Source organism: Aequorivita iocasae (assembly GCF_016757735.1).
GTDB classification, from domain to species: domain Bacteria; phylum Bacteroidota; class Bacteroidia; order Flavobacteriales; family Flavobacteriaceae; genus Aequorivita; species Aequorivita iocasae.
Map to the genome: position 1 here is coordinate 922,448 of NZ_CP068439.1, position 57,671 is coordinate 980,118.

At 38.4% G+C, this 57,671-nt stretch carries 53 protein-coding genes, 2 tRNA genes and 2 pseudogenes (2 of these 57 running past the window's edge); 32 read left to right on the plus strand and 25 right to left on the minus strand.

What is annotated here, in order from left to right; all coding sequences use genetic code 11:
- The 10 genes in view from hemF to hemA are tightly spaced (at most 31 nt apart) and all read right to left on the minus strand, a layout consistent with a single transcriptional unit that may run on beyond the window.
- Positions 1–887, minus strand: partial view of an oxygen-dependent coproporphyrinogen oxidase gene (gene hemF / locus JK629_RS04325; RefSeq protein WP_202337400.1) — the 5' portion only. 22 nt of this gene lie to the left of the window's left edge; only the first 887 of its 909 coding nucleotides appear in the window; the start codon lies at positions 885–887; its stop codon lies off the left edge, out of view.
- Positions 884–1,642, minus strand: a complete 759-nt coding sequence (locus JK629_RS04330) for an EI24 domain-containing protein (protein ID WP_202337401.1) — start codon at positions 1,640–1,642, stop codon at positions 884–886. The genes hemF and JK629_RS04330 overlap by 4 nt, the downstream gene beginning before the upstream one ends.
- Before the next feature lie 20 nt (positions 1,643–1,662).
- Positions 1,663–2,115, minus strand: a complete 453-nt coding sequence (locus tag JK629_RS04335) for a hypothetical protein (protein WP_202337402.1) — start codon at positions 2,113–2,115, stop codon at positions 1,663–1,665.
- Between the two features lie 31 nt (positions 2,116–2,146).
- On the minus strand, positions 2,147–2,641 hold the full coding sequence (locus JK629_RS04340; RefSeq protein ID WP_202337403.1) for a DUF6973 domain-containing protein: 495 nt from the start codon (positions 2,639–2,641) through the stop codon (positions 2,147–2,149).
- Complete coding sequence (hemE, locus tag JK629_RS04345) at positions 2,642–3,670, minus strand: uroporphyrinogen decarboxylase (protein ID WP_202337404.1); 1,029 nt, start codon at positions 3,668–3,670, stop codon at positions 2,642–2,644.
- On the minus strand, positions 3,663–4,316 hold the full coding sequence (locus tag JK629_RS04350; RefSeq protein ID WP_202337405.1) for a uroporphyrinogen-III synthase: 654 nt from the start codon (positions 4,314–4,316) through the stop codon (positions 3,663–3,665). Before JK629_RS04350 ends, hemE begins: the two co-directional genes overlap by 8 nt.
- Complete coding sequence (locus JK629_RS04355) at positions 4,294–4,998, minus strand: potassium channel family protein (protein ID WP_202337406.1); 705 nt, start codon at positions 4,996–4,998, stop codon at positions 4,294–4,296. Before JK629_RS04355 ends, JK629_RS04350 begins: the two co-directional genes overlap by 23 nt.
- A gap of 25 nt (positions 4,999–5,023) precedes the next feature.
- Positions 5,024–6,775, minus strand: a complete 1,752-nt coding sequence (locus JK629_RS04360; RefSeq protein ID WP_202337407.1) for a TrkH family potassium uptake protein — start codon at positions 6,773–6,775, stop codon at positions 5,024–5,026.
- Positions 6,772–7,683: a hydroxymethylbilane synthase gene (gene hemC, locus JK629_RS04365; protein ID WP_202337408.1), complete on the minus strand. Its 912-nt coding sequence runs from the start codon at positions 7,681–7,683 to the stop codon at positions 6,772–6,774. The genes JK629_RS04360 and hemC overlap by 4 nt, the downstream gene beginning before the upstream one ends.
- 2 nt (positions 7,684–7,685) lie before the next feature.
- Positions 7,686–8,945, minus strand: a complete 1,260-nt coding sequence (gene hemA / locus JK629_RS04370) for a glutamyl-tRNA reductase (protein ID WP_202337988.1) — start codon at positions 8,943–8,945, stop codon at positions 7,686–7,688.
- Between the two features lie 191 nt (positions 8,946–9,136).
- Between hemA and JK629_RS04375 the strand changes: the two genes are divergently transcribed.
- The 11 genes and pseudogenes from JK629_RS04375 (at position 9,137) to JK629_RS04425 (ending at position 20,463) form a co-directional block, all read left to right on the plus strand.
- Positions 9,137–10,027 carry a helix-turn-helix transcriptional regulator gene (locus tag JK629_RS04375; protein ID WP_202337409.1) on the plus strand — a complete coding sequence of 297 codons (891 nt, stop codon included), beginning with the start codon at positions 9,137–9,139 and terminating at the stop codon, positions 10,025–10,027.
- 167 nt (positions 10,028–10,194) lie between these two features.
- Positions 10,195–11,358, plus strand: a pseudogene (locus tag JK629_RS04380) (DmpA family aminopeptidase).
- Positions 11,359–11,729: 371 nt separating this feature from the next.
- Complete coding sequence (gene hemH / locus JK629_RS04385) at positions 11,730–12,770, plus strand: ferrochelatase (RefSeq protein ID WP_202337989.1); 1,041 nt, start codon at positions 11,730–11,732, stop codon at positions 12,768–12,770.
- Entirely contained in the window at positions 12,770–14,113 is a 1,344-nt protein-coding gene (locus tag JK629_RS04390) for an MATE family efflux transporter (protein ID WP_202337410.1), read from the plus strand. The genes hemH and JK629_RS04390 overlap by 1 nt, the downstream gene beginning before the upstream one ends.
- 41 nt (positions 14,114–14,154) lie before the next feature.
- Entirely contained in the window at positions 14,155–15,255 is a 1,101-nt protein-coding gene (locus JK629_RS04395; protein WP_202337411.1) for a T9SS type A sorting domain-containing protein, read from the plus strand.
- An 81-nt stretch (positions 15,256–15,336) separates the two neighbouring features.
- Positions 15,337–15,891, plus strand: coding sequence for a CopD family protein (locus tag JK629_RS04400; RefSeq protein ID WP_202337412.1), 555 nt, complete (start codon positions 15,337–15,339; stop codon positions 15,889–15,891).
- Between the two features lie 56 nt (positions 15,892–15,947).
- Positions 15,948–17,405: a sensor histidine kinase gene (locus tag JK629_RS04405; protein WP_202337413.1), complete on the plus strand. Its 1,458-nt coding sequence runs from the start codon at positions 15,948–15,950 to the stop codon at positions 17,403–17,405.
- Positions 17,406–17,509: 104 nt separating this feature from the next.
- The gene (locus JK629_RS04410; protein ID WP_202337414.1) at positions 17,510–18,292 is read left to right on the plus strand and encodes an enoyl-CoA hydratase/isomerase family protein; all 783 of its coding nucleotides are present in this window, start codon (positions 17,510–17,512) and stop codon (positions 18,290–18,292) included.
- A 193-nt stretch (positions 18,293–18,485) separates the two neighbouring features.
- Positions 18,486–18,968, plus strand: coding sequence for an Hsp20/alpha crystallin family protein (locus JK629_RS04415; RefSeq protein WP_202337415.1), 483 nt, complete (start codon positions 18,486–18,488; stop codon positions 18,966–18,968).
- 101 nt (positions 18,969–19,069) lie between these two features.
- Complete coding sequence (locus JK629_RS04420) at positions 19,070–19,303, plus strand: hypothetical protein (protein ID WP_202337416.1); 234 nt, start codon at positions 19,070–19,072, stop codon at positions 19,301–19,303.
- An 89-nt stretch (positions 19,304–19,392) separates the two neighbouring features.
- Complete coding sequence (locus JK629_RS04425) at positions 19,393–20,463, plus strand: PA0069 family radical SAM protein (RefSeq protein ID WP_202337417.1); 1,071 nt, start codon at positions 19,393–19,395, stop codon at positions 20,461–20,463.
- Positions 20,464–20,467: 4 nt separating this feature from the next.
- Here JK629_RS04425 and JK629_RS04430 read toward each other — a convergent pair whose 3' ends face one another.
- From JK629_RS04430 to JK629_RS04445, 4 genes are all read right to left on the minus strand, one after another.
- On the minus strand, positions 20,468–21,130 hold the full coding sequence (locus JK629_RS04430) for an HD domain-containing protein (RefSeq protein WP_202337418.1): 663 nt from the start codon (positions 21,128–21,130) through the stop codon (positions 20,468–20,470).
- On the minus strand, positions 21,130–21,870 hold the full coding sequence (locus tag JK629_RS04435; protein ID WP_202337990.1) for a lysophospholipid acyltransferase family protein: 741 nt from the start codon (positions 21,868–21,870) through the stop codon (positions 21,130–21,132). The genes JK629_RS04430 and JK629_RS04435 overlap by 1 nt, the downstream gene beginning before the upstream one ends.
- Before the next feature lie 82 nt (positions 21,871–21,952).
- Entirely contained in the window at positions 21,953–22,189 is a 237-nt protein-coding gene (locus JK629_RS04440; protein WP_062620159.1) for a hypothetical protein, read from the minus strand.
- 15 nt (positions 22,190–22,204) lie between these two features.
- Positions 22,205–22,615 carry a BrxA/BrxB family bacilliredoxin gene (locus tag JK629_RS04445; RefSeq protein WP_062620161.1) on the minus strand — a complete coding sequence of 137 codons (411 nt, stop codon included), beginning with the start codon at positions 22,613–22,615 and terminating at the stop codon, positions 22,205–22,207.
- Between the two features lie 258 nt (positions 22,616–22,873).
- Between JK629_RS04445 and JK629_RS04450 the strand changes: the two genes are divergently transcribed.
- The 7 genes from JK629_RS04450 to JK629_RS04480 all read left to right on the plus strand — a co-directional run bounded on the left by JK629_RS04450 (position 22,874) and on the right by JK629_RS04480 (position 28,980).
- A complete protein-coding gene (locus tag JK629_RS04450) occupies positions 22,874–23,605 on the plus strand; it encodes a TerB family tellurite resistance protein (protein ID WP_202337419.1) in 732 nt (243 codons plus the stop codon).
- A 131-nt stretch (positions 23,606–23,736) separates the two neighbouring features.
- Entirely contained in the window at positions 23,737–24,393 is a 657-nt protein-coding gene (locus JK629_RS04455; protein ID WP_062620164.1) for a metal-dependent transcriptional regulator, read from the plus strand.
- A gap of 64 nt (positions 24,394–24,457) precedes the next feature.
- Entirely contained in the window at positions 24,458–25,369 is a 912-nt protein-coding gene (locus tag JK629_RS04460) for a metal ABC transporter solute-binding protein, Zn/Mn family (RefSeq protein WP_202337420.1), read from the plus strand.
- A gap of 19 nt (positions 25,370–25,388) precedes the next feature.
- Positions 25,389–26,129 carry a metal ABC transporter ATP-binding protein gene (locus JK629_RS04465; RefSeq protein ID WP_202337421.1) on the plus strand — a complete coding sequence of 247 codons (741 nt, stop codon included), beginning with the start codon at positions 25,389–25,391 and terminating at the stop codon, positions 26,127–26,129.
- Positions 26,130–26,175: 46 nt separating this feature from the next.
- Positions 26,176–27,294 (plus strand): metal ABC transporter permease, encoded by a 1,119-nt coding sequence (locus tag JK629_RS04470; protein WP_202337422.1) that lies wholly within the window; start codon positions 26,176–26,178, stop codon positions 27,292–27,294.
- Positions 27,291–28,451, plus strand: coding sequence for a metal ABC transporter permease (locus tag JK629_RS04475; protein WP_202337423.1), 1,161 nt, complete (start codon positions 27,291–27,293; stop codon positions 28,449–28,451). The genes JK629_RS04470 and JK629_RS04475 overlap by 4 nt, the downstream gene beginning before the upstream one ends.
- Before the next feature lie 112 nt (positions 28,452–28,563).
- Entirely contained in the window at positions 28,564–28,980 is a 417-nt protein-coding gene (locus JK629_RS04480; RefSeq protein WP_202337424.1) for a hypothetical protein, read from the plus strand.
- Positions 28,981–29,157: 177 nt separating this feature from the next.
- On the opposite strand, the gene feoB is transcribed toward JK629_RS04480, so the two are convergent.
- The 3 genes from feoB to JK629_RS04495 all read right to left on the minus strand — a co-directional run bounded on the left by feoB (position 29,158) and on the right by JK629_RS04495 (position 32,266).
- Entirely contained in the window at positions 29,158–31,257 is a 2,100-nt protein-coding gene (feoB, locus tag JK629_RS04485) for a ferrous iron transport protein B (RefSeq protein ID WP_202337425.1), read from the minus strand.
- Between the two features lie 6 nt (positions 31,258–31,263).
- Complete coding sequence (locus tag JK629_RS04490) at positions 31,264–31,491, minus strand: FeoA family protein (RefSeq protein WP_202337426.1); 228 nt, start codon at positions 31,489–31,491, stop codon at positions 31,264–31,266.
- A 109-nt stretch (positions 31,492–31,600) separates the two neighbouring features.
- Positions 31,601–32,266 carry an SCO family protein gene (locus JK629_RS04495; protein WP_202337427.1) on the minus strand — a complete coding sequence of 222 codons (666 nt, stop codon included), beginning with the start codon at positions 32,264–32,266 and terminating at the stop codon, positions 31,601–31,603.
- Between the two features lie 133 nt (positions 32,267–32,399).
- Here JK629_RS04495 and JK629_RS04500 point away from each other — a divergent pair, with 133 nt between their 5' ends.
- From JK629_RS04500 to JK629_RS04535, 8 genes are all read left to right on the plus strand, one after another.
- Positions 32,400–34,334, plus strand: coding sequence for a M1 family aminopeptidase (locus JK629_RS04500; RefSeq protein ID WP_202337428.1), 1,935 nt, complete (start codon positions 32,400–32,402; stop codon positions 34,332–34,334).
- A 200-nt stretch (positions 34,335–34,534) separates the two neighbouring features.
- The gene (gene rseP / locus JK629_RS04505) at positions 34,535–35,860 is read left to right on the plus strand and encodes an RIP metalloprotease RseP (RefSeq protein WP_202337429.1); all 1,326 of its coding nucleotides are present in this window, start codon (positions 34,535–34,537) and stop codon (positions 35,858–35,860) included.
- Between the two features lie 252 nt (positions 35,861–36,112).
- Positions 36,113–36,700, plus strand: coding sequence for an RNA polymerase sigma factor (locus JK629_RS04510; protein ID WP_202337430.1), 588 nt, complete (start codon positions 36,113–36,115; stop codon positions 36,698–36,700).
- On the plus strand, positions 36,687–37,421 hold the full coding sequence (locus JK629_RS04515; RefSeq protein ID WP_202337431.1) for a tetratricopeptide repeat protein: 735 nt from the start codon (positions 36,687–36,689) through the stop codon (positions 37,419–37,421). Before JK629_RS04510 ends, JK629_RS04515 begins: the two co-directional genes overlap by 14 nt.
- A 114-nt stretch (positions 37,422–37,535) precedes the next feature.
- Positions 37,536–37,609 (plus strand) — tRNA-Asn (locus JK629_RS04520).
- A 160-nt stretch (positions 37,610–37,769) separates the two neighbouring features.
- Entirely contained in the window at positions 37,770–38,759 is a 990-nt protein-coding gene (locus JK629_RS04525; RefSeq protein ID WP_202337432.1) for a DNA topoisomerase IB, read from the plus strand.
- Between the two features lie 71 nt (positions 38,760–38,830).
- A tRNA-Arg gene (locus JK629_RS04530) sits at positions 38,831–38,902 on the plus strand.
- 133 nt (positions 38,903–39,035) lie between these two features.
- Positions 39,036–39,911 carry an SdiA-regulated domain-containing protein gene (locus JK629_RS04535; protein WP_202337433.1) on the plus strand — a complete coding sequence of 292 codons (876 nt, stop codon included), beginning with the start codon at positions 39,036–39,038 and terminating at the stop codon, positions 39,909–39,911.
- Positions 39,912–39,913: 2 nt separating this feature from the next.
- Here JK629_RS04535 and JK629_RS04540 read toward each other — a convergent pair whose 3' ends face one another.
- A complete protein-coding gene (locus JK629_RS04540) occupies positions 39,914–40,861 on the minus strand; it encodes an NAD-dependent epimerase/dehydratase family protein (RefSeq protein ID WP_202337434.1) in 948 nt (315 codons plus the stop codon).
- A 17-nt stretch (positions 40,862–40,878) separates the two neighbouring features.
- Between JK629_RS04540 and JK629_RS04545 the strand changes: the two genes are divergently transcribed.
- Complete coding sequence (locus JK629_RS04545) at positions 40,879–41,559, plus strand: hypothetical protein (protein WP_202337435.1); 681 nt, start codon at positions 40,879–40,881, stop codon at positions 41,557–41,559.
- 85 nt (positions 41,560–41,644) lie between these two features.
- Positions 41,645–43,711: a M13 family metallopeptidase gene (locus JK629_RS04550; RefSeq protein WP_202337436.1), complete on the plus strand. Its 2,067-nt coding sequence runs from the start codon at positions 41,645–41,647 to the stop codon at positions 43,709–43,711.
- A 50-nt stretch (positions 43,712–43,761) separates the two neighbouring features.
- Here JK629_RS04550 and JK629_RS04555 read toward each other — a convergent pair whose 3' ends face one another.
- On the minus strand, positions 43,762–44,568 hold the full coding sequence (locus JK629_RS04555; RefSeq protein ID WP_202337437.1) for an NAD(P)H-binding protein: 807 nt from the start codon (positions 44,566–44,568) through the stop codon (positions 43,762–43,764).
- On the minus strand, positions 44,561–46,927 hold the full coding sequence (locus tag JK629_RS04560; protein WP_202337438.1) for a M28 family peptidase: 2,367 nt from the start codon (positions 46,925–46,927) through the stop codon (positions 44,561–44,563). The genes JK629_RS04555 and JK629_RS04560 overlap by 8 nt, the downstream gene beginning before the upstream one ends.
- Before the next feature lie 122 nt (positions 46,928–47,049).
- Between JK629_RS04560 and JK629_RS04565 the strand changes: the two genes are divergently transcribed.
- Positions 47,050–47,511 carry a CBS domain-containing protein gene (locus JK629_RS04565; protein ID WP_202337439.1) on the plus strand — a complete coding sequence of 154 codons (462 nt, stop codon included), beginning with the start codon at positions 47,050–47,052 and terminating at the stop codon, positions 47,509–47,511.
- On the opposite strand, the gene JK629_RS04570 is transcribed toward JK629_RS04565, so the two are convergent.
- Positions 47,512–48,093 (minus strand): TMEM175 family protein, encoded by a 582-nt coding sequence (locus tag JK629_RS04570; RefSeq protein WP_202337440.1) that lies wholly within the window; start codon positions 48,091–48,093, stop codon positions 47,512–47,514.
- Positions 48,094–48,333: 240 nt separating this feature from the next.
- Here JK629_RS04570 and JK629_RS04575 point away from each other — a divergent pair, with 240 nt between their 5' ends.
- From JK629_RS04575 to JK629_RS15680, 3 genes and pseudogenes are all read left to right on the plus strand, one after another.
- A complete protein-coding gene (locus JK629_RS04575; protein WP_202337441.1) occupies positions 48,334–48,669 on the plus strand; it encodes a single-stranded DNA-binding protein in 336 nt (111 codons plus the stop codon).
- Positions 48,670–48,742: 73 nt separating this feature from the next.
- On the plus strand, positions 48,743–50,821 hold the full coding sequence (gene recQ, locus JK629_RS04580) for a DNA helicase RecQ (protein WP_202337442.1): 2,079 nt from the start codon (positions 48,743–48,745) through the stop codon (positions 50,819–50,821).
- A gap of 143 nt (positions 50,822–50,964) precedes the next feature.
- A pseudogene (locus JK629_RS15680) lies at positions 50,965–51,147 on the plus strand (slipin family protein); the annotation flags it as partial.
- A 38-nt stretch (positions 51,148–51,185) separates the two neighbouring features.
- Here JK629_RS15680 and JK629_RS04585 read toward each other — a convergent pair.
- The 4 genes from JK629_RS04585 to metG all read right to left on the minus strand — a co-directional run.
- Entirely contained in the window at positions 51,186–52,082 is an 897-nt protein-coding gene (locus JK629_RS04585; RefSeq protein WP_202337443.1) for a DMT family transporter, read from the minus strand.
- Between the two features lie 90 nt (positions 52,083–52,172).
- Positions 52,173–54,311 (minus strand): Tex family protein, encoded by a 2,139-nt coding sequence (locus tag JK629_RS04590; RefSeq protein ID WP_202337444.1) that lies wholly within the window; start codon positions 54,309–54,311, stop codon positions 52,173–52,175.
- An 8-nt stretch (positions 54,312–54,319) separates the two neighbouring features.
- Complete coding sequence (locus tag JK629_RS04595; RefSeq protein WP_202337445.1) at positions 54,320–55,777, minus strand: hypothetical protein; 1,458 nt, start codon at positions 55,775–55,777, stop codon at positions 54,320–54,322.
- A gap of 17 nt (positions 55,778–55,794) precedes the next feature.
- Positions 55,795–57,671, minus strand: partial view of a methionine--tRNA ligase gene (gene metG / locus JK629_RS04600; RefSeq protein ID WP_202337446.1) — the 3' portion only. 199 nt of this gene lie beyond the right edge of the window; 1,877 of the gene's 2,076 nt are visible here — the last part of the coding sequence; its start codon lies off the right edge, out of view; it ends in the stop codon at positions 55,795–55,797.

Here is a 57,671-nt window from a genome sequence, read left to right on the forward strand (position 1 = left end):
GGATGTTTCAATACTTCTATTAATTTTTCTTCTTCACTTCCAACCTCAGGATGATGATCATATTTCCATTGCACAACCGGAGGCAAGCTCATCAAAATACTTTCAATACGGCCGTTGGTTTTCAAGCCGAAAAGCGTGCCTTTATCGTGCACCAAATTGAATTCAACATAACGCCCACGGCGTATTTCCTGCCAATTTCTGTTTTCTTCGGAATAGGGAATATTATTTCTTTTTTGAACAATAGATAGGTAACTTTCCAAAAAACTATCGCCCACTTCGGTTACAAAGTCATACCAATCCTGCATCGACATTTCGTCGGTTTGTTTCAAATAATCGAAAAATAGGCCACCGATTCCCCTTGCTTCCTCGCGATGGGCGTTCCAAAAATATTCATCGCAACGTTTTTTATATGTTTCATAAAATGAAGAATTGTGCTTGTCGCATGCATTTTTACATATTTGGTGAAAATGTTTGGCATCTTCCTCAAACAAATAATATGGCGTTAAATCCTGCCCGCCGCCAAACCAACTGTCCACAATATTTCCTTCTGCATCATACATTTCAAAGTAGCGCCAATTTGCATGCACCGTAGGCACAAACGGATTTTTAGGGTGAAGGACCAAACTGAGTCCGCAGGCGAAAAAATCGGCATCCCTTACCCCAAAATACTGCTGCATGCTTTCCGGTAATTTTCCGAAAACCTCGCTGATGTTTACGCCGCCTTTTTCGAAAACCGCACCGTTTTCAATCACACGGGTTTGCCCGCCACCACCTTCTTTACGAATCCATTTGTCTTCTTTGAATTTTGCTTTTCCGTCGATGGATTCCAGAGCAGAAGTAATCTCGTTCTGTAAGTTTTTGATATATGCTACAAACTTTTCTTTCATGATATCTTTTTCTGAAGCGATTTTGTACTTTCCAAAACCTTTAAAGTTTCCGTACTTGCTGCGGTGACTGAAAGCGGTAAAACTAAAATAATTCCAACTACCGGAATCAACAGCATCAGCATAAAAACCATGCCGTTGCCGATTGCCAAACCGCGGTTTCTTTTAACAAATTGAATACTTTCCGAATATTTAAAATGCCTTTCCAACGTGTAATCCATATTTCCGAAACCTGCATAATAGCTTTGTACCAAAAATAAAAGTACCGAAGAAATTATTCCTACAACAGGAATAAAACCTATTAAAATTATGGGGATTGTCAGTAATAGTTCCATCACTAAATTCCGAACATTTATTCGTATTCCCCGCCAAAGCTGTTCCGCGTTTGAAGTATTTCTGTGGGAATGATCTGCTCCAAAGAGATGCTTTTCTATTTTTTCTGAAACTGGACTCATAAATGGCGCACTAAGAGCCATCACGATATGCCGATATAGTATTATGCCCAAGGCAATGATTATCAATGCTCCGATGAAATCACTGATAGTTCTGAAAGTTACAGCGCCCCATTCCCAAAACCAGATTTTTGAAATAAAAGCGCCCAGATTATCGCTTAAACCCCAAGCGGAAAAACCAATTAGCGCAGCAGTTAAAAAACTAATGGCCATAGGTATGCCGAAGTACTTCCAAAGCCTGAGTTTACTGATAAGCTTGAAAGTTCCCGCGTATGCTTTTATGCCTTTGAAAATGTGTGCGAGCATTTAAATTGGTTTTTAAAATTTCAATCAGATATGGGATCCGCCCAAATTGCTTTATTCTCAGAGCCCAAAATATAATTTTCCATTTTTCCGTCAATCATAGAATCTTTTGAATAATATATAAGCGGATAGCCAGAAATTTCATTATGCTGTTTTTTATTAGGTATAAACCTTATAGTATCTCCAAGACTTAATTTTATATTTTCTTCAGAAAAAGATAATACAGATAAATTTTCTGGAAGTAATGGGTTACTTGTTTTACCAATAAATAAATTATATCCTACAGCGTTTCCCACCGCTTGATGGTTTAGATAAAATTCACTTATTACTAATTCAAATTCTGATTTATAATCAAACAAATTATATTCAAACTTTTTAGTTTTATTTAATAAAATAGTTTCTTTTTGATTTTTCGTATTCTCATTTGAATTACAAGAAATCATAAAAATTAAAAGCAAAAACAAAATTCTTCTCATATGATTTAAACCTAAAAAATTTTACTAAAGTTTAAGTAACTTCTTCGCTTATATAAACTAATTTATCTTCAAAATTTTCAACTTCATCAGTGGTTAAAATCTTTACCGCTTCGGAAGCTTTTTGTTTTAAGGATGAAACGATTTCAACTTCATTTTTATCTTTTAATTCATCAAAATAAAGAATTCCCATTGCATTATTGTGCAAATCCATTGCGCGTTCCAAAGCTTGGTTGGGCGAAAAATCTTCATGCCAATCTGTAAATTTTTTTGCCCAAGTTTTCGCTTTTTGCTCATTGCTTTGCCACTTTAAAAAGTTTTTTATAATTAAAATAACCCAAAGCGCATGCCGAAATGCATTTGCTGGATTTCCTAAATGATGCTTACTGCCGTACTCCTTATACGCAATGTTCATACAGCGTTTTGTGGCAAAAATAGTGGGAAAGGCATATTTTGGATTTTTAAGAAATAACCACGACAAAGCAAAAAGTTGCTTGAAATCCAGTTTCTTAAAAATCCGCCACAGCATCTATTCCTGTTTGTATTCTTTTACCGCTTCAATAAAAGCAGCTGCGTTCTCCAAAGGAATATTTGGCAGAATTCCGTGACCTAAGTTTACGATATAACGATCTTTTCCAAATTCATCAATCATTTGTTTTACCATCTTTTTTATTTCGGAAGGAGGGCTGAAAAGGCGCGTTGGATCAAAATTTCCTTGCAATGTTATGTTTCCGCCAGTTAAATAACGTGCGTTTTTAGGCGAACAAGTCCAGTCTACACCCAAAGCAGAAGCGCCACTTTTGGCCATAGTATCCAAAGCAAACCAACAACCTTTTCCGAAAGCAATTACGGGTGTTTCGTCTTTAAGTGCATCAATAATCTGCTGCATATATTGCCAGCTAAATTCCTGATAATCGGTTGGCGAAAGCATGCCTCCCCAACTGTCAAAAACCTGAACCGCATTTACGCCAGCCTTTACTTTTTCTTTTAAATATAAAATGGTGGTATCGGTTATTTTTTGAAGAAGTTGGTGAGCCACAACAGGTTGCGTAAAGCAGAATTCCTTTGCTTTATCAAAATTTTTGGAGCCCTGCCCCTGCACGCAATAACAAAGAATGGTCCAGGGGCTTCCGGCAAAGCCAATCAACGGAATTTCATCGTTCAGCTTTTCTTTCGTCATTTTTATGGCTTCCATTACGTAACCGAGTGTTTCATTTATATCTGGCACAATCACACGTTCCAAATCTTTCGCAGAACGGATGGGATCTGGCAGCCATGGTCCCACGCCGGGTTTCATCTCTACGTGAATGTTCATTGCCTGCGGAATTACCAAAATATCGCTGAATAAAATGGCGGCGTCCATTCCGTATCTTCGGATGGGCTGTACGGTAATTTCACTGGCCAGTTCGGGAGTTTGGCAACGCGTGAAAAAATCGTATTTGGCTTTTATTTCCTGAAATTCCGGCAAATATCTTCCGGCTTGACGCATCATCCAAACGGGCGGGCGTTCAACGGTTTCGCCGCGCAGGGCTTTTAAGAATAGGTCGTTTTTAATCATAATTTTTTAAGGTATTAACCGCTTTCGCAATTACGCTTTCAACGGTTGTGGCGTTAGCGATTACCACATTTTTTGTATATATTTTTGCTTCGGAAGCGGTTGTATTTCCGATGCAAATTGCTTTCGAATTATTTATTTTATTTTCTGAAACAAAGCTTCTCACCCCGCTTGGGCTAAAAAAAAGAACCGCATCAAACTGTCGTTCAAATTTCTTTGGGTTTAGCGTTGTTTTATAGACTTCAATTTCTTTAAAATCAATATTGTTTTCTTTCAATTTTGAGGGAATTTCATCGCTTCGGATGTTTCCGCAGAAAAAGTGAAAAGAATCTTTTTTGTAATTTTTTACTAAATAATCCGCCAATTCTGAAGCATATTCGGTCATTTTTACCACATTTTGACCATTTTCTTCCAACATTGATTTTGTTTTTTTGCCTACGCAATAACAATTCTGAATTCTGAATTCTGAATTCTGAATTGCCAAAATCGCATTCTGGCTCGTAAAAATTGCGTTTTCTACAATTTCTGGAATTTCAAAAGGAATCAGTTCAATTTTTATCGCATCATATTCTACTAAAGAAACGCCTGCCTGCAACAATAATGAACGTTGATTCTCCTTAAATTTTTTAGTTGATAAAACCGTGGGCATGGTTCTTTAAATATTTTTTAATGTCAGCATCTTTTCCGAAAACGGCTAAAATATCTCCGCTTTGAAAAACCATATCCGGTTTTGGCAACCCAACAACTTCACGTTTTTCAATAGCTCTTCCCAGTAAATTGGTGTGTTGTTTTTTTCGAATTATGGTAATAATATTCAAATTAAAATTTTTACGAAAGTCTGATTGCTGAAGGGTTTGGCCAACTAAAGATTGGCTTACTTCAACTTCTGAAACCAAATATTCATCATCAATTTCAAAGTTGTCTATGCTTCCTTTTAGATTGATTTTTTTGGTAAAACGCTCTGCATATTCCTGTTCGGGGTGGATAATTTGGTCCACGCCCATGGCTTCCAAAATTGTATCTTCCAAAGCGGAAGAAGAGCGTGAGATGATTTTTGCCTTAGTCAACTTTTTTACGATTGCTGTACTCATTATTGCGGCGCCATTGCGTTCGCCAATAGCTATTATGGCTAGATCGGCGTTATTTAATGGCAGGGAATGGTATGCGTTTTCATTAGTGGCATCTATGGCAACGGCGTGGGCAACCTTGTTTTTTATAAGTTCGATTTTTTCGAGGTCGTGATCGGCAACAATTACCTCATTTCCTGTATTTGAAAGATGAATGGCCAGCGACATTCCAAAATTTCCAAGGCCTATAACTACAATCTTCATACGCTTCTGTTTTAAGTTCCGCTTTTTAGTTAATCAAAATATTTTCTTCAGGATAGGTGTATTCTGTTTTCCCAACGCTTTTCAAAAGACCAATCATTAAGTTCAGCAATCCAATTCTTCCGAAAAACATCAAAAATATGATTACATATTTACTGTATTCAGAGAGTTGTGAAGTAATTCCCAACGAAAGTCCCACGGTGGAAAATGCCGAAAATACTTCGAAAGCAATCTGTATCAACGAAAATTCAGGGTCAAAAATAAGCACTAACAAAATTCCCGTCCCAATACTAGCCAATGAAATTGATATAATTGCGAACGCACGGTGCACAGCCTCTGTTGCTATTCTTCGGGTGCCTATTTCAATATATTTTTTATCCCGTGCAATGGCAAAAATATTAAGCGTTGCGAGGGCAAAAGTAGTAGTTTTTATTCCGCCTCCGGTGGATGCGGGCGAGGCCCCGACCCACATTAAAAAAATCATAAACAAGATGCCGGGAATGGTAAAATTGGACATATCAACGGTGTTAAAACCAGCCGTTCGCGAGGTAACGGAGGAAAACATCGCAGTTGTGAATTTTCCAAAGATAGTTTTGTGGGATAAAAGATTGGTCTGCTGTTCCGAAAAAAGGAAAAAAGCCGCCCCCCCAACTATTAAAATAATGGTAGTGTAAAGTACAATTTTGGTATTCAGATTAATGACCCGCGAAATAAAAACCTGATCATTTTTACTGAACAAATTTGAAATGAATTTTCTGAAATATTGAATGATGTTATATGCAATATGGTACCCCAAACCACCAAAAACAATAAGCGCCATAACAACCCACTGCATATAATAATTGAAGCGCAAACCTGTGTCATAAAGGCCATCTGAAGCTAAAGAAAAACCTGCATTGCAATAAGCCGAAATGGCATGAAAGACCGCAAAAAACCCTCTGCTTTTAAAAGAGTCTATATGTGCTAGCGAATGATAGATGAAAAAGGCACCAATTGCTTCCAAAATTAGTGAGAAAGCGACAATCTGCATTACCGTTCGCATAACGCTGTTCAGCTTTTCGTGGCCCAAAATATCTTTCATATAAAGGCTTTCTTTGAAAGAAGCGCCACTTTTAAAGAAATAGGCGAAGAAAGAAGTAAAAGTGAGCATCCCCAAACCGCCAATTTGGAACAAAATCATAATAATTGTTTGTCCAAAAGGAGTGAAATCTTTTGCGGTGTCAACCACAATCAAGCCTGTAACGGCTGTGGCACTTGTTGCTGTAAATAGCGCATCGGTAAAAGTGATTCCGTGTGTGGTCGCACTTGGGAGCAACAATAAAAATGTTCCCGCAAGGGCAATTATTGCGAAACTGCCCACAAAGAGAATTGCCGGATTAAAATAGAGGCTGTAGATTATTCTGAGTAAAAAAGTAAGACGAATAAAAAAATAGAAGAGGAGGCCGTATTCAATAACATAGCGCGCGTTGAAGAATGTTTCAACCAGCGATGTCTCATAGTTGGCGAGGATCATTATCACTTCCAGCACAATCAACAAAAGCAAAATCAACAGACTTATCCTGCTGCTTCGCGAAACCTCTTTGTCTCTTTTATATGTATGATATTTATAAAAATTAAAGGCTATTAAAGCCAGCAATAATGATGGAAGAACGATGAGTTTATATTGCCGAAAATCTCTGAAATTTTCAAACCCGAAGTCAAAAATTAAAAATGCCAACAAACCAAGGTCTAAAAACCAAACGACGATATTCGTCAGGCTCGTTTTCTTCCAAAGGCTCATTTCATTTCATTTTTTATGGAAATCATCAGCTCAGATCCGCCATTTTGAAGAATAAATTTAGCACATTCTTTTCCAAAGCCTTTGTATTGTGACGTTAAAACTTTCTTTTCAATGTCGATTTTGGTTTTGCCATCAATTGAAAAAAGACATCCCTTAAAATAAATCTCATCGTCAATTATTTCTGCAAAAGCACCAATTGGCGCGGTACAGCCACCTTCCAGAGTGCGTAAAAATTCACGTTCCATATAAGTGCAAATTTCGGAATTGTAATCATTTAACTTTGAAGTGGCTTCTTTACAAAATTCATCTTCTTCCAAGGCCACAACAACCATAGCGCCTTGGGCGGGAGCGGGAAGCATCCAGTTTAAATCTATAAAATCTGCTGGCAAAAGGTTAATTCTCTGCAAACCGGCTTTTGCGAAAATTGCGCCTTGCCAGTCATTATCTTTCAGTTTTTGAAGACGTGTGTTTACGTTTCCGCGTAAATCAACAACCTTATGATTTGGATATCTATGGAGCCATTGTGCTTGCCTACGGAGGCTTCCAGTAGCAATGGTGCACGGGCTTTCAAAATATACTTTGCTTTTTGTCACCAAAATATCTTCGGAAGAAGCGCGTTCCAAAACCGCGGTCTGCACAATGCCATTAGGTAACTGCGTGGGCACGTCTTTCATACTGTGCACAGCAATATCCACGGTTCCGGTTATCATTGCAACATCCAACGTTTTTGTGAAAATTCCGGTAATGCCCATTTCGTAAAGCGGTTTGTCCAAAACCAAATCGCCTTCAGATTTAACGGGGACCAATTGAGTGGTATATCCTAAATTTTCAAGTTTGGATTTTACAGTGTTGGCTTGCCAAAGTGCAAGTTCACTGTCGCGGGTGCCAATTCGGATTGTTTTTTTCAAGATTAGGCAGTTTCAAGTTGAAAAACTCTTCTTATGAGTTCTATACTTTCGGCAGAGCCTTCTTCGCCTTTAAGGTGGTTGGCGAAATGTGTAGTTATTTTTTGAATGAGTCGGTCGCTAATTATTTCAGCTTGCTCTTCATTGAAACCTGCAATTTTTTTGCGTTGATAATCTATTTCGCCGGCTTTAATTTCGGCAAGTTTATTTTTGAGAGCTTTTATGGTTGGCGCAAATTTGCGATTATCTGCCCATTTATTGAATTCTTTTTCTATTTCAGTAATAATCTTTTTAGCAAGAGGAAGTTGTGCCGCACGTTGTTCCAAGGTTTGGTCAGTTACAGCAGACAGATGATCCATATGTACCAAAGTTACCATTTCATTTTTCAAAACATCATCTGAAACATTTTTCGGAATGGAAAGATCTAAAATTAATAAAGGTCTCTTAAGGTACAGCAACTCTTTTGAAATGGTCGGTTGCTGCGCGCCTGTTGCCACGATTAGCACATCGGTCTGGGCTATTTCACTTTGAATATCGGCATAATCCTTAACGATCAAATTGAATTTACCCGCAACTTTTTCAGCTTTTTCCTTGGTACGGTTTATAAGGGTGATATGTTCGTTCTTGGTATGCTTTATAAGGTTTTCGCAGGTGTTTCTACCTATTTTTCCAGTTCCAAAAAGAAGAATGTTCTTTTCGGAAATATAGGGCACGCGCGCCATAATGTATTGTACTGCTGCAAAACTTACTGATGTAGCTCCGGAAGAAATTCCGGTTTCATTCTTGATGCGCTTACTGGCCTGAATAACCGCATTTACAAGCCGCTCCATAAAGGGGTTGATAATGTCGTGCTTTTTAGATTCCCGGAAAGCGTTTCGCAACTGGCTAATAATTTCAAAATCACCTAAAATCTGGCTATCTAACCCCGTTCCCACGTTAAAAAGATGAGAAACTGCATCGTGGTTTTTATAGATATAGGCAACCTTTTCAAATTCCTCCACAGTACCGTTGGTATGCTCGCACAACAATTTTATAAGTTGGTACGGATGCTGTGCAAAACCATAAAGTTCAGTGCGGTTGCAAGTAGAGATGACTGCTAGGGAAGGAATACGCTCGGCTTTGGCTTGAAGCAATATATTTTCTTTTGCGGTATCGCTGATGCTGAAGTGGCCGCGAATTTCTGCATCTGCCTTTTTGTAGTTGAGGCCGATAGCGTAAAAATTGCCTTCGAGCGACTCGCCGGAATATGTCTTTAAGTTTTCCATATAAAACAGGAGCAAATGTAAACGCATTGTTTTTAAAAAAATAACGCAAGCGGTATCTTTTATGTCGGTGGCTGTTAAAAATGGCCAAAATATGACATTTGTCATATTTTTACCCCTAAATTAGCGGTGTCCCATCAAATTTAATAATTTTAATTTAGAACTATTCTAAATAGAAAACATTTCGAAACGCTATGGAACTCCAAAAAAATGTCGCTCAAAGTTTTTACGAAGAAACAACCATTTCCCCAGGTTTTTTTATATTGAAATTCAATAACGAAACCGATGAAAACCAAACCTTTAAACGTGAGGTAAGCTCAACATTCATACAGTTTCATTTTTGTATAAAAGGAGCTGCCGCATTTCTTTTTAATGAGGGCAACTACATCCTTACCATAAAGGAGGAAAATTCTTTGCTCCTTTATAATCCACAGCGTGATTTGCCTATAACGCTTATTCTGGAAAAGCATTCCTGGGTGCTCTCGGTATTGCTTCCTATCCATAAATTTCACAGTCTTTTTTCTACGGAAGCGAATTACATTACCTTTTTGAGCGAAGAAAACAAAGACCGGAAATATTATAAAGAGGGGCATATTTCACCATCCATGGCGGTAGTGCTGAACCAATTGATGAACTACAACCTCCACCCTACCATAAAACCGCTGTATTTTAAGGCGAAAGCCTATGAGTTACTTAGTCTGTACTTCAACCGTCCCGCCGATGCCGATGTGGAACAATGTCCTTTTTTGGCTGATGAAGACAACGTTTCAAAAATAAAAAAAGCAAAACAGATTATGATTGCAAGAATGGCTGAACCACCTACTTTGCAAGAGCTCGCCGACGAAATAAACCTCCCTATAAATCGCTTAAAAGAAGGTTTCAAGCAAGTTTATGGCGACTCTGTGTTCAGTTTTTTGTTTGAGTATAAAATGGAAGTCGCACGGCAACTACTGGCTACGGGCTCCCACAATGTTAATGAGGTAGGTTTAAAAGTGGGCTACAGCACTTCGAGCCACTTTATCGCGGCTTTTAAGAAAAGATTTGGCACTACCCCCAAAAAGTTTTTGATGGGGCTGAACGCATAACTTGAACATACAATCCTGACAACCCTCTAGAAACATCATAAACATAAAGAAAAAATAAAAAAAATTTCCCTTAGTCTGCCTTATTTTTGGATGGTAAAAAAGATTAAATTTAGTCCGTTTTAATCAGCATTATTTACTTTATTATGAAGTGTGCCCTTTTAAGACCTATGGTCATCCTGTTTTTTATAAGTGTATTGTGTACTACAGTTTCTGCCCAAGACGCCAAAAAACCTAGAGCCCGTGATTTGGGAATTCCCTTTTCCGGCACACCGGGAGCCTATAACTCAATTACTGATGTGCCCGGCCTCTTGGTGGGCTATAAAACCTTGATTGCGGGAGAAGGCGCACTCGAGCCCGGCAAAGGCCCAGTACGTACTGGAGTTACGGTTATTTTACCGAAAGGAAAGAGTGAAAAAAGTTATGCTGCGGCCTGGTTTAACCTAAATGGTGATGGAGAAATGACGGGCTTACCCTATGTAGAAGATTACGGCACCAATTCGGGCGCAATAGGAATAACCAACACCAATAGTGTGGGCGTAGTACGCGATGCCATTGGTGAGTGGAATTATAAAAACTTTACGAATAAGGAATTGATTGATTTCTCTTTTGGGCTGCCCGTAGTGGCGGAAACCTGGGATGGTCTTTTAAACGATATTAACGGGTTTCATGTTAAAAAGGAAGACGTATTTAAGGCTCTTGATAGCGCTTCTTCAGGCAGTATAGCCGAAGGTAATGTTGGAGGTGGTACCGGTATGGCACTTTACGGGTTTAAAGGCGGTAGTGGGACAGCCTCACGGATGGTAACCATAAATAACAAAGTCTACACGGTAGGCGTATTTATACAAGCCAATTTTGGGGGCATGAATGAATTGACAATTGCGGGAGTGCCCGTTGGCAAAGAACTCGGAGGGCCTCGACCCATTATCCAAAACCCCAAACGAAAGGACGGTTCTGCCATAGTAATAGTAGCTACCGATGCCCCGCTTTCTCCAAACCAACTAAAGCATTTGGCAAAACGAGTGACGCACGGCATTGCACGTACTGGAACAATATCGCACGACAGTTCTGGAGAAACCTTTATGGCCGTAAGCACCACTACGCCTGAGTACAATGAAGATTATACCGTTGAAAAATGGGAAGTTATACCTAAATAGCTCCTTAACCCTTTATATCAAGCGACCGTTGAGGCCACGGAAGAAGCCATCATTAACACATTGGTTGCCGCAGAAGAAATGAAGGGAATAAACGATAATACCTTTTACCCAATACCACACGACAAACTGCAGGAAGTATTGAGAAAGTATAACCGTTTGGTGGAATTGGATAAATAATAATTTAGATAATTGAATGGGTTCTGAAAGTTAACAATAAAAAGTCGCCCATAAAAATTCACCGGGAGACTTTCATTTAAACTAATTAATACATATAAAAAATATTCCTTCAAAAGACGCTTAGTAATATTATCATTTTTGCCTGACACTCCCTTTTAGGCGGCGGCCCCAATCTGGAATATGCTAGCTTTTGTACTTTAAGCGTAACAGGAATTGGTGCTTGTATCTCGCCCTCCAAACAAAGTGTTTACTACTATAGGGTCAATAAATTTTTACTATAAAAAATCAAAATACCGTTATAACCTTAAATAAGCTTACTTCTTGAAGGTTCAATTATAAAAGCCTAATTTTGCTTTTCTAAAAAATTGCCAATCATGAAGGGAGTTCTCCTCGTAAATCTCGGTTCGCCAGACAGTACCAATCCAAAAGACGTAAAAAAATACCTCGATGAGTTTTTGATGGACCCACGTGTTATTGATGTTCCATTTTGGCTACGTTCATTTATAGTAAGAGGAATTATTTTGAATACCCGACCAAAAAAATCTGCTGAGGCTTACCAAAAAATCTGGTGGGACGAAGGTTCTCCCCTTATTGTAATCTCAGAAAGACTTCAAAAAAAAATTCAGGAAAAAACCACCGCGCCCGTTGCCCTAGCTATGCGCTACGGTAGTATGACATTAAAAAAAGGCCTGCAGGAATTAGTGGATCAAGGGGTTGATGAAATTTTGACCATTCCTCTTTATCCACAATTTGCAATGGCAACTACTGAAACCATAGATGTAAAGGTAGAAGAACTTAAAAATAAGTTCTTTCCGCAACTTCAAATTACTTCGCTTCCTGCCTTTTACAACAAGCCGCAATATATTGAAGTGCTTTCTAAAAGTATTTCCGAAAAATTGGGAGGGTTGGATTATGAGCATCTATTATTCAGTTATCACGGCGTTCCTGAAAGGCATATTTACAAGCGCGACATCACAAAAAGCCATTGCAAAATAGATGGCAGCTGCTGTATAACGCCCTCCCCGGCTCATGAGTTCTGTTACCGCCACCAATGTTTAAAGACCACAGCTTTAGTTGCAGAAAAACTGAATTTAAAACCCGGTACTTACTCCAATGCCTTTCAATCACGATTAGGCTTTGACCCTTGGTTAAAACCGCCAACTGATAGAACCATTGAGCGATTAGCCCTTGAGGGCACAAAGAAAATGGCGATTGTTACTCCCGCATTTGTAAGTGATTGTCTTGAAACTTTAGAAGAAATAGCTATGGAAGGTGAAGAAATTTTCCACGAAGCAGGCGGAAAGGAATTTACGGTAGTGCCCTGCCTTAACGACCGCGATGATTGGGCCAAAGTATTGACGGGCTGGATTGATACTTGGCGCATTGTAGATGTAAAAACTGCAATAGCCTAATGAAACCCAACCAAAGTGCCGCCCTGGGCACCGAGTCCATAGGAAGCCTGTTAATAAAACAGGCTGTTCCCGCATCTATTGGTATCTTGGTGATGTCGCTGAACATTCTGGTTGATACCATTTTTGTGGGCAATTGGATTGGTTCCATTGCCATTGCGGCTATTAACGTAGTACTCCCTGTTTCTTTTTTTATCGCTGCTTTAGGGATGGCTATTGGAATTGGCGGTTCTTCCATTATTTCGCGCGCTTTAGGAGCAGATAATAAGGAGCGTGCACTAAAAACTTTTGGCAATCAAATTACCTTAACATTATTGCTTACCACAGCAATGGTTGTCTTTGGATTGATATTCATTAATGAACTTATACCCGCTTTCGGAGGCAAGGGCGACATCTTTGAGCCTGCAAAAATCTATTACCGTATCGTGCTTTACGGCGTGCCACTTTTGGCGCTATGTATGATGGGGAATAACGTTATACGCGCCGAGGGCAAGCCTAAGTTCGCAATGATTGCAATGATTATTCCTTCCGTTGGAAATCTGGTTTTAGACTATATTCTCATAAATCTTTTGGATATGGGCATGGAAGGGGCGGCATGGGCTACTACGGTTTCCTATGGCCTGTGTTTTCTTTATGTGCTGTGGTTTTTTCTAAGCGACAAATCGGAACTTAAAATAAATTGGACACACTTTGGACTTAATACTTCCATTATTAAAGAAATGTCGGCACTTGGTTTTGTTACCTTGGCACGACAGGCCGTGGTGAGCGTTACCTACCTTTTAATGAACAATATTCTTTTCAATTTGGGAGGCGAAGCTTCTGTTGCTGCGTATGGAATTATTGGTAGAATGTTGATGTTTGCACTCTTCCCAGTTTTGGGGGTAACGCAAGGTTTTTTACCGATTGCAGGCTATAATTATGGTGCCCATAAATTTTCCCGCGTTCGCGAAAGCATCAACAAAGCCATTTTATATGCTGGCGGTTTGGGCCTACTTATTTTTGCACTGATCATGATTTTCCCGGAGAGCATTGTTTCAGTATTTACAAAAGATGCCGATATTCTTTCTGAAACGCCGCACTATATGCGCTGGGTGTTTGCCGCAACGCCAATTATAGCAATCCAGTTGATTGGCTCCGCCTATTTTCAGGCCATCGGTAAAGCAGTTCCTGCCTTATTACTAACGTTAACCCGACAAGGATTCTTTTTTATTCCGCTTATTTTTATCCTGCCGCTTTTTTTTGGCGAACTTGGCGTATGGATTTCCTTTCCGGCGGCAGATGTACTTTCAACTATAGTGACGGGGTATTTTTTGAATCGGGAAATTCGGAAGACACTTCGCGCTTGATTTTTTTTTTGGTATCTTTCAAATACCAAATATTTTGAATTATGAAAAAAATAGTTCTTTCTTTCGCCCTATTTTTTATAGGAAATTTTGTTATTGCCCAAGTTTCGGAAATTGTACAGCAAACGTGGTATTTAAGAAGTTTAGAAATCAACAACAATTGGCATTATGTTCCCTATGGAGAAATGATGGAGCTTAATTTTGGCGGAAGCAATCCAAATTATACCGCAAACACCAATGGCATAGAGAATACATTTACAGCCAATGTTACTTTTGAAAATGATGAAATTTCTTTTAGTTCAATAGAGGTTTCATCAGCAACATGCACTTCTTCCAATTGCGATTTTGAAGATTTATATTTTTATGAAATTTTGAGCAATCAAAATTTGGATGACAAAACTTTTACCTATTTCTATCAGGTTATAACTAGTGGCAGAAAGACATTTCGCATAACAGATTCAAACGGAAATCGTGCTACTTTCACAGACCAACCTTTGGAAGAAATTGACGAGGTATTGTTTCAAACTTGGTACTTGCATTATATGGAATTCGATTTTGGAGACACAGTTTTTATATCTGAATATAACCCATCAATTTCACCCTCAATTACCATTAACCCGGATTTATCATATACAGGCTTTGGATCTTGTAACGATTTTATGGGAACATTTAATTATAGTGAGATTCCCTCGAGTGGCGCTATTCTTATTCCAAATGATTTTGATGCAACTTTAAGGATTTGTGATTTTCATAGGGATTTTGAGGTCTATTATTTTTCCCAATTTGAAAATAATGGAATATTGTATTTTATCTTTGGTGAAGACCCGACAACAGGAGAAGGATTCTTTTCTTTTGAGAAAGCTCCAGGATTTTTTTTTCATTTTTATAACTATCCATTATCGGTTAAGGATTCCCAGAAAAATTCCTTTTCCGTTTCTCCAAATCCCGCACAGGATATGTTATTTATAAAATCATCTTTAAACAACTTGCAGTCTGCTACTATTACGGATATTAACGGAAGAATCGTAGCGAAGAAAATTTCAGTTTCAAATGAAATTGATGTCTCAAATTTAAAATCGGGCATGTATTTTATAACCATCACTTCTTCCGAAGGAAACATTACGAAGAAATTTATAAAAAATTGAGTTTCAAAAACAATTGCCAACAACCATTATTTTATTTATTAGGTATCTTTACGCCCAAGTTTTAAAAAAACTGAGCTGGTAATGGAACAATACTATCCGTACATAAAATCCCTTCACCTAATATTTATAATCACTTGGTTTGCAGGACTTTTTTATATTGTTCGCCTATTTGTTTACCAAATTGAGGCTTCCGAAAAACCTTCCCCTGAAAGGGAAATTCTGGGAAAGCAACTGAAAATAATGGCTTCGCGCCTTTGGACCATTATTACCTGGCCCAGTATGATATTGGCTGTTTTTTTTGGCATCTGGTTGCTTTTAATGCGCACCTTTTTCTTGGCAGACGCCTGGATGCAAGTGAAATTAGCATTTGTAATCCTCTTGATTATTTACCACCTTAAATGTCACAAAATTTATAAACAGTTGCAAAACGGAGTGGTAAAGCATTCCTCAAACTATATGCGCCTTTTTAATGAAGTGCCCACAATAATATTGTTTGCCGTAGTTTTTTTGGTTATTTTGAAAAGTGCCGTCAACTGGATTTATGGAACCGTTGGCATTATAATCTTTGCTATTTTATTGATGATGGGCTATAAAATTTACAAACGCATTCGGGAGAAAAAAAATTCTGAATTCTGAATTCTGAATTAATACGGTTTAATTATTGCTATCTTTCTTTCTTCAAAACAATGTAAATGTATTTTTACAAAAAATCGCTTCGTACCCGTATCTTTCTTTCTATGTTCCTTTTAGTTTTGGGAGCTTCTGTACTCATCGCTATTGTTACGGTTTTTCAGTACAAAGAAGAGGCGCAGGATTACCACCGCGATCGCCTATTGCGAAAGGAAGCTGCCATTCGGGAAAACATCAACTACATATTAAAAACTACAACCTACCCGGTTGAAACCGCTCAAATTCCACTGATATTTAAGGATAAAATTTATGAAATTAAAGACATCCACAGCCTTGAGATTTTTCTGTATGATTTGGACGGTAATCTTTTAAAATCTTCAAAACCTTCTTTTTTTAAGGATACGGTTTCCCCAAAAATGCCTGAATATGCGCTGGAAATGCTTCAAAATTCGCCCACAAAAAGCTACATAAAGGAGTTCGAGGAAGGCGGGCAAAAGTATCAATCATCTTATACCTACATTACTGATAGTTATTTTAAACCCTTAGCAATTCTAAATTTACCCTATATTGAAGATGATGGTTTCATCACCAAAGAGCTCACCGAATACCTCTACCGGTTGGGAATTGCCTACTTTTTTATGCTAGGAGCGGCTATTGCCATTTCTTATTTTCTTTCAAAATACATCACCCGTTCCTTAAAGGAAATAAGTGAAAAGCTTTCCGAAACGCGATTTGATACCCGAAACAAAAAAATTCACATTAGCGATACGCCCCAAGAGATTTCATTACTCATAAACTCCTACAACGGAATGATCGACGAACTTGAGAACAGTGCCGCACAATTGGCCGCCAGTGAACGGGAAACAGCTTGGCGTGAAATGGCAAAACAAGTAGCTCACGAGATTAAAAATCCGCTTACGCCCATGAGGCTCACCGTACAAAGCTTTCAAAGAAAATTTGATTGCAACGATCCCGATATCGACAAGAAAATGGCAGAATATACGAATACTTTGCTGCAGCAGATTGATACTTTGAGTTCCATTTCATCGGCATTTTCTACTTACGCAAAAATGCCCGCACAGCAAGATGAAACGCTAAATGTGGTAAAAATAAGCAAATTGGCGTTGGATATTTTTAATGAGGACTACATCTATTTCTTTTCGGAAGAAAAGGAAGTACGGGCACGTTTTGACAGAACTCAACTTATACGCGTTGTTACCAATTTGGTGAAAAATAGTATTCAGTCCATAGCACAAAAAAACCCTGAAGAACCCAGGATTAATGTGGTGGTACAGCTTGAAAATACTTTCGTGAATATACTGGTTTCCGATAATGGAATAGGCGTGCCAGACGAAAATAAAAACATAATTTTTGAACCTCAGTTTACTACTAAAACCAGCGGCATGGGCCTTGGGCTGGGAATGGTTAAAAATATTGTAGAAACTTACGGCGGGACAATAACTTTGCATTCTTCAGAAGAAAAAACCACTTTTAAAGTTTCATTTCCGGCCATGCTTTAAGGTTTTTAGTAGCTTTGTGAATGTAGTCACGAATACAACAATATTTTATAGAAGTGTTTGTGTATATGTGGCAAAAAATCCAATAAACCAATAATCACTCAACGATGAAATTTCAAAATATACTTTCCGAAACCGAAAACAGCATCACGACCATTACCATCAATCGTCCTTCAAAACTGAACGCGTTGAATCGTGAGACAATCCAAGAGCTGCACGATGCTTTTGAAGAAGCAGAAAATTCATCAGACACAAAAGTGGTAATTATAACTGGAAGTGGCGAAAAAGCTTTTGTAGCTGGCGCCGATATTAGCGAGTTCGCAGATTTTTCGGTGGAAGAAGGAGGGAATTTAGCTGCAAAAGGACAGGAATTATTGTTCGATTTTGTGGCAAATTTTTCCAAACCTATAATTGCCGCAGTAAACGGTTTTGCACTTGGCGGCGGCTTGGAACTGGCTATGGCGGCACATTTCCGCATTGCTTCCGACAACGCAAAAATGGGGCTTCCCGAAGTATCACTGGGTGTAATACCCGGTTATGGCGGCACGCAACGTTTACCGCAGCTTGTAGGTAAAGGTCGCGCCATGGAAATGATTATGACCGCCGGAATGATTGATGCCAACCAAGCGCTTCAATACGGCCTTGTAAACCACGTAACCACTCCGGATGAGCTAATTGAATTTGCTGAAAAAATAGCTGGAAAGATTATGAAAAATTCTTCGGTTGCTATCGCTTCCGCGATTCGGGCTATTAATGCAAATTATGAGGATGGCGAAAACGGTTTTGAAGTGGAAATTGAGGAATTCGGAAATTGTTTTGGCACTGATGATTTTAAGGAAGGCACCCAAGCCTTTTTACAAAAACGCAAAGCAAATTTTCCGGGAAGATAGCGGTAGCCTTCGTTGAAAAATTGTCATTTTGAAAATGTCAATTTGACATTTTCGATTGTGTAAACTCCTACTGTAAAATTTCCACTTTCTTAAAAAAAATTTAAAAGCGTTCCATAATATTACATTTTTTGGTTTGGCATTTCATTTGCTTAGTAACAACTAAATTAATTGTTTAACTTAAATCTTAATTATTATGAGCACTTTAATAAATGTTCCTAAAAATGGAGGTTTGACACGAACAAATACTGACCGTTCTTCAACCCTCCCCACTTTGTCCTCTTGGATTGAAGACATTTTTAACAGGGATTTACCTTCCGTATTTTCTCAGAACTTCAATACCGGAATGAGCCTTCCAAAAGTAAACATTAAGGAAACCGCAGATGCTTATTTTGTGGAAATGGCTGTCCCTGGGCTTAAAAAATCAGATTTCCAGATAGATTTGGACAATCAGATACTTTCCATCGCTACCGAAGTGGAAGAAGAAAATGAAACAAAAGAGCAAAACTACACCCGTAGGGAATTTGGCTATTCTTCCTTCAAACGAAGTTTCACGCTTCCCGAAACGGTTGATGACGGAAAAATTAAAGCAAACTACAACGAGGGTATTTTAAGTATCCATCTTCCAAAGAAAGAAGAGGCAAAACAAAAACCCCCAAGAAATATCAAAATTTCCTAAGCATTATTTCTTGGCTAAACATTTTAGGGCTCAAATGGGCCCTTTTTTTGGCTTAGCCTATAAAAATTATTTTTGACTTGTACCCTTTAAATCCAATGAATATGATAGGCAGAAAATTTAAACCAGGAGATTGGGTAAAAATTAAAGGCAAAAACGATTCGCCTAAAATGGAAATACTGAAATATATTTCAAAAGAAGACCCCATTACCGGAATAACTAATAATGACAGTGTTGTGGAATGTGTCTATTATAAAAGTGGCGAACGCTTTACACGTTCCATCCACCAAAACCGACTTTTAAAACTGCGCGAAACAGGAGGAATTTATAAAGCATAAATTAAATTTTATGGATTTATTCCAATGAAAAAAGGATTTATTCCAAATAATAATTAACTTTGAAGAAGTCCAATCTTCAAAGTTTTTTTATGTCCACTGATTTTTTAAAAGGCCGTGGCGCCCAGAAAAATATACATAACCGCTTCTTCGAAAACAGCCACGAAGTATTGGATGAATATCTTAATTACTGTGAAGCGGAAGGCGAAGAGGCAGATAAAAACAAAACAAATTATATTGAAGTTTTTCCGAAAACATTTGTAAATAAAGTGGATAGTCCTGACGTTGGAATGGGTTTTTCGGCAAATCCGTACCAAGGTTGCGAGCACGGTTGCGTATATTGTTATGCACGGAACAGCCACGAATATTGGGGTTATGGAGCAGGATTGGATTTTGAGAGAAATATTCTCTTTAAAAGAAATGCACCACAACTTTTGGAAGAAAAAATAACTTCGAAGAATTGGCAGGGAAATACCATCGTTTTTTCGGGAAATACGGATTGTTATCAACCGCTGGAACGGAAACTTGAAATCACCCGAAAATGTCTTGAAGTAATGCTGAAATGGAAACACCCAACAGGAATAATCACCAAAAACTCACTGATACTTCGCGATCTTGATATTTTAAAGGAAATGGCAAAACTGAATATAATTTCAACAAATATTTCAATTACTTCCCTTTCTGAAGATACGCGCCGATTGCTGGAACCTCGAACTGCGAGTATCAAACAACGGCTAAAAACCGTGGAAACACTTTCAGAAAATGGAATTCCCGTTCGCGTGATGATGGCGCCGATTATTCCTTCTTTAAACAGCCATGAAATACTTCCTTTGGTAAAAAAAGTGGCAGAACTCGGCGCAGTTGATGTTGGTTACACAATCGTACGGTTAAACGGTCAAATTGCTGAAATTTTTAAAGATTGGGCACACAAAACCATTCCAGACAAAGCAGATCGTATTTTAAACCAAATTGCGGAATGTCACGGTGGAAAGCTCAACGATAGTAATTGGGGACGACGAATGAAAGGCGAAGGGACAATAAGCGAGCAAGTTAAGAACACGATGACAATAGCCAAAAAAAGGTATTTAAAAGACCGAAAAATTGAGGCTTTGGATGCTTCGCCTTTTCTCCAACTTAAAAACCCGCAGATGAAATTGTTTTAGAATTTTACTTTTCGCCGTTCCACTCTGCATAAAACTGTTTGAGAAAAGTTTCCATAAAAACGTGCCTTTCTGCAGCAATTTTTCTCCCAGTTTCGGTATTCATTCTATCTTTTAAAAGAAGTAATTTTTCGTAAAAATGATTGATTGTTGGTGCATCCGAAACTTTGTATTCCGAAGGCGTCATATTCAAATTCGGTTTAATTTCCGGATCGTAAAGTTTTCGGTTTTTAAAACCTCCGTAGTTGAAAGTGCGCGCAATTCCTATAGCTCCCAGCGCGTCCAGCCTATCGGCATCTTGCACAACTTCCAATTCTTTTGAATGAAATTCCTGGTTTTTATTTCCGCCTTTAAAGGAAACATTTTCAATAATTTTTACAACATGGTCGATTGTTTCTTCGGAAATATTTTGTGATTTTAGAAACTTTCGCGCTTTTTTTGGGCCAACGGTTTCATCGCCATTGTGAAATTTGGAATCGGCTATATCGTGGAGCAATGCGCTGAGCGAAACGATGGTTCTGTCAACTTTTTCACTTTCGGAAATGAGCAAAGCGTTTTTATAAACCCGTTCAATATGGAACCAATCGTGGCCACCTTCGGCGTTTTGCAATTCGTTTTTAACAAAGTTGATAGTTTTCTGAATAATTTCTTCCGAAGAAAATGAAGCCATTATTTATGGATTTTTGAAGTGATGATTTCTTCCACTTTGTCAATTAGCGTTTCCACTTCATAATCTGCAATTTTTATTGCGGGATGCGCGGTCATTTCCAAACGGACGCCCATTTGCATCGGGAACATTCCCCAACGTTGTAGCTTCCAGGAATTATTGAAGGTAACGGGAATAACATAACCATCGGGCACTTTTTTAAAGAGCGTTTGCAATCCGGTTCTTCGAAAAGGCTTGGGCACACCTGTTTTGCTGCGCGTTCCCTCGGGGAAAATAACGCCGCTTCGCTTAAATTTCTGAAGGTATTTTGAAAACTTCACCATTTCAACAATAGCTTGCCTCGGGTTTTTTCTGTCGATCAAAATAGAGCCGCCGTGCCTCAAATTATAGGAAACGGAAGGAATTCCTTTCCCTAATTCCACTTTAGAAATAAACTTGGGATGGTATTTCCGCAAATACCAAGTAATAGGGGAAATATCCCACATACTTTGGTGATTTGAGACAATGATTATGGGAACATTATTCGGGATGCTGGTATTGATATCGATATGGAATGTGGTCCCCAGCACATTTAAACAGCGAAGCAGTGTCCAGTTTAAATAGTCAACACTTTTTTTATGTGCTGTGTACCCAAACCAGTTAAAGCAAATCCATTGTATGGGATGGAAAATAACGATTGTAATACCAAAAAGCAGGTAAAACAATACCGTAAAGGGATAACTTATTATTTTAGAGAATGCCATCATTTCCATTCAAAAGTAAGAAAACCGCCCTTAAAAAGACGGTTTTTCGTGTTCGACTATTTCTGTTTTCAAAATCGAAAAATTAATTTTTCGATTTCAACTTAGATTTCGATTTGTTCTTCAACGTATTTCGGTCTATGTAAATATAATTGTAAACACACAATCCGACAATTAAGAGCCAAAATGCCCTATAAAGCCAATCGTTTATTTCCTTTCCAAATAAATGGGAAACCTTGGGGTCTTCGTAAATATTAAAGGCAAGTGCGCCAAAAGCGAGGATGCCAATAACAACGGTCAAGGGTTTGTTGAGTTGTATCATAACCTGTTTGGTTACTTAACAATATTCGTTATACGCGCCTTTTAGGTTTTCGGCAATCATTTGTGCAGGGCGGCCTTCAATGTGGTGACGCTCGAGCATATGCACCAATTCACCATTTTTGAATAATGCCATAGAAGGTGAGCTTGGTGGAAACGGAACCATGTTGGCTCTTGCCGCATCTACCGCTTCGCGATCAACGCCCGCAAAAACGGTTACCAGATTATCGGGCTTTTTTGAATTGTCTAAAGACATTGCAGCACCGGGACGCGCATTTGCAGCCGCACAACCACAAACGGAGTTTACTACTACCAGGGTGGTTCCTTCTTTCTTCAATGCCTCTTCCACTTCATTTGCTGTATGTAGTTCAGAGAAACCTACTCTTGTTAGGTCTTCGCGCATTGGTTTTACTAGTTCGGGTGGGTACATAATATTTGTATTTTAAAGTGTATCAAATTGTGAATGCAAAGATACTAATTTTGAAAGGGAAAAATTCCAAATAACTAGATAGGAAATTCCAAATTACAAGCTCCAAACTCCAAATAAGTGTTTAACCTCAAATTTCAAAAAATCTTAAACTAATTAAACAGCCCTCTTTTGGTTCCGAAAGCTATCGGGATGGAATTTGAGATTTGGAATTTTAAATAGTTACCTTTGTCGGCTTATAAAAAGAAAAATTACAATTTCATGCTTCGTTGGTTATTGGCCGTTCTAGGTTATTTTGTGTATCGATTTCCGGGTGCTATTGTTGGGTTTATTTTGGGAAGCTTATTGGATAACCTGAGCGTTAAGGGTAGAAGGTTTCAAACTTCCTTTGGCACATCACAACAACAAGTTACTCCAGCAGATTTTGAGTTAAACCTACTTTCCTTAGCTTCCTTGGTTATAAGAGCCGATGGAAATGTAAGCCAGACCGAACTGGATTACGTTCGCCAATATTTTGTGCAGGCCTATGGGCGCGATCGCGCTAATGCTACCTTTCGAATTTTTAATGAGGTAATAAAAAAACGCGAAATATCTGCCCAAAACATTTGTGCACTATTACAACAACGAACCCGTTATGAAAGCCGATTGCAGATTCTTCATTTCCTCTTCAGCATTGCGAATGCGGACGGAAGTGTTTCAACGGCCGAGGTAAACGAGATAAACCGAATTGCAGGCTTTTTGGGAGTTTACGGACGGGATTTTGAAAGTATTAAGGCGATGTTTTTCAAAAATCCCGACAGTGCTTACAAAATCTTGGAAATTGACAGAACAGCAACCGTAGCTGAAATTAAGACCGCGTACAGAACAATGGTAAAAAAATACCATCCCGATAAACTGCAGCATATGGACGAAGCACACCAAAAAGGAGGTGAGGAAAAGTTTAAAAAAGTGCAGGAAGCCTACGAACAACTTCAGAAAGAGCGCGGATTTTAGGCGTTTTCACAAATTAGACTATTCCTTTTTAAAAAATATCACTTAAATAAAAAGCTATTTGTTTCCTTATTTTTAGGCTTAACTAAAAATAAAACATAGCTTAATGTAAAAATATTTTTACCTTTGTGCCTATGTTTACATTAGCCGAAGAAAACTATTTAAAGGCAATATTTCATTTAGAGCATGAAAGTTCAGGTGAAGTAAGTACCAACGCGATTGCGGAAAGTATGGAGACCAAACCCTCTTCCGTGACCGATATGATTCAAAAACTGGCAGAGAAAAAACTGGTAGTTTACAAACGCTACAAAGGTGCCCAATTAACCGAAAAAGGCAAAAAAATTGCGGCAAATGTTATTAGAAAACACCGTTTATGGGAAGTTTTTTTAGTGGAAAAATTAAACTTCCACTGGGATGAAGTCCACGAAATAGCGGAACAGTTGGAGCACATTCAATCGGAAGAATTAATCACCCGCCTCGATAAATTTTTGGGCAGCCCCGATTTTGACCCTCACGGCGACCCTATTCCCGATAAGCACGGAGTTTTAAAACGCACGGAGAAAAAATTACTTTCAGAAATAGAAAAAACCCAAAAGGGCGTTTGTGTAGGTGTAAAGGAAAGCAGCGCTGACTTTCTTCAGTATTTAGATAAGAAAAAAATCAGCATTGGTACAAAAATTACTGTGCTGGGCAAGGAATTTTTTGACGGCTCCATGATAATCCAAGTAGGCAACGAACAGTTTTTTATTTCAAAAACAGTAGCCGAAAATCTCTTTGTGCAAACACTTTAACGCTTTGTGCAATTGTACAGCCCTTACTTTAAAGGGTCTTGATTTAATCCTTATTCAACTAAAAATGAAAGTAAATAAATTTATAATTCTAAGCATACTGGGTCTCTTTTTCAGTTGTAAAAATGCGTCTGAGGACAATGGTAAACTAAAAATTGTTACAACCACAACTATGCTGACAGACTTGGTTTCTGAAATTGGCGGCGAAAACATTTCACTGCAAGGTTTGATGGGTGCAGGCGTAGATCCGCATCTTTATAAAGCTAGTGAGGGTGATGTTACAAAACTTTATGAGGCCGATATTATTTTTTACAGCGGTTTACATTTGGAAGGAAAACTTGTGGATATTTTTGAAAAGATGGAACGCAAAAAAAACACTGTCTCGTTGGGAGATAAATTGCCAAAGAATGAATTGATCCCTTCGGAATATTTCGCTTCAAATTATGATCCACACGTTTGGTTTAATATTCAATTCTTCAAACAGTTTGCACAGCTGGTTACTGACGAATTTTCCAAAGCAGATCCCGCAAATGCAGAAAGTTATTCTGAAAACAACAAAAAATACCAACAAAAACTAGATGCCCTAGAAGCTGAAATCAAATCCACTATAGCAACATTGCCTGAAGAAAAGCGCATTTTGGTGACCGCGCACGATGCATTCAATTATTTCGGAAAAGCGTATGGTTTTCAAGTAGTGGGATTGCAGGGAATTTCCACGGCAACCGAGGCAGGCGTAAAAGACGTGCAAAATCTTTCAGAATTTATAATTAAAAATAACATAAAAGCCATTTTCGTAGAAAGTTCGGTCCCCAGACGTACCATTGAGGCGCTTCAGCAAGCGGTTCTCTCAAAAAACCATAATGTTGAAATCGGCGGTTCACTTTACAGTGATGCACTGGGCGATTCCGGAACCGAGGAAGGCACCTATATTGGGATGTTCAAATACAATGTAAATACAATTGTGAACGCTCTAAAATAAGGAAACAAACAGTATAAAAATGGATAATCAAAAACTTGCCGTACAGATAGACGATCTTACCGTGGCATACAATTATAAGCCTGTATTATGGGACATTGACCTATCTGTGCCAGAAGGGGTTTTAATGGCAATCGTAGGTCCAAATGGTGCGGGAAAATCTACACTCATCAAAACCATTCTGGGTATAATAAAACCCATTGCCGGAACTGTTTCCATATATGGAAAACCCTATTCAAAACAACGAAAATTGGTAGCTTATGTGCCACAAAAAGGAAGTGTAGATTGGGATTTCCCCACCACCGCACTCGATGTGGTTATGATGGGAACTTATGGAAATTTAGGTTGGATAAAACGACCTGGACAGAAAGAGAAAAAAATTGCCTTGGAATCCATGGAAAAAGTGGATATGCTTGCTTATAAAAACAGACAAATAAGCCAATTGAGCGGCGGGCAACAACAACGAGTATTTTTAGCCCGAGCATTAGCACAGGACGCGTCTATCTATTTTATGGACGAACCTTTTCAGGGGGTTGATGCTACTACCGAAATTGCCATCATCAATATTTTAAAGGAATTGCGAAAAGCTGGTAAAACGGTAATTGTGGTTCATCATGACTTACAAACCGTACCAGAATATTTTGATTGGGTAACTTTTTTAAATGTGAAGAAAATAGCAACAGGACCAGTGAAGGATATATTTAATGATGATAATTTAACCAAGACCTATGGAATTAATTACAAAGTTGCTGTAAATAAATAATCAGTAAATAATTTAAAAGTTATAGAAGATTTTTTCAAAATAAAAGATGAATATCCAAGAATACTTTGAACTGGTTTGGACCGATTACACCCTACGCACCATCACGCTGGGAACGGCGGTATTGGGCGCCATTTGTGGTATGTTGGGTAGTTTTGCTGTACTTCGGAAACAAAGCTTGCTGGGTGATGCCATCTCGCACGCGGCCCTTCCCGGCATTGCATTGGCATTTTTGATTACAGGCGCTAAAGATTCCGGAACATTATTATTGGGTGCATTGGTTAGTGGTGTAATAGGAACATTTTGGATTCGGGGAATTACTTCAAACACACATTTAAAAAGTGATACTGCCCTCGGATTAATTCTTTCAATATTTTTCGGTTTTGGAATGCTGCTGCTTACTTTTATTCAAAAGCAGCCCAATGCCAACCAGGCTGGGCTGGATAAATACCTCTTTGGCCAAGCTGCAACACTTATGGAAAGTGATGTACGGTTAATGATTATTGTTACAGGAATTTCACTTTTTGTAATGCTACTTTTTTGGAAGGAATTCAAAATATTGCTTTTTGATGCAGATTACACAAAAACACTTGGCTTCAACACCAAATTTATAGATGTTTTAATAACCTTTTTAATTGTCTTGGCCATTGTTTTAGGCCTTCAAACTGTGGGAGTGGTCTTGATGAGTGCTATCCTTCTTGCTCCTGCAGCCGCAGCCCGTCAATGGACAAACAATCTGGGCACTATGGTGTTATTGGCAGCTGTATTTGGGGCCCTTTCAGGCGTCTTCGGAACAGCCATAAGCGCCAGTCAGAATAACCTTTCTACCGGCCCCGTAATTGTACTTGTTGCTGGAGTATTTGTGCTACTTTCCTTTATATTTTCGCACAAACGGGGACTATTATTTCGCGAAATCCGTTTTCGGAAAAATCGCACCGATTTAAAACTGATGAAAACCCTTCAGTTTATGTACGGCATTGCGCAAGAGCATCAAAATATTTCGCATCCGCACGCTATTCGTATTCTTAATAATTTCCAAGGTTTTACAAAAGGTTCACTTAAAAAATTAGAAAACGAAGGATGGATAGCCATTGAGGGGCAACAATGGGCAATGACCCCAAAAGGTTATAAACAAGCTGAGGAAATGTATAATCAAAAAACCACATGAGTAGTCCGCAGATAGAAATACAGCTTATTGCAGCCATTGTCGCTATGGCTTGCGCCATTCCGGGTGTGTTTTTAGTACTTCGGAAAATGGCTTTGATAAGTGATGCCATAAGCCACTCTATACTTCCGGGTATTGTTATTGGGTTTTTTGTGACGCAAGATTTGAATTCCCCATTACTTATTCTTTTGGCAGCCTTAACGGGTGTTATTACAGTTGTCATGGTAGAATTTATCCAAAAAACCGGCTTGGTTAAGGAAGATACGGCTATCGGCCTTGTTTTTCCGGTTTTATTTAGCATAGGTGTTATACTTATTGCAAAGAATGCAAACGATGTACATCTGGACGTTGACGCCGTTTTATTGGGTGAACTCGCTTTCGCCCCTTTTGACAGATTATTGGTTGGAGGCGCAGATTGGGGTCCAAAATCTCTCTGGGTAATGGGAAGCATTTTATTCATTACAATAAGCTTACTAATATTGTTTTACAAAGAATTAAAAGTTACCACTTTTGATGCCGGACTTTCTTCAGTATTGGGAATATCACCTTTGGTGATGCATTATGGTTTGATGTCAGTTTCTTCAGTTACCGTTGTGGGTGCCTTTGATGCCGTTGGAGCAATTTTGGTCGTGGCTTTAATGATAGCACCGGCAGCCACGGCGTATTTACTTACTGAAGATTTGAAAAAAATGATTTGGCTTTCAGTATCTTTCGGAGTGTTTTCGGCAATTTCAGGGTATTGGGTTGCAAATTTGCTCGATGCGTCCATTTCCGGGTCAATCGCTACTACCCTGGGTGTTATCTTTTTAGCAACATACCTATTTGCACCAAAAAAAGGGCTCATTTCGGTTCTTTATCGCCAAAAGCAGCAACGCATTGAAGTATCGCTCATTACTTTCCTATTACATTTAAACCGCCACGAAGAAAAAAGCGAGAGACATATCAATCATTTGCAAGAACATATTAATTGGCAGGCTATTCGTGCTAGGACTGTGTTGGATTTGGCCGTAAAAAATAATCTTGTTGAAATAGAAGACGATATAGTTTATCTTACTGAAAAAGGATTGGCTTTTACCGAAAAATCCCTTGAATACATCATCAGCAATAAAGATGAAAAGATAGAGCCAATGAAAGAAGATTTCTTTCTTTTCCGGGGATAAAGTATTGCAGGCAAAATTAATTTAGATACTAGATTTTCATAAGTGATTTATAACGCCTGTTTTTTGGCAGTAATTTTTAATGTATCTTTAAATTTGATAAATCATATAAATAATGAAAAACTCACTTTTAGCAATCATAATTCTTTTTTCAACTTTTGGTTTCAGCCAAGAAAATTCTGCGGAAACACCAAAAATAGCTGTAAAAGTTCCCCAAGGGGAAACCATAATTTTAAAAGGCGTTTCCATAAAATTTATGGAAGTTCTGGAGGACTCCCGATGTCCTGAAGGTGTGGATTGCATCTGGGCCGGACGCGCAATTGTTAAGGTAAAAGTGACGGCAAATGGAAAATCTGAGGAAAAACTGTTGATTTTTGGTGAAATAAGACCTGGGGAGGAAAAAAATACAAACCTCTATAGTTCCGCTAATTTTGCCATCAACGGATTGTCCTTAACGCCTTATCCAACTGCTGAGAGTGCAGGTAATATTAATAATTATACTTTATTGGTTTGCGAAGAGAAGAATAACTGATTAATGGCAGCCACAATCTTTTTTTCCGCATTTGGTTTTTCCACCATCAAGCGTGCCACTTGAATTTTGGCGTGATTCAAAAATTGGATTCCACACAAATTTCTTCAGCAAAAAGCCTGAGGCCAACAAAAATGTTATTAAAACTAAAATGGTCTGCATAGTGCAAAGATACTTATTTTACTTCAAAAATTGATATGCCGCCAAAGCCACAATATAAGCGATGGCGCTCATTACGAACAGCTGCCACATAGGCCATTTCCAACTGTTGGTTTCTTTTTTAACAATTGCCAAGGTGCTCATACATTGCATTGCAAAAGCATAAAACAGCAATAATGAAACCCCACTGGCAAAATTGAAGAGCGGACCACCCAAAACTGGGTTTATTTCAGCAGCCATTCTATTTTTAATTGTCTCTTCCTCCTCGCTTCCTACACTGTAAATAGTTGCAAGAGTACCTACAAAAACTTCCCGCGCGGCAAAAGAACTTACAATGGCAATTCCTATTTTCCAATCGTACCCTAATGGTCTAACGGCAGGTTCAATAGCGTGACCTATTCTTCCTATATAGGAATGTTCCAATTTATAGGAATCTATATGCATATCAATTTCATCCTGTGAAAGATTTTGCAAAGCATATTCATTTGTGATAATTTCTTCCGCATTGTTAAAATTTCCCGGGCCATAAGACGCCATTACCCAAAGAATTATCGAAATAGCAAGAATTATTTTTCCTGCTCCAAAAACAAAGGCTTTGGTTTTTTCAACTACGGTAATAATTACGTTTTTAGGCAAGGGAAGTTTATAATTGGGCATTTCGACTACAAAAAAACTTTTGCTCCGTATTTTCAAAATTTTGTCGAGTAAATAGGCTGAAAATATAGCGGCGCCAAACCCTAAAATGTACATAAACATAAGGGTAAGCCCTTGCAGGCTGAAAATACCCAACACACGTGTATCTGGAATTACCAAAGCAATTATTATCAAATAAACAGGCAACCGGGCCGAACAGGTTGTGAAAGGCGTAACCAAAATGGTTATTAAACGTTCTTTCCAGTTTTCAATGTTACGGGTAGCCATAATGGCTGGAATAGCGCAGGCAGTTCCTGCAACAAGCGGCACCACACTTTTTCCGCTGAGCCCAAAGCGCCGCATAATTCGATCCATCAAAAAGACCACACGGCTCATATAACCGGTTTCTTCCAAAATTGAAATAAAAAGAAAAAGAAACGCGATCTGTGGGATAAAAATAACGATTCCGCCAAGGCCGGGAATAATACCTTCAGCTATCAAGTTTGTGAAATCCCCCGGTGGCAGTGTGTTTTTAGTCCATTCGCTTAGAGATGCAAAGGTACTGTCAATAAAATCCATCGGGTAAGCACTCCAATCAAAAATAGCTTGGAAAATAAGTAGTAGAATTCCGAAGAAAATTACATATCCCCAAACTTTGTGTGTCAAAATTCTATCCAAACGGCTTCTTAAGTCTTTAGCATTTGCCGTATCTATGTGAAGTGTACGCTTTAAGGTTTCATTTATAAAATGATAACGCGCAATGGTTTCTTTTTGTTGAAGCCTTTTAAGATTACTAACTGACTCGGTTTGAAAGGAGGCTACCCCCTTCAATTCATTTCGATCCAATTTTCCGAAATTTACATCCTGTGTAATAACTAGCCACAATTTGTAAAGATCTTGGTTTGGAAATGCTTTTCGCAAACGGTCAAAATATTCCGGAGAGATGCTGGAAGCATTCAAGCACGGTTTTGTGGAAAGCTGATTGTAGTTTTCAATCAATTCCTTTAAATAATCAAAACCAAGGTTTTTCCGCGAGCTGATAAGGGCAATCTTGGTTTTTAACTTTTCTTCTAATAATGGTATGTCTAAAGAAATGGCCTTGCGTTTCATTCTGTCAGACATGTTTATTGCAAGAATCGTGGGTATTCCCAAATCCTTTATTTGCGTGAAAAGCAACAGATTCCTTTTAAGGTTTTCAACATCTGCAACCACAATTGCGACATCTGGAAAATCTTTGTCATTTTTATTGAGAAGCAGTTCAATAACCACATTTTCATCAACCGACGAAGCATTTAAACTATAGGTACCCGGTAAATCAAGTATGTGGACTTTACAGGCCCGGCCAAGTTTGCAGGTGCCCTGTTTTTTTTCAACAGTAATTCCGGGGTAGTTCCCCACTTTTTGGTTCAGCCCAGTGAGCCGGTTAAACACAGAGGTTTTTCCAGTGTTTGGATTTCCAATAAGTGCAACATTTATATGCTTCGCCATTATTGATTATATCAATTCAATTTCAATCCTACTAGCTGTTTCTCTCCGAATGGCGAGATGGCTTCCGTTAATATTCAGATACAGTGGGTCGTTGAAGGGAGCCATTTGAACCAGTGCAACCTCATTGCCGGGAAGACAGCCCATCTCCAGAAGCTTCAGGGGAACAACATCTACGGAAAATTCCTTGATGATGCCGCGTTGGCCTTTTTTTAGGGAAGCGATAGTAATAACCATCTATTTATTTAGATTGATTTTAAACAAGGCAAAAGTAAAGGAAAAAAAGGACGTGGGAAAAGACCTTTTGAGATTTTTTAGCCGCGGTTAATTTTTAAGGTGCCAGGAATTAATTTTCCTGTTTTAAGATTGGAATATCTGCCAATAATTTTTCAATGGCCTCGGGATCTGTACCGTCGTAAAAACCGCGAATTCGCTTCTTTTTATCCACAAGCACAAAGTTTTCAGTATGCACCAAGTCGTTATCGGAATAGGGTACATCCTTTGCCGCGAGATACGATTTTCGGGCTAGGTCGTATATCTCCTTTTTATCGCCGGTCACTAAGTTCCATTTGGCATCATCCACACCTTTTTCCATTGCATATTTTTTAAGTTGTGCAACACTATCTATCTCTGGGGTTACGGTATGTGAAAGAAGCAAGACCTCATCATCGTTTTTCAATTCTTCTTGAATTTTCACCATATGGCCTGTCATCATAGGGCAAATGGTCTGGCAGGTAGTGAAGAAAAAATCGGCCACGTAAATTTTATTTTTGTAATCCTCTTGTGTAATTGTATCTCCATTTTGATTGATGAGGCTGAAATCTGCAATGGTATGGTATTTTTTTACATATTGAAGCGTGCTGTCCACCAGCTCGGTTGAAACATCTGCTGGTTGATAAATTTTCAGCATCTCCTTTGGCTTCATTATTTGATAGATTACAGTGATAATTATGACTGATAAAACCAATAAAACCACTGCGAAAAATTTATATTTTTTGAAAAAAGTAAGCATTGCGTTAAATTTTAGACTTAAGGCACATAATTGGCTGCAAAAATAAGTTCTAAAACTATCAAAATGAATACATTTAACATCCTTAATTCCTAATTGAATTTAGGATTTAGATTAACTTCAACTTCGCTTTCTTATGAAACCATTACTACTCCCCTTTTTAATTTCAATTTCTTTTTTATCTTTTTCACAGAATTCTCAAGAAGATATAAGCGAAGCGGAAGCCAAGGCCGCAACAGGCTGGTTTGGCAAACCCGTAAACCTCAACACCGGAAATTACGACCTAAAATACCACCGGTTGGAATTTACCGTGAATCCTGCCCAGGCATTTATTACCGGAACCGTCACTTCGCATTTTGTGGCAAAGGAAAATTTAAATACCGTGACTTTCGAACTTGTGGACAATATGACTGTCTCACAAGTTATGCAACGCGGTACGCCACTTAGTTTTACCCAAAACAACGATGATGAGGTTGTAATTACCCTCCCACAAATGCAGGCGCAGGGCGTTCTGGATTCGCTGTCGGTAAGTTATTCCGGCAACCCCGTAAGTTCAGGTTTTGGTTCCTTTGAAACAGACACCCACAATGGCGATCCCGTTATGTGGACACTTTCAGAACCTTTTGGTGCTAAGGCATGGTGGCCCTGTAAGCAAGATTTGAATGATAAGATTGATATGATTGATATATATATTACCACGCCACGCTTCAATCCTTCTAATGAGGAATACATAGCCGTAGCAAATGGGCTGGAAATAAGCCAAACCATAAACGGAAGCAATAAAACCACGCATTATAGGCACCAATATCCTATTCCCGCTTATTTGATTGCCATTGCTGTAACCAATTACACCGTATATTCACATACGGTAGCAAACAATGGAAATCCCTTTGAAATTGTAAATTATATTTATCCCGAAGATCTTTCATACGCACAATCGCGCACGCCTGTAACCGTGGACATAATGAATTTATATGCAGATCTTTTTGAACCCTATCCCTACGCAAACGAAAAGTACGGACATGCACAGTTTGGCTGGGGTGGGGGCATGGAGCACACAACGGTTTCATTTATGGGCAGCCTAAGCCGTGGGTTGATTGCACACGAACTTGGTCATCAATGGTTCGGCGATAAAGTTACTTGCGGCAGTTGGCAAGATATTTGGCTGAATGAAGGTTTTGCCACATATCTTTCAGGACTCGTTATTGAAGATTTTGATGGTCCATCAGATTTTAGATCATGGAGGCAAGATAAGATAAATTCCATCACAGATTCGCCCGATGGGTCTGTTTATGTTCCAGCGCAGGACACAACTTCGGTCAATCGAATTTTCTGCAGCAGGCTGAGCTATAACAAAGGTTCTATGGTGCTGCATATGCTTCGAAAAAAACTGGGTGATGCAGTTTTCTTTCAAGGGTTAAAAGATTATTTGGCAGACCCTGCTTTATCTTACGGCTATGCTAAAACCCCAGACCTCATCAGAAATATGGAGGCCGCCTCAGGGGGTGAAGATTTGTCAGAGTTTTTTGATGATTGGGTTTATGGCGAAGGTTATCCACGGTACACCGTACAATGGAACCAAGGCAGTGGTCCCGCAACTATCAATCTTAAAATTTCCCAGACCCAAAGCCACCCATCGGTTTCCTTTTTTGAAGCTTCCGTTCCATTACGCATTAACGGCACGCAAGGAGAAACCTTGGATATTGTGTTGGAGAACACTACAAACAACCAGGCATTTCAGTCTGCCGTGGGGTTCACGGTTCAAAGTGTCCAGTTTGATCCCGACTACCATTTAATTTCCCGCAACAATAATGTGGTTTTGGGAACCGAAGATTTTACGTTTGGCCAGCAACTTGTACTTTATCCAAATCCAACTTCGGGATTTATCAATCTTGAAAAGCCAGCTTCTATAAATGTTCAAAACATCAATATTTACAATACTTTAGGACAAATGTTATATTCTGAAAAATATTCGGAATCCATTGATGTTTCAAAATTTTCAAAAGGAGTATTATTTTTCAAAATAGAAACTTCAGAAGGCATTATCAATAAAAGAATAGTAAAAGATTAAAACGTATTACCAAGCAAACGTTCTTCCACAAATTAATAAATAAGCGGGAACATACTCGCTTATTTTTTTTGCACGTTCTAAAAGGTTACTTTTGTGCGATTTTTTGCTGAACCTGATACCGAAAAGCAAAAAAAATTAGGCTCGAGTTTGGCAACGAATGATTAAAAATTGAGTCTTTTAAAAATATATATTTAAAAACTATGAGTCCATTTGCTGTTAAAGCCATACAACTTATTTTAAGTCTGTCGTTATTGATCGTGCTGCACGAGCTGGGGCACTTTATTCCCGCAAAACTTTTTAAAACACGCGTAGAAAAATTCTATCTCTTTTTTGATGTGAAATTTTCACTCTTCAAAAAGAAAATTGGTGAAACCGTTTACGGAATCGGCTGGTTGCCGTTGGGCGGTTACGTGAAAATTTCAGGAATGATAGATGAGAGCATGGATAAGGAGCAGATGGCGCAGCCGCCACAACCGTGGGAATTTAGAAGCAAACCCGCCTGGCAACGATTAATCATTATGCTTGGTGGCGTTACGGTAAATATTATCGTGGGCTTTGTAATTTATATGGGCATCCTGTATTTCTACGGGAGGAATATTACCACCAATGAAGATATTCCACAGGGTTTTGCAGTTACCGAGCAATTTAAGGAATATGGTTTTCGAGACGGCGACCATGTGCTAAGTGTTAATGGTGAACCGCTAGAAGATGTAATGGACATTAACAGATATATATTTCTGCGCGATGTTTCAAAAGTGGAAGTGAAACACAGCGATGGCAATGTTGAAACCATTTCGGTTCCCGAGGATGCTGGCACAAAAATGTTTCAGAATGACACACATTTTCCATTTACACCGCGTCGTTTGGCAATTATAGATACCGTGCTTGCAGATCATCCCGCTGGCAAGGCCGGTTTGCAAAAGAATGATAAAATTATTGCTGTAAATGGAACATCCGTTCAGTATTATGATGAATTTCAAAATCTTACTTTAAAAGATAAAGAAAACACCATCGTTGTCTCCCGGGAAAACCAAATAGACACCTTGCGTGTAACCCCCAACGAAAAAGGGATTATTGGGGTTAATTCATTTGGCAGGGATATTGTTTCCCAAGTAGGGAAGACCGAAATCAAATATTCATTGGGTGAAAGCGTTGTGGGCGGAATCAGTTTCGGCTACAATACCTTAAAAGATTACGTAAAACAATTTAAGTACGTATTTACAGCCAAGGGCGCTACCCAGGTGGGTGGCTTTGGCGCCATTGGCAACCTCTTCCCCGATGCTTGGGACTGGCAAAGCTTTTGGGCAACCACGGCTTTAATATCCATAATTCTTGCGTTTATGAACATTCTGCCCATTCCAGCTTTGGATGGTGGCCACGTAATGTTTTTACTTTATGAAATGGTAACGGGACGCAAGCCTAATGACAAATTTATGGAATATGCCCAAATGGTAGGCTTCTTCATTTTGATAGCCTTGGTACTTTTCGCCAACGGAAACGATATCTATCGTTGGTTGTTTGAATAGAATTGCAGACTATCTCATCTTGTAAATACTTCGGATAATAATCCGAAGTATTTTTTTTATAAATGTGATGACGTTTCGGTTTCTCTTTCGATGTATTTAAAACGGCAAAATTGTTTTTTTGGTTTTTTGTGCAATAATAGGATAAAAGAGTAGTTCATTTCAACGAAAAAAAACAGCTATTTACCTTAAGTTGTTCAAAAATGATATAACGATTACAGATAAATTGTATCTTTCTGTATTGTTTTATAACCAATGCATAAGCATAGCATCCAAAAATTAATTGATTTGCCATTTAATAGCACGGTAGTACTCATCAAAAAAAATGACACTACCACTCTAAAAAAATTATATAAAACCAACTTTGCGAAAGTGAAGCGTTACGTATTAAAAAATAGCGGCGACGAGCACCAGGCAAAAGATGTTTACCAAGAAGCTTTTGTGGCAATGTGGCGAAACATTAAAAACGACAGGTTCTCCGCAGAAAGCGAAACGGCTATTAATGGTTATCTCTTTCAGATTGCGAAGTATAAATGGTTAGACCACGTACGCTCTGCAAAATATAAGAATACCACCTTTATAAATCGAGATATAGAATATGACGAGCCCGAGATTGAGATGGATGATTTAAAAAATAAAAAAATTAAAATACTAATGGAGTGTATTGGCAATCTGGGTGAACGCTGTCAGACGCTACTGAAACTGTTTTATTTTGAAAGAAAACCCTATAAGGAAATCGCGCAAATACTGTCAATGGATGAAGCTTCTGCACGCAACGCAAAATACCGGTGCCAAGAACAATTAAAAAAAATGACCCAAACAATCCCCAATGAACCCAAATAATCAAATAGAAAACAACCAAGAAAATGCAGAACTTATTGATGCATATTTATTGGGTAGCTTAGATTCAGACGAGCTTGCCGAGTTTGAAGAGCGTATGAATCTATTTCCAGATCTTCGCCAATTGGTAAAAGAACAAAAGACACTCATGCAAAGTGTAGAAGAAACTAATTTAAAAGATTCACTTAACGATTTTCATTCAGAAATAAAGCAAGGCCCTGAAAAAAAAGGGATGTCGCGCGGCTGGCTGGCATTAGCAGCTTCTTTTTTGGTTTTAATAAGCGTTAGTATATGGGCTGTTTTAAATAGCGGGAATTCTCCCGAAAAAGTCTTTTCGGCAAATTTTAAACCAGATCCAGGCCTTCCCACAACTATGGGAACTGCTTCGGATTATGAATTTTATTACGGGATGGTAAACTACAAGCGCAAGGAATATGCAGAAGCCATAAATCGGTGGGAATCGTTATATGCTGCCAATCCTGAAAACGATACCGTTGTATATTTTCTGGGAGTTGCAAATTTAGCCAACGGCAATCCACGACAAGCCGAAAAATATTTGAAATTGGCAAAAAAGAAAACCAATAGCGTATTTTACGAAGAAGTAAACTATTATCTGGCCCTTTCCCTTTTAAAAGAAAACAAAATTGAAGAAGCCAAAACAGTTCTGGAAAAAAGCGAATCGTCTGCAAGTAAGGTATTGCTTAAAGAAATAAATGATCTTTAAATTTGTTAATTTCCCAATTCCATTTTAAACATAAAAAAACAAAATTGATAAAGTTTCATTTTTTATTTTGATGGAATTAAAAAATGGGTATATTTGCAACCGCTAACGCAAAATTCCTCCTTAGCTCAGTTGGTTAGAGCATCTGACTGTTAATCAGAGGGTCCTTGGTTCGAGCCCAAGAGGAGGAGCTTAGTTAGAGAAAGCCTTCACAGAAATGTGGAGGCTTTTGTGTTTTTGGCGGGTAAAACATAGGTCAAAAATAAATTTAGACTTCAACCTAAAATTTTACCACCAAGTATAGCTTGACCTATAAATGTAAATTTTGTTTTATTTTTATTTCAAAAAGCTATGTACAAAAGAAAAAGACATGGTAAGGGTTTTACATACAAGTATAAAAATGGCAAAACCATCACTGATCCAGACACACGTAAGTGGATAAAATCGCTTGTAATTCCTCCAGCCTGGACCGAAGTTGAAATAAATGAAGACCCCAATGCAGATCTATTAGTAACGGGGAGAGACGATAAAAATCGTAAACAGTATTTATACCATCCCAAATATACCGAACGCCAAAATGCTAAAAAATTTGACCGTATTGTCGATTTTGCCGACCAATTGGAACATATGAGGCGTGTGACCGGTCAGCATCTTCGCAAAAAAAAATTAACACGGGAAAAAGTACTTGCTACCATGCTTCGGCTATTGGAAGTTGCTTTTTTTAGACCCGGTAGCGAAGCATATGCCAAAGAAAATGATACGTACGGACTTACAACCATGCGAAGCAAACATCTTACCATTAAAGGGGATGAACTTATCTTTTCCTATAACGGAAAATCTGGGCAGGATCAGGAAAAACATATTGTCGACAAAAAGTTAGCAAAAATTGTTCAAGAAATTGATGATATGCCAGGATATGAAATTTTTAAATATGTAGACGAAAATGATCAAATAGTGGATGTAAAAAGTGACGATCTCAATGCCTATATTCACGAGGTAATGGGCGAGGATTTTTCAGCTAAAGATTTTAGAACCTGGGCCGGCACTCTTATTGCCGCAATTGCTTTGGATGAGTTGGGCGTGGTTAAGGAAAAGCATCAAAAAAAATTAGACCAAAATATAAAAGAAGCTGTAAACCAAGTTTCAGAAAAACTTGGAAACACTCCTTCAGTAGCACGAAGTTCCTATATAGACCCACGCATTATTGAGAACTACATGGAAGGCAGGACATTGCAATATTTTGAAAAAGAAATTAGCCGAATGTTACGAAAAGCGGAAAATCTATCCAAAGAAGAAATTGGGGTTTTGTGCATGCTTCGTGAACGCTTCAAGAAAAAATAATAGTTATGCTAAAGTAGGCAAACCTTCAAGCAATAATTCTAAAATAACTAAATTTGCACACTCCTTATTTTGGCCTCATAGTTCAATGGATAGAATAGAAGTTTCCTAAACTTTAGATCCAAGTTCGATTCTTGGTGAGGCTACTAATTTTAGTAATGGCATAGATTAAATAGAATCCTTTCGGCAATCCATAACACCTCTCCACATTTTTTATAATAAATTTAAGGAGCGGCAAACATTATTTCACTAATTTATGTTTTATTCAGAAAAATTATTATGAGAGAAAATAAAATTGCCTTTTTTATAATTATAGGCGTGCTCGCATTTGTGGGGATTCTTTGGTATGCCTTTGAAAACCCAGCACTAAACCCGCGATTGGAAGAAGAAACCTATACAATTATACGCAAGTGGGATATGCCAATTGAATTGAACGAAATAAGCGGGATAAGATGGATTTCCGAAGATAAAATTGCCGCGGTGCAAGACGAAGAGGGAGATATTTTTATATACAACCTTCAAACAAACCTTGTTGAAGAAAAAATAGCCTTCGGAAACTCGGGTGACTATGAAGCAATAACCACAACAGATAGTAGTGCATATGTTATGGAAAGCAGCGGTCGTCTCTTTGAGGTTAAAAATTTTCTAGGCAATAATTTTGAAACCCACGAATATCAAGTTCCCTTTTCAGGCAGAAACAATATGGAATCGATGGTAGCCGATTCGCTAAACAACAGAATACTCTTCGCAGTAAAAGACATAGACCCTAATAGTAAAAAATATAAAGGAATTTATGCTTTTGATATCGAAACCAAAAAATCCAATTCCTTGCCGGTACTGAAAATCCCTCTGGACGACCCCATTTTTAAATCAAAAGATGCCGATGACGATATAGACCTCTTTTCAAATTTTTTCCCTTCAGATATAGCTATACATCCCAAAACGGGACATTTCTATATTTTAGAAGGAAAAAATCCGCAGGTGTTGATAATGGACAGTATTGGCAAACTATTACAATTGCATAAACTATACAAGGAATCTTTTCCACAACCTGAAGGAATTACTTTCGCACCCGATGGAACCCTATATATTTCCAATGAAGGAAAAAACGGGACTGCAAATATTCTGGAAGTAGAATTTGATGAAGAAGAGTAATTTTAATATTTGTCTTTTAAGTTGGTAAGCATAATTTCGGTCATTTCATCTAAAGAAATTTCGCTTTTCCACCCCCAATCTTCCCGTGCTTCACTATCATTAATACTTTGCGGCCAACTGTCTGCAATAGTCTGTCTAAAGTCTGGCTCATAGCTTATTTTAAAACCAGGAATGTGCTTTTGGATGCTTTCGGTAATTTCCTCCGGATTGAAACTCATGGCAGAGAGATTGTACGAGCTTCTTATTTTAATTTTCTCATTTTCTGCCTCCATAATATTAACCGTAGCTTTTATGGCATCATCCATAAACATCATGGGCAAGGTGGTTTCAGCATTTAGAAAGCAGATGTACTTTTTGTGCTTTAATGCTTTGTGATAAATATCCACCGCATAATCTGTAGTGCCGCCACCAGGCAGTGTTTTATAACTGATAAGCCCCGGGTACCGAATGCTGCGCACATCCACACCATAGCGATTGTAATAATATTCACACCAGCGTTCTCCGGTTTGTTTGCTTATTCCGTAAACAGTAGTTGGTTCCATCACCGTGCGCTGTGGCGTGTCTGTTTTTGGAGTGGAAGGCCCAAAAACAGCAATGCTGGAAGGCCAAAATATCTTTTCGATTTTTTTGTCTTTGGCCAAATTCAAGACGTGAAAAAGTGAATTCATATTCAGGTTCCAACCTTTCATGGGAAATTTTTCCGCCGTAGCAGAAAGCATTGCCGCCATTAAATAAACGTCTGTTATCTCGTGACGTATTACCACCTCTTCAACAGCGTTGTAATCCATGGCGTCCAAAATCTCAAACGGGCCACTCTTCATCAACTCTTCATCGCCCTCCCTAATGTCGCTGGCTATAACTTTATGTTTCCCAAATTTATCGCGCAGGTAGATAGTCAATTCCGTGCCTATCTGGCCACAGGCGCCTATAATAAGAATACGTTTTTTCATTCGTTTGTTTTTCAAAAATGAACTGTAAATATACATATTATCAGTTCTTTCAACACTTAAAAATTTTATGTGTCATTTCGTTAATAACCAGTATCTTTGTGCCTTTTGTATTCTTTATGAAGTTTGTTATCCCCCTTTTAGTGCTTGTAGGTATTGTTTTTTCCTGCGGAAATGCTTCCGAAGAAAACCAAGCCCAAAAGCCAACCAATGACGCTTCCATAATTTTTGGTGATAAAGAATATGTCTTTCCCCAACTTTCTGAACCCGCGAAAAAACAAGCGGTGCAGTGGGGTATTTTGGAAGATTTTCTTGCCGAAGCACAAAATGCAAACGGCAGTAATTACCAAGACTTGCGAAACCGTACGGAACGCTTAAGCGAATATGCAGATTCGCTTTTTAAAAACATTCCTGACACACTTGACACAAAACCCATCCACAGCCGCTTGATGGTTCTGAAAACCCGCGCTGCCCTACTTTTTCAGGCTTCGCACCAAGCTACTATTGATTCGTTAAAAGTCCAGCAATCTTTGGAAGAAATGAACGTGGCAGTCAAAAACCTGATTGTACAGCTAAACGAAAAATTTCAGAAAGACCGCATAGATTTTACAAGAAGGGAAGACGAGGAAAATGAACTGAAAAAACAACAGCGATACAAAGATTCAATTTTGAACTTAGAACTTCAGGATAAAAAGAATTAGAAAGTGTAACAAACACCCCTAAAGCACAACTTATACTTTCAGTATAAGTTTTAAATCAATAAATACTTTAATCAAAAACCATAAAATGAAGACTAATTTTTTAACACCCGTTGTGGCCTTTGCAGTTATTGCCGTAGCCGCAACCGCTTGTAAGAAAAAAACCGAAGTGGCCGTTGCAGACAACGAACCACACGGAATTATCCTTGCAAACATGGACACCACTGTAAGTCCAAAAGATGATTTTTACAATTATGTGAACGGAAACTGGATGAAAAATAACGAGATTCCAGACGATGAAACCAGTTGGGCCGGATTCACCATTTTACGCAAAAAAACAAGCAAGGACATGTTGAACATTTTGGCAAAAGCCAAAGAAAGTGGCAAATACGCTCCGGAAACAGACCAAGCCAAGGCCTTAATGATTTATGAATCAAAATTAGACTCGGTTGCAAGAGATAAAGCTGGTATTGAGCCACTAAAGCCTACGCTTGAAAAGATTGCAGCCATGAACAGCATGGAAGATTTTCAAAAATTGATGACGGAAGATGCTGTCGCGGTTTCACAACCATTTTTGGGTCTTGCAGCATTTTCAAACCCCAACAATAGCGCTATTAATTCGGCATACATTACTCCAGGTGGTTTAGGCCTACCCGATCGTGATTTTTATACCAATTCAGATCCTGCTTCGGTAAAAATTCGCGAGCAATATGTAGACCACATTACAAGAATGCTACAGTTTTTGGGCGATACAGAAGAATCTGCCCGTCAGCAGGCTGAAACCATTCTAGCTTTTGAAACTAAACTTGCAACTCCAAGATTGGACAAAGTAGCAAGTCGAGATTTCAGAAATTTTAACAATCCAAAAAGCATTGCTGAATTGCAAAATATGCTTCCGCAAATCCAATGGGAACAGGCATTTGAGCAAATGGGTATCGCCAAAAAGCTGGATACTGTTATCGTGATGCAACCAAAATATATGGAAACTTTAAAGCAAATGTTTTCAAAACCAGATTTTGATACTTGGAGAACCGTTATGCGTTGGTCTACTCTAAACAGTTCTGCGGGTATGTTGACCACAGAAATTGAAAAAGCCAATTTTGATTTTTATTCTACTACATTAAACGGAACCAAAAAGCAAAAACCTGCTGACGAACGTGCACTTGCAACCGTTAACGGAAGTTTAGGCGAAGCATTGGGCAAACTATATGTAGATGAAATGTTTCCGCCAGAAGCAAAGGCTAAAGCAGAATCCATGATTGAAAATGTAATTGCAGCTTACAAAGACAGAATCAATGCTTTGGAATGGATGAGCGATAGTACAAAGGTTAAGGCCATTGAAAAACTTAACAAATTTACCGTAAAAGTAGGTTACCCAGACAAGTGGAAAGATTACTCTTCTATGGAGGTGAAACCAGGCAACACCTATTATGACAATATGGTAGCCGTGCAGACGTGGAACCTTAAAGACAATCTTGAAAAAATAGACGAACCTGTGGATCGCACTGAGTGGGGGATGAGCCCACAAACCGTGAATGCGTATTTCAACCCTTTTAACAACGAAATCGTTTTCCCTGCAGCTATTCTTCAACCACCTTTCTATGATTACAAAGCAGATGAAGCGGTAAACTACGGTGGAATTGGTGCGGTAATCGGTCACGAGATTTCGCACGCTTTTGATGACAGCGGTTCGCGTTTTGACGCTAACGGAAACCTGGTAAATTGGTGGACGGATACCGATCTTAAAAACTTTACCGAGCGCGGCAACAAACTGGCTGAGCAATACAGTAATGTAGAAGTATTGGACAGCGTTTTCATCAATGGCCACTTTACCTTGGGCGAGAACATTGGTGACCTTGGCGGAGTATTAGGTGCCTATGATGGTTTGCAACGTTTTTACAAAGAAAACGGACGTCCTGATAACATAGACGGTCTAACGCCAGAGCAGCGTTTCTTTATGAGTTGGGCCACCGTTTGGCGTACCAAATCTCGTGATGAAGCACTTCGAAACCAGGTAAAAACAGACCCACATTCCCCCGGAAAGGTTCGTGCTACCCAACCGTTGCTTAACGTGGATGCATTTTACGAAGCATTTGATATTAAGGAAGGCGACTCTATGTACCTTGCTCCAGAAGACAGAGTACGTATTTGGTAGTTTTAAAGTATTCTATTGAAATGAAAAGGAGCCGTAACAGGCTCCTTTTTTTATATAGAGGTTTTAAATGTATAATCTAATACCGATTTCAAGTTCTTAGAATCAACCTGTTTAAAAATTTCATCAGAATCTGGTTTTGCGAAACTTGGCAATTCTAAATTTAATTCTTTTGCCTTTTGAATATAGTACACAGATTTTTTAGGATGATTTGGATTTACGGCATTGAAAACCTTTCCGAAAGCATCCTGTTTTAAAATTTCCACTAAAATTGAAATGCAATCATCGCGATGGATTAAGTTTACAGGGGCATTTCCATCAGCTAAATCTTTTCGTCCTGCCAAATATTTTGCCGGACTTCTACTGCCGCCTATCAATCCTCCAAAACGTACCACAGATGTTTGAAACCCTTCAGCATTCATAAATAATTCTTCTACTTGCCTTAATTGTTTTCCGGCAATGGTTTCAGGTTTCGGTTCGTCTGTTTCCGTAACGTTTCCTTGGGAATCATCATACACCGAAGTACTGCTCACCAAAACAACTTTAGGAACCGAAGCATCTGTTATGGCCACAAGCATATGGGCCATTTTCAAAACATAATCTGCGCCCGTATTCTTTCTAAGCCCAGGGGGGATCATAATAATCAAGCAATCTACATTGTTCAGCAGGGCTTGCACTTCACCCACAATTCCATTTTCTGAAATTTCCACGGGATAGGCATCAAAACCGTTTTGTTGTAATAATGTTGCTTTTTCAATAGAAGTTACCGAACCCTTTACAGTATAGCCCAATGTAGCCAGTCGATAGGCCAAAGGTTGCCCTAGCCATCCTAAGCCAGCAATTGCAATGGTTTTATTCATAATTCAACCTATTTTGTGGATTAGTCTGAAATGTATCAGTAACTTTCACTCTTAAGGAATCTATTGAAAAAGTCCGCTTTACCGCAACAGCATCAGTGATTACAAAGGGTTTTGGCATAGTATAATCGGGACGCTTTGCTATGTTGAATTGGTCATCCTGCATCAAATTAAAAGAATATTCCATCACTTTAAAGGTTGCTGGCGTTCCCGCTTCTACGGAAAAATGTACTTTTAGTGAATCATTTGTGGAAACGTAATAATTAATGAGCGCACTGTTTTTTGTGCCTCGATAATTTTTAGAAATACTGGAAGCGGGCATTTCCTTTCCGTTGAAAGTCAAAGTTTGAAATGTGGTGTTTTCGGCATATAGATCAATTTTGTTCACTTTTCGTTTTGGAACGAGGGTAAACTTCACCTCCCGAAGATTTTCAACCAGCGTATCGGCTTCCAAAATCACTTCAAAATCTGGAATGGTTTTTAGCGGGGCTTCCTTCGCAAAGCTAAAATTGGTTCCATATTTATTATAAGATGCTTCCCCTAAAATTTTAGATGCATCTTCAGGGTTTTCGCCCAAGTATTGTTGTGTCCATTCATCAATTTCCTTGTCGTAGGTAAGCCAATAGGTTTTATCAATATCCGCATCTTTATAATAAACGAGGCTGTTTGGTTTTTTTCTTTCTTCGGAAAATTTACTTTTTGTATGGGCTTTTATGAAGAAGAATGCCGCGAGCAATACACATACAATCGAAAGCAGGCCTTTCATTTTATAATATCCAAAAACTGGATAAATTAAAGCGAAAAGCAAAACGGTAAAAACACAACTTATAACCAGCATTTTCAAGCCCAAACCAACGGGGAAAAACTGAATTAGGGGCGTAAATATAAACAAGGCGGGTGCCGCCAAAAGTGCCATTGCCAAAAGATTGGGTCGCTCCTGTCGAAGCATTACAAAAAAGGAAAGTAACCCAAAAAATACCGGAATTATGAAGAATGCAGCTCCTTTTAAAATTATAAAAACTGCCAGATTAATTAAAAGCCAAAATAACAAAGGTGCAATATAATATGAGGGCTCGTTGAATTTTTTACTGAATTTTTTATAAATCGCAAATGTGATTGCCAATGAGAGAAAAACGAAAAACGCAATATACCAATGTCCGTTATAAGTAAAACCTTGCTGGATTTCTAAATACTGCGGATAAATAGCCAAAATCAATTTCCATCCGAAAAACCCCAAAATTCCACAGAGAATAAGAGAAAGCAGGAAAGGAACGAAGCCCGCCGCTATCATTTTTCCGTTCAATCTTTTTTTGTGAATTCCGTAAAAAATCAGGAAGAGAAATAATAAAGCAGCCAAAATAAGCATGGGTAAAATCCATGAAAAGGGGTAGCTTATCATTTTCACCAAAGGAAGGTTTACATAAACATTATCGGTTTCAGATTTTAAATTTGAAAGGTCTGTATTGGCAAAATAATGGATCAGTGGGAGTAAATAACTTCCTTGATGGGCAAGGCTATTTCGACTTAAACTATTAAAAGTATCGTTGGCCGTATGATAGTTGAAATGGCTATCAATAAAGGCAAAGAAAAAACTGGGTATATCGCCATCTTCCCTAAAAACTGTAGAATCAGTATCGTTGGGCAGCATTTTGTAAACGCTGTACATCAATGAAGAGGCTACCGGAAAATCTGGACTGGCCGCTATAAACTCCTTTACCAATTTTGAATTTCCGCCATTGGTTTCCAAAATCATATTACTGGGTCCGCTACTCCCGCGAGCTTCAAAATTAAGTATCAGACCTACATTTTTTGCCCAAGGATGTTCGTTTACAAATAGCTTGGCACCGTCCAGTCCAATTTCCTCTGCATCGGAAAAAAGAATAATAATATCATTTTTGGGTTGTGTTCGGGAAGCCAGATACGCCCGAACGCTTTCTAAAATAGTAACCAAGCCGCTCCCGGCATCACTGGCGCCAAAGGAAGGGACGAGCGCACTATCGTAGTGTGAAAGCAATAAAAGCGCCTTTCTGTCTTCCGAGCCTTTTATGCGGGCAACAATATTTACAGGTTTATTGAGCGTCTTTGACTCCGGATTTACGCTAAACCCTTTTTGAATGTGAGGTTCAAGACCCAATTTACCCAATTCCGAAATTAAAACCCTCCGAACCTCTTCGTGCCCTTCAGAACCTAAATAATGTGGCTTTTTTGAAATTTCTCTTAAAGGATGAAGTGCTCTGTCCACAGAAAATACATCAGCCGGTGCCATATCATCTCCAGTATAGTGCGGTGTCAACCCATAAAAGGAATAATAAACCAATGCAACTATTAGCAGAAGCGAAAGAATGCCACCAAATTTTTTCATGGTTGGAAAGTTTAGGGTGTTAAAAATACGATTTTAATCGGAAGGAATTTTTCTTCGTTATGGATACATTTCTGCGGTTTGATAAAATTGTTTATCTTAGAAGTTCGCAAAAATTTGATATTATGGGAATTAAAAGTTTTATGGGCAAACGGGCAAAGCCCCAAAAAGGTTCTTCGGAAAAAATAAAGGTTTCTGACTATATGACACGCAACCTTACTACTTTTAAACCTGAGCAATCTGTCCTTGAGGTAATTGAAATTCTTCTGAAGAAAAAAATCTCCGGAGGCCCCGTGGTAAACGATAAAAATGAATTGGTCGGAATAATTTCCGAAGGTGACTGTATGAAACAGCTTAGTGACTGCCGCTACCACAACCACCCCATGGAAGATGTAAAAGTGGAACAGCACATGATTAAAAAAGTAGATACCATTGATGGCGAAATGAACGTGCTGGATGCTGCCAATAAGTTTTTGGAATCAAAACACCGACGCTTCCCGATTATTGAAAACGGAAAATTGGTGGGACAGATTAGCCAACGCGATGTACTAACGGCTGCAATGAAATTGAAAGGCCAAACTTGGTAACTATTCCTTTTCCTTAAAAATAATTTCTATCCTTTTATCGGGAATCAACCACATTAGCGCTACTAAAATATACAGTGCTCCCGCAATCCAAATGCTATAAAACGAAGCTATGATTGCAATTATATAAATTATAGGAGATGCTTTTCCCTTTAAGTCTTTTCCCAAAGCTTTTGCTAAAAGTGAATCTTTTCCTTGCACAGCTAAAATTCTATTTTGAAGAATAAAATAAGCTATTGCCGCCATCAATAAAACGACCCCATATAATGCCACGGGCAGTTCAGCAAAATGATTTTCGCCCATCCAGCCAGTAACAAAAGGAATCAGCGAAAGCCAAAACAGCAGATGCAGGTTTGCCCACAAAACTCCTCCACTCACTTTTTTGACCGCATGTAGCATATGGTGGTGATTGTTCCAATAAATACCCAAGTAAATAAAACTTAGTACATAACTTAAAAACACGGGGAGTAATGGAGTCAAATCATTCCAATCGGTTCCGTGGGGCACTTTCAGTTCCAATACCATAATGGTAATTATTATAGCGAGTACACCATCGCTAAATGCTTCCAATCTGTTACTGTTCATAAATCAATTTTATTAAAATTTCTGTTTTGGTAGTTGAAAGTACAAAAATTTTAATGAGAAACCATCATTCATAAATTCTTGATTTACAAAACTATATCCGTTTTCAAACGTTTACAAACAACTATAAACGAAAGTAAATATGTAACAACCAACTAAAATTTATAAGCCGATGTAAGTTTGTCCTGTCGAATAAAAACAACTTCGATAGTATCAATTGTTTAAAATTAAATTTTAGAAATTATGAGCACGCTTAGAAACAAAGTACAGTTGATTGGAAACTTGGGAAACGATCCCGAAATTATCAACCTGGACGGTGGCCGCAAACTGGCAAAATTCAGTATTGCCACCAATGAAACCTACAAGAACCAAAAAGGTGAAAAAATCACCGACACCCAATGGCATAATATTGTAGCCTGGGGAAAGACAGCCGAAATTATTGAAAACTATGTAACCAAGGGAAAAGAAGTTGCCATAGAAGGTAAATTGACCTCACGATCCTATGATGCCAAAGAAGGGGTAAAGCGATATATTACTGAGGTGGTATGTAACGAGCTAGTCATGCTGGGGAGTAAATAAATGACTAGCTAACAAGCCCCCGCTTTTGGTGGGGGCTTATTTTTTTAAAGTTTGAATCGTTATTTTTACAAAAATGGAAACAACTACCCAGCAAAGCAAATTCGATTTGCTCAAAACGCATTTCGGCTACGAGCAATTTCTTCCAAATCAGGAAGAAATTATAAATAATGTTTTGGACCGAAAAGACACCATTGCCATTATGCCTACGGGCGGTGGTAAATCATTGTGTTTTCAATTGCCGGCTTTGACTTTGGAAGGAACTGCTATTGTTATTTCTCCATTAATTGCTTTGATGAAAGATCAAGTGGATGCATTAAAAGCAAATGGTATTTCCGCAGAATTTTTCAATAGTTCCCAACCTTATGAAGAACAGCAGCAGGTTTTAAAAAATCTCCAAAAGGGAGATTTGAAGCTTTTGTATGTTGCTCCAGAAAGTCTGCCGCAGTTAAACTTTATTCTGAATACAATAAAAATCAGTCTTTTTGCCGTTGACGAAGCACACTGCATTTCCAGTTGGGGCCACGATTTTCGGCCAGCATATACACAACTGAAAAGCTTAAAAGAACAATTTCCAAATGTGCCGTTGATTGCCTTGACCGCAACAGCAGACCGAGCCACTCGTGAAGATATTGCAACACAAGTTTCAGTTCCCGAGGCCAAAACATTTATCGCTTCTTTTGATAGACCCAATTTATATTTAGACGTTCGCCCTGGACAAAATCGTAATAAGCAGATTTTAGATTTTCTGAAAAACCATTCTGATGAAAGCGGAATCATATATTGTTTAAGTAGAAAAAATACAGAAAAACTAGCAGCAACTTTAAAAACCAAAGGTTACAAAGCTGAAGCCTATCACGCTGGCTTGACTTCGGAAGAAAGAAATACGGTTCAAGATAATTTTTTGAACGACCGCACGCCAATTATTGTTGCAACAATTGCTTTTGGGATGGGTATCGACAAAAGTAATGTGCGTTGGGTAATCCACTATAATATGCCCAAAAATATTGATGGCTATTATCAGGAAATTGGCCGGAGCGGACGTGATGGCCTGCCAGCGCATACCATACTTTTTTACAGTTTTGCCGACGTTATTATGCTCAGAAAATTTGCCGAAGGCTCTGAAACAGAAACCTATCAATTGGCAAAATTAGAGCGCATGCAACAATACGCCGAAGCCTTGAGTTGCCGAAGAAAGGCCCTGCTCGGCTATTTTGGCGAACACATCACAGAAGATTGCGGCAATTGCGATATCTGCAAAACGCCACCAAAATATTTTGACGGCACGCTTATCGCCCAAAAAGTTTGTTCCGCGGTAGCGAGATTACAGGAACAGGAAGCGTGGGGGATGGTTTTGGACGTACTTCGCGGTTCACAAAACGCACAAGTTTACGACAAAGGATATCAAAAAATCAAAACCTTCGGCGCGGCAAAAGATATTTCGTGGCGCGATTTACAGCAGTATGTTATCCAACTTTTAAATCAAGGCATCTTACAAATCTATTTTCATGAAAACGGACGATTACTGTTAACACCATTAGCTAAAAAAGTTTTGTTTGAAGGGAAAAAAGTGCGATTAGCCAATCTTCTGCAAGAAAAAGAGCAGGTTGCGGTAGAAAAAGTAAAAAGGAAACGTGCCGAACTTTTCGATAAACTGAGGGAACTTCGCTTGAAGTTGGCACAAGAAATAAACAAACCTGCCTTTGTGGTTTTCAGTGACGCTTCTTTGGAAGATATGGAAAATAAAAAACCTCGAACCCGTGAAGAATTTGCAGAGGTTTCCGGAGTTGGTGAAGCCAAGCTTGAAAAATATGCAGACGATTTCCTAAAAGTTATCAATCGGCATTTGGATGGTCTGGAGAGCAATCTACCAACCCACGAACGCAGTTTTAAAATGTTTGTGGAAGAAAATTTTTCTCCGTCCGAAATTGCAGCTAAACGTGGTCTTTCTGAAGATTCCGTTTATGGACATTTCATAAAAATGCACCAATCGGGAATTGATTTCGACTTTTCACAATTCATTTCTTCCGATGAAATTCAGCAAATAAAAGATGCTGAAAAAACACTTGAAAATCCAGAAGCGCTGAAACCTTATTTTGAATATTTTGAAGAAAAAATGCCTTATTGGAAGATAAAACTCGGATTGTACGTGTAAAATCCATTCACTAAACATTTGGAAATTAGCCAAAAAATTACCGCATATTTACACCACAATGAAAAACACTAATTTACATAGTGCACCCATCGGGCTGATTTGTCACTGTGGTATCCGTGATGTGATTTTGACCGGTGAAATGAAGGCGTGAAGAAACAGCTTCAACTAGAAGCTTGTTGAACACTGCCAAATTGATAGAAGAAAACGAAATGCTTTACAAATTGAAATAGATGGAATTTGTGGAATCTCCGGCAAAATTAGCGAGATCACAGTTTCCAGAAACGAAGGTGTGGCAGTTTAAGGAAATATTTGCCACTGGTAAATAACCGACTAAAAAGGTCGTCCAAATGGGCGGCCTTTCTTTTTAAATACTATGGGTTTGTTCGTTGTGGAAAGATTTTTTCAGCCACAATTTCTTGGAGTAAAAGGTAATTCGAATTCCAAATAAAAGAATAACTCCGCCCAAAATCATCTGTAAACTTACTTCTTCCCCAATAAAAAGCCACGCCAAAATAGTAGTCAAAACTGCCTGTCCCAAAAGACTAACAGAAACCCGTGTTGCCCGCATATGTTTGGTTGCATAGCCCAAAAGTAGCCACGCCAATAATTGGCAAACTACGCCTTGAATCACCAAAACAAACCAGCCCATATTGCTGAAACCAGAAAATGGTTGACCGATAAAATAACTTAAAATCGCCAAGAAAAACGCTGAAGAAAGTGTACTAATCGTGATAAAGGGAAGCACCTCAACTTTATAAAGCACATATTTGCTCAATAACATATAAACGGCATAAAACACTCCCGAAAGTATTGCAAATACAAAGGCCAGGTCAAAATCCATTTCCACAAAAAACCGAAAACCCACCAACATAATCATTCCAAAAATGGCGATAACCGTGCCTATCCAAAAATTGACCGTCGGTTTATTTTTTAAGAAGAAAAACGCGCCAATACCCACCCAAACTGGTGAAAGATTAGTGAGCAGTGTAGCCTGTGTAGCCGTAGATTCTTGGATAGCGATATTCCACACTGCAACATCTCCGGCGAAAATAGCACCACAAAGAACGGTTAGCAAGAAAATCTTTAAAGATGGAATTTTCATTTTTCCACTTAAAACTGTAAAAGGAACCAATAGTGCCGCGGCAATTGCCATTCTATAAAACGCCGAAATTACACCCGGCGACAAACTGAGTTTTACCAAAATGGGGAAAATGGAAATACAAACTATTCCAATGACAAGGGCAATTCTAGGCTTTGTCATAAAAGTGAAATTGAGAAGGTTATAATAAAAGCCGCAAAATTAGGCTTTAAAAGCTATCTATTGATGACTTAAGTCAATATTAAAGAATAATTAACGCGTTTCTAAATGGTGCAGTTTTAGTTGAATGCGTTTTCTTTCCACATCCACATCAAGCACTTTTACAACAATTTGTTGATGCAAATGCACGTGCTCGTTTACATCCTTCACAAAAGAATCTGAAAGATTTGAAACGTGAATCAAGCCACTTTCCTTTATTCCAATATCCACAAAACAGCCGAAATTGGTAATGTTGTTCACGATTCCGGGAAGCAATTGTCCCTCCTGTAAATCGTTTATAGTTTTAATATTTTGGTTGAAAGTGAAGACTTTTGCCTCCTCGCGAATGTCAAGTCCGGGTTTTTCAAGTTCCTTTATAATATCTTTTAAAGTGGGAAGTCCAATTTTTTCTGAAATGTATTTTTCCAGATTTATTTTCTGAAGAAGTGCTTTGTTTCCAATCAATTTCAAAATTTTTATCTTTTCGTCCTTCGCCATTTTTGAAACAACAGCATAACTTTCCGGATGCACCGAAGAATCGTCCAGCGGGTTTTTTCCATTTTTAATACGAAGAAATCCCGCGGCTTGCTCAAAAGCTTTCCCGCCCAAACGAGGTACATTTTTTATTTCGTCCCGAGAATTAAATGCGCCGTTTTCTTCACGATAATTTACTATATTTTCCGCCAGTTTTGGACCGATGCCAGAAACGTAACTCAAAAGCGGAACGCTTGCCGTATTTATATTTACCCCCACGGCGTTCACGCACAGTTCTACCGTTGTATCCAGCGAACGCTTCAACTTGGTTTGGTCTACATCGTGCTGATATTGCCCAACGCCTATGGATTTTGCATCAATTTTTACCAACTCTGCCAATGGATCCTGCAAACGTCGACCGATGGAAACCGCGCCACGAACGGTAACATCGTAATTCGGGAATTCGTCGCGCGCAATTTTTGAAGCCGAATAAATGCTTGCTCCGGCTTCGCTAACTACAAAAACCTGTATTGCATTTTTAAATTGGATTCGTTTTATGAATTGTTCCGTTTGACGCGAAGCGGTTCCGTTGCCAATGGCGATTGCCTCAATTTTATGGGCATCGGCCAGCGAACTTATCTTTTTCATCGCGATTGAAACATCACTTTTTGGCGGATGCGGAAAGATGGTTTCGTTGTGTTGCAAATTTCCCTGTGCATCGAGACAAACCACCTTGCAGCCCGTTCTAAAACCGGGATCAATTGCCAATACCCGCTTTTCTCCCAAAGGAGAGCCCAATAAAAGTTGCTTTAAGTTTTTAGCAAAAACATTGATTGCGGTTTCATCTGCTTTCTCTTTTGCTGCAGAAAGTGCTTCGTTTGAAATCGCTGGAAACAACAGTCGCTTGTAACTGTCTTCAATGGCAAGTTTTATTTGTTGGGAAGCGGCATTATTTGATTTTATGACGCGCTCTTCAATTTTAAAAAGTGCCTTCTCATCATCAATTTCAATTTTTTGGCGAATAAATCCTTCGGAAGTTGCACGTAGAATTGCCAGTAATCTGTGAGATGGAATTCTATTTAAAGCTTCACTCCAATCGAAATAATCTCTGAATTTCTGAGCTTTTTCGTCATCTTCAAACTTCTTTACAACTTTAGTTGAAATCACTGCAAAACGTTCTATTTGATTTCGAAGCATATTCCGAATATCGGTGCGCTCGTTGATCCATTCGGCAATAATGTGGCGGGCGCCTTCCAACGCGTCCTCTTCGGAATTTACATCGCCATTCACATATTTTAAAGCGATTGAAGAAATATCGGAAGCATTCTGCGCCATTATAATTTTCGCCAATGGCTCCAAACCGTTTTCGCGCGCAGTATCAGCTTTTGTTTTTCGCTTCTTTTTGTAAGGTAGATACAAATCTTCCAAGGCGATTAAATCTGTCGTCTCCTCGATTTTTTGCTGAAGTTCTGCGGTCAAAACCTCCTGCTCTTCCAACGATTTTAGGATAGCAGCTTTTCGCTTTTCCAACACTTCAAATTGCTCTTTGAATTTTACGATTTCGGCAATTTGAACCTCATCGAGATTTCCCGTCAATTCCTTTCGGTATCGGGAAATGAAGGGAATGGTACAATCTTCGTTTAAAAGTTTTACGGTGTTTTCAACACTTTTTTGGGGGAGATTGGTGTGGGAGGTTATGTAATAGAGAAGCTTTAGCATCGAAAATTTTATTCTGAAAATTTAAAAAGTTCGTAAGCATCAGTTTCCTCATTATACTTACCGTATACAAAATAATCGTTCATTTTAAATAAATTTTCCGCCCTTGCTTTTGGGTGCCTTAAAGTGTAAATTTTTATTTTATCAAAAATGTTTTGGGGGACCCTGCCTCCGTGGTGAACGAAATTAATATCAAAAAGACATTCTATTCGTATTGACTTATTATGCTTATAGGAATTAAAGGAATAGAATACTGGATTAAAGGAAAATGAGGTTGTCCCCGGTACATTAGGAATTACTCCCCCAAAACCACTCATCATTGGACCTCCGTAGTTATTTGTAATTTCCTTATTACCGCCCATTGTAATTTGATATCCATTGTTGGTGGATATTACCGCCACACCGATATCTTCTGAAGAAATTTTTCTTAAAAATTGTGAAGTTTTATCCAGTTCCCTAAATTCTTCTGAAAAAAATGAAGTGCCTTCTTGTATAATTGGACTATTCTTAAAAGTTATTTCTTCATTTTTAGAAAGGGAAATTTTTTTTATCTCTTCCTTGGTGTCAATATTTTTAACTGTAAAAACCAACGTATCCTTTAATCCACTTATTTGATAAATTTTGTCTTCATACAAATATGAATTGGACGCGGGAGTAAATCCATCTGAAGAGAATTGTTCCTTTTCAACTGCTTTTAAATTAACCGATAAGTCAGGAACTGTAAATTCAAAGATATATGTGTATAGCATCCCGCCATCAATGGTTAGAATAAATTTTTCATTTCTATCATAAATTTTACAAGAATTGCTGGTAATGCTAATATCATTTGGATTCGTTTCTTCTATTTTTACTACCGCACCTTGAGTTACAAATTGTTCTCGCTCAGTCAGAAACTCATCAAGTTTCACACGATTATTTTTTCTATCTCCAAAAAATCTATCATTAAAATCGAACGATTTTTTGTTGAATTTACCTCCGTGATCAAACACATATACATTTAATTGTGAGCTTCTTCTACTTACAGTCAGTATGTAAAATTTATTTTTATTACTATGGGACTGTAGATAAATTTCATGGTCAAGTTTAAAATTATATTCAGTCTCTACGCTTGCATTTCTATCAAAATCAAAAAGAATACTCCCAAAATTTCGGTTGTTTTGATTCTTTAGAAATAGTCTAATTTGGCCATTTTCAAGTGTGTTACCAATGATTTCAGTATAAAGTTTAGGCAATCCATTTGATGCAAATTTTCCCAAAGGCTCTAAATTCTGGGAATATAAATAACCATTTAACGTTTTGTCATCATCGAGAAAAATTGCAAAGGTTTTATTTTCCTCATCAACTACTGCAAACGCCTCATTGGGCGCTTTACGCCTAGTTTTTAAATCATTTTTGATTGAAAGTAATGGTTCCTGTGAAAAAACATTTGCCGAAATTAAAAAGGAGAAAACAATTAATTTTAAATTCATTGAAAATTATTTTATGATTAATTTATCATCGCCCCATTCTCAACCCCTTCCTCTCCAGGGTTTACAAAAACAAGTTTCCCTTCCGCATTTTCAGTCATTAAAATCATGCCTTGGCTTTCCACGCCACGAAGCGCTCGCGGTGCAAGATTTGCCAAAACGGTTACTTTTTTCCCGATGATTTCTTCAGCCTTAAAACTTTCCGCAATACCGGAAACAATCGTTCGTACATCGATTCCCGTGTCAACTTTTAAAACCAAAAGTTTATCAGCTTTTGGCATTTTTTCGGCTTCAATAATGGTGCCCACGCGCATATCAAGTTTTGCGAAATCGTCGTATTGGATGGTTTCTTTTTGAGGCGTTACTTTTTTGTGTGCTGCTTCATTCATTTTTTTACTCGCTTGTAGTTTATCTAATTGTTTTTGAATCTGTTCGTCTTCAATTTTACTGAAAAGTAATTCGGCTTTATTTATTTTATGGCCTTGTTTCAGCAATTCTGATTTTGAAGACACGTCGTTCCACCCTAACGAGGTCTCGACTGCGCTCGACCTGACATTGAGCATATTTTTCAATTTATTTGAAGTAAACGGCAAAAACGGTTCACTCAAAACTGCCAACGCAGAAGTAACCTGCAGCGCAACGTACATCACCGTTTTTGTACGTTCTTCATCAGTTTTTATGGTTTTCCAAGGCTCTTCGTCTGCCAGATACTTATTTCCAAGGCGGGCAACATTCATCAATTCTGCCTGTGCTTCGCGGAAACGGTAGCGTTCCAAGGAACTTGCAATCACCGCGGGATAGGCTTTCAATTCTCTTAAAACCTGTTCGTCAATTTCTGAAAAAGTTGCTGGTTTAGGTACAATTCCTTCGTAATATTTATCGGTCAAAACCATCACTCGGTTTATAAAATTTCCGAAAATAGCAACCAATTCATTATTGTTTCTCGCCTGAAAATCGGCCCAGGTAAAATCGTTATCCTTTGTTTCTGGGGCATTTGCAGTTAAGGCATAACGCAAAACGTCCTGCTGGTCTGGAAAATCCTCCAAATATTCGTGCAACCAAACCGCCCAATTTTTACTGGTTGAAATTTTATTTCCTTCCAAGTTTAAAAATTCATTTGCCGGAACATTGTCCGGCAGAATATAACTTCCTTCAGCCTTCAGCATCGCTGGAAAAATGATGCAATGGAAAACAATATTGTCTTTCCCAATAAAATGAAGGAGTTTGGTGTTTTCATCTTTCCAATAATCTTTCCAATTTTTGCCTTCGCGCTCCGCCCATTCCTTAGTTGAAGAAATATAACCGATTGGCGCATCAAACCAAACGTAAAGCACTTTTCCATCAGCACCTTTTACGGGCACGGGAATTCCCCAATCGAGGTCGCGGGTCACGGCACGTGGGCGTAAACCATCGTCAATCCAGCTTTTGCATTGACCCAACACGTTGGTTTTCCAATCTTTTTTATGGTCAACGAGAATCCATTCCCTTAAAAAATCTTCGTAGCGATCCAAAGGCAAAAACCAATGTTTTGTTTCTTTTAAAACAGGCTTATTACCAGAAATTACACTTCGCGGATTTATCAAATCTGTAGCATTGTGGCTGGTTCCGCAGTTTTCACATTGGTCGCCGTAGGCTTCTTCGTGACCACATTTTGGACAAGTTCCCACAACAAAACGATCTGCCAAAAACTGATTGGCTTCCTCGTCAAACAATTGCTCGGTCACTTCCTCTATAAATTGGCCCGCATCATACATTTTCTTAAAAAATTCAGAGGCGGTTTTATGGTGGATTTCAGCCGAAGTGCGCGAATAATTATCAAATGAAATCCCAAAATCTTCAAAACTTTTTTTGATGATTGCGTGATATTTATCAACCACTTCCTGTGGCGTAATGCCTT

Excerpts from the sequence above, each read along its gene's own strand:
- JK629_RS04330 (WP_202337401.1), bottom strand. The coding sequence starts at position 1,642 with ATGCTCGCACACATTTTCAAAGGCATAAAAGCATACGCGGGAACTTTC.
- JK629_RS04335 (WP_202337402.1), bottom strand. The coding sequence starts at position 2,115 with ATGAGAAGAATTTTGTTTTTGCTTTTAATTTTTATGATTTCTTGTAAT.
- JK629_RS04340 (WP_202337403.1), bottom strand. The coding sequence starts at position 2,641 with ATGCTGTGGCGGATTTTTAAGAAACTGGATTTCAAGCAACTTTTTGCT.
- hemE (WP_202337404.1), bottom strand. The coding sequence starts at position 3,670 with ATGATTAAAAACGACCTATTCTTAAAAGCCCTGCGCGGCGAAACCGTT.
- JK629_RS04350 (WP_202337405.1), bottom strand. The coding sequence starts at position 4,316 with ATGCCCACGGTTTTATCAACTAAAAAATTTAAGGAGAATCAACGTTCA.
- JK629_RS04355 (WP_202337406.1), bottom strand. The coding sequence starts at position 4,998 with ATGAAGATTGTAGTTATAGGCCTTGGAAATTTTGGAATGTCGCTGGCC.
- JK629_RS04360 (WP_202337407.1), bottom strand. The coding sequence starts at position 6,775 with ATGAGCCTTTGGAAGAAAACGAGCCTGACGAATATCGTCGTTTGGTTT.
- hemA (WP_202337988.1), bottom strand. The coding sequence starts at position 8,945 with ATGGAAAACTTAAAGACATATTCCGGCGAGTCGCTCGAAGGCAATTTT.
- JK629_RS04375 (WP_202337409.1), top strand. The coding sequence starts at position 9,137 with ATGGAACTCCAAAAAAATGTCGCTCAAAGTTTTTACGAAGAAACAACC.
- JK629_RS04390 (WP_202337410.1), top strand. The coding sequence starts at position 12,770 with ATGAAACCCAACCAAAGTGCCGCCCTGGGCACCGAGTCCATAGGAAGC.
- JK629_RS04395 (WP_202337411.1), top strand. The coding sequence starts at position 14,155 with ATGAAAAAAATAGTTCTTTCTTTCGCCCTATTTTTTATAGGAAATTTT.
- JK629_RS04400 (WP_202337412.1), top strand. The coding sequence starts at position 15,337 with ATGGAACAATACTATCCGTACATAAAATCCCTTCACCTAATATTTATA.
- JK629_RS04405 (WP_202337413.1), top strand. The coding sequence starts at position 15,948 with ATGTATTTTTACAAAAAATCGCTTCGTACCCGTATCTTTCTTTCTATG.
- JK629_RS04410 (WP_202337414.1), top strand. The coding sequence starts at position 17,510 with ATGAAATTTCAAAATATACTTTCCGAAACCGAAAACAGCATCACGACC.
- JK629_RS04415 (WP_202337415.1), top strand. The coding sequence starts at position 18,486 with ATGAGCACTTTAATAAATGTTCCTAAAAATGGAGGTTTGACACGAACA.
- JK629_RS04420 (WP_202337416.1), top strand. The coding sequence starts at position 19,070 with ATGATAGGCAGAAAATTTAAACCAGGAGATTGGGTAAAAATTAAAGGC.
- JK629_RS04425 (WP_202337417.1), top strand. The coding sequence starts at position 19,393 with ATGTCCACTGATTTTTTAAAAGGCCGTGGCGCCCAGAAAAATATACAT.
- JK629_RS04430 (WP_202337418.1), bottom strand. The coding sequence starts at position 21,130 with ATGGCTTCATTTTCTTCGGAAGAAATTATTCAGAAAACTATCAACTTT.
- JK629_RS04435 (WP_202337990.1), bottom strand. The coding sequence starts at position 21,870 with ATGGCATTCTCTAAAATAATAAGTTATCCCTTTACGGTATTGTTTTAC.
- JK629_RS04440 (WP_062620159.1), bottom strand. The coding sequence starts at position 22,189 with ATGATACAACTCAACAAACCCTTGACCGTTGTTATTGGCATCCTCGCT.
- JK629_RS04445 (WP_062620161.1), bottom strand. The coding sequence starts at position 22,615 with ATGTACCCACCCGAACTAGTAAAACCAATGCGCGAAGACCTAACAAGA.
- JK629_RS04450 (WP_202337419.1), top strand. The coding sequence starts at position 22,874 with ATGCTTCGTTGGTTATTGGCCGTTCTAGGTTATTTTGTGTATCGATTT.
- JK629_RS04455 (WP_062620164.1), top strand. The coding sequence starts at position 23,737 with ATGTTTACATTAGCCGAAGAAAACTATTTAAAGGCAATATTTCATTTA.
- JK629_RS04460 (WP_202337420.1), top strand. The coding sequence starts at position 24,458 with ATGAAAGTAAATAAATTTATAATTCTAAGCATACTGGGTCTCTTTTTC.
- JK629_RS04465 (WP_202337421.1), top strand. The coding sequence starts at position 25,389 with ATGGATAATCAAAAACTTGCCGTACAGATAGACGATCTTACCGTGGCA.
- JK629_RS04470 (WP_202337422.1), top strand. The coding sequence starts at position 26,176 with ATGAATATCCAAGAATACTTTGAACTGGTTTGGACCGATTACACCCTA.
- JK629_RS04475 (WP_202337423.1), top strand. The coding sequence starts at position 27,291 with ATGAGTAGTCCGCAGATAGAAATACAGCTTATTGCAGCCATTGTCGCT.
- JK629_RS04480 (WP_202337424.1), top strand. The coding sequence starts at position 28,564 with ATGAAAAACTCACTTTTAGCAATCATAATTCTTTTTTCAACTTTTGGT.
- feoB (WP_202337425.1), bottom strand. The coding sequence starts at position 31,257 with ATGGCGAAGCATATAAATGTTGCACTTATTGGAAATCCAAACACTGGA.
- JK629_RS04490 (WP_202337426.1), bottom strand. The coding sequence starts at position 31,491 with ATGGTTATTACTATCGCTTCCCTAAAAAAAGGCCAACGCGGCATCATC.
- JK629_RS04495 (WP_202337427.1), bottom strand. The coding sequence starts at position 32,266 with ATGCTTACTTTTTTCAAAAAATATAAATTTTTCGCAGTGGTTTTATTG.
- JK629_RS04500 (WP_202337428.1), top strand. The coding sequence starts at position 32,400 with ATGAAACCATTACTACTCCCCTTTTTAATTTCAATTTCTTTTTTATCT.
- rseP (WP_202337429.1), top strand. The coding sequence starts at position 34,535 with ATGAGTCCATTTGCTGTTAAAGCCATACAACTTATTTTAAGTCTGTCG.
- JK629_RS04510 (WP_202337430.1), top strand. The coding sequence starts at position 36,113 with ATGCATAAGCATAGCATCCAAAAATTAATTGATTTGCCATTTAATAGC.
- JK629_RS04515 (WP_202337431.1), top strand. The coding sequence starts at position 36,687 with ATGAACCCAAATAATCAAATAGAAAACAACCAAGAAAATGCAGAACTT.
- JK629_RS04525 (WP_202337432.1), top strand. The coding sequence starts at position 37,770 with ATGTACAAAAGAAAAAGACATGGTAAGGGTTTTACATACAAGTATAAA.
- JK629_RS04535 (WP_202337433.1), top strand. The coding sequence starts at position 39,036 with ATGAGAGAAAATAAAATTGCCTTTTTTATAATTATAGGCGTGCTCGCA.
- JK629_RS04540 (WP_202337434.1), bottom strand. The coding sequence starts at position 40,861 with ATGAAAAAACGTATTCTTATTATAGGCGCCTGTGGCCAGATAGGCACG.
- JK629_RS04545 (WP_202337435.1), top strand. The coding sequence starts at position 40,879 with ATGAACTGTAAATATACATATTATCAGTTCTTTCAACACTTAAAAATT.
- JK629_RS04550 (WP_202337436.1), top strand. The coding sequence starts at position 41,645 with ATGAAGACTAATTTTTTAACACCCGTTGTGGCCTTTGCAGTTATTGCC.
- JK629_RS04555 (WP_202337437.1), bottom strand. The coding sequence starts at position 44,568 with ATGAATAAAACCATTGCAATTGCTGGCTTAGGATGGCTAGGGCAACCT.
- JK629_RS04560 (WP_202337438.1), bottom strand. The coding sequence starts at position 46,927 with ATGAAAAAATTTGGTGGCATTCTTTCGCTTCTGCTAATAGTTGCATTG.
- JK629_RS04565 (WP_202337439.1), top strand. The coding sequence starts at position 47,050 with ATGGGAATTAAAAGTTTTATGGGCAAACGGGCAAAGCCCCAAAAAGGT.
- JK629_RS04570 (WP_202337440.1), bottom strand. The coding sequence starts at position 48,093 with ATGAACAGTAACAGATTGGAAGCATTTAGCGATGGTGTACTCGCTATA.
- JK629_RS04575 (WP_202337441.1), top strand. The coding sequence starts at position 48,334 with ATGAGCACGCTTAGAAACAAAGTACAGTTGATTGGAAACTTGGGAAAC.
- recQ (WP_202337442.1), top strand. The coding sequence starts at position 48,743 with ATGGAAACAACTACCCAGCAAAGCAAATTCGATTTGCTCAAAACGCAT.
- JK629_RS04585 (WP_202337443.1), bottom strand. The coding sequence starts at position 52,082 with ATGACAAAGCCTAGAATTGCCCTTGTCATTGGAATAGTTTGTATTTCC.
- JK629_RS04590 (WP_202337444.1), bottom strand. The coding sequence starts at position 54,311 with ATGCTAAAGCTTCTCTATTACATAACCTCCCACACCAATCTCCCCCAA.
- JK629_RS04595 (WP_202337445.1), bottom strand. The coding sequence starts at position 55,777 with ATGAATTTAAAATTAATTGTTTTCTCCTTTTTAATTTCGGCAAATGTT.